Source organism: Deltaproteobacteria bacterium, from assembly GCA_023382265.1.
Classification (GTDB): domain Bacteria; phylum JAMCPX01; class JAMCPX01; order JAMCPX01; family JAMCPX01; genus JAMCPX01.
Genome location: JAMCPX010000035.1, coordinates 1 through 57,671 on the forward strand (window position 1 = coordinate 1; position 57,671 = coordinate 57,671).

Consider the following 57,671-nt stretch of genomic DNA (forward strand, 5'->3'; position numbering starts at 1 on the left):
TAACAGTATATCTGCCGCGGATTTTTGCACTGAAGAATACCGCTCATATTTTTCGGCTATTTGTGAAAAATCGATATTTGTTTTATCCATGTCTTTACCCTCATTTTAGGAAAATCACAGGGCTGCCCCTGCTGCTTCCATAAATTTGCACGTTTTTTTAAACGGAATTTTGCCAGGACCATAGGGTGTAGTCTACTTTATGGTTGTGTCATTCCTCTTGCGAAAGTTCATACCCGCTGAAAAACTTTTTATAAATAATTATATAAGTGCCCTGAAGCATAGCTGCTATATAAAACGGCAAAACAAGTTGTCCCGATTGAAAAAAATAGCCCGTTATGGTTGGTCCAACAGCCTGTGGCAATTGCATAGAAACCGCATTAAGGCTTGTAGCAAGGCCTCTACGTTCGTTTCTCACCAATCCTATAGTCAATGCCTGCCGCGCACCGGTTGTACTTCTGTTAAATGCCGACCTTAAAAGATAAACAAGCGAGGCAAGCCAGTAAAACGGTATAACGGGCAAAAGCAAAAGCATTATCAAACCAAATGTCCTTTGAAATATTACAGATTTTACAATCCCTATATGTTCGGTCAATCTTCCTGTAAATAGGGCTGCTATGCCTGTAACAAAAAATGTTACAGCCATTACCGGAGCTATAAAATCAGGGCCTACGTGAAACTTTATAGCAAACCAATATGCCATTAAAGGACCCGTCATGCCTATCGCTGCTCCATTAAAAACATTGGCAAATACTAATTTAAATAATTCATGATTTTCTTTTTTAGAGATATTACGGCTTTCCTTATGTTCACTGTCTTTCCCGCCTTTTCTATTACCTCTATAGGACTCTTCTGTAGATAGTATCAAAGCAAGATCTATAATAGCCAGTATACCTACGATAGCAAACAACGGGCGATAAGACATTGCACCGATAAACCATTTATCCCACAGTGATGGCAAAATAGCGAGTAGAGCACCAAGGCCTGTTCCGAAAAAGCCGAGCGCCGTGTTTATGCTGTAAATAAATCCGCGTTTTAAAGGTTTGATGCTTTCTGCAAGCCATGCCTGCTCTGCCGGAGAGAATGGGCCTGCCGCTCCATTTGCTCCGCGACCAAATCCCCCTAACACGGCGCTCATTCCTAACAGCCAGGGCTGTGCCGTTGCTATGGCTATGATACAACCGGTTATTAGTATAAACTGGTATACAAGTAAGAATGGTTTTCTTCTTAAGCGATCGCTGCTTACCCCGATAATAAGACTTAAAAATGCGCCGAATAACCCTGCCGAGCTGAGGACAATACCTATAGAACTGCCCTTCCAGTGCATTGCATGAAGATAGAGCGTGAAATCAACAACGAGTATACCCTGTCCAACGCTGCGGATCATGCGTGTGGCAAGCAGCCTGGCTGTTGCAGGATGCAGTTCTTTAATATCTTTAACAAACATGGTGGTATTTAAGATACACAATCTCAAATTGTCAAGACACTAATATACTATGGTTTCTCGAATGTTTATCCGAAGTCAAAAATTAACAGGATATCGTCAATATTGACACTTTCCGAATACCATGAAGCATGTCAATGACACCTTATTTTATTATTTTTTCTCAAATCTGTAAAAGCCTTCCCACGTATCTTTGTTTAATACCCTGCATCTGTATATCATGGTTTTCACAAAAGGATAAGCGTTGCCCGCCTTAGCAAATACACTTGCAGCATCATAAAATCTACCTTCTACATATACTGACAGTGCTTCTTCATAAATGGCTTTAAATTCATCAGCATTGCTTATGCCGTCAGGCAGTAATGTATATACATAATATCGGCGTATCCACACCTGATGGGATAACGCGATCCAGCTTAAACAAGATGTCCCTTGATGATAGCCGGATGTATGTGAATTCTGATACCAGTAGATTTGTTCCATAATATTTGTTCAAGCCTTGATGCAATATTTACATTATCTCCTATGGCTGTGTAATCAAACGGCATTTCAGAACCCATGTTACCTACAACAGCTTCACCGCTATTAATACCTATTCCAATGGATACAGAAGGCAGATTCAAAGTACTTAGTTTTTTATTAACGTCTTTTAAGATCGTTTGCATTTCAATACTGTACAGAACGGCTTTCTCGGCATGATCAGGCATTGACAATGGTGTCCCGAATAAAGCCATTATATCATCACCTATATATTTATCAAGTATGCCTGAATGATTTAAAATAACCCCTGTCATAGCAGTCATGTATTCATAAGGATGTCCCGATTATCGGGGAACTGTTGTAACGAATTTTTAAGCAGCCCGATGGATTGCTTAAATTTGTGCTCTTGCTGTAATATGATTGCTCTGGAAAGTACAACCTGCACACTTTGTTCTGCAACGAGGACTTTTGGCATTAATACAGCAACGCTGAATACCAATAAGACCAGTTTTTTACACATTAATTTCTCCGGCAAATTAAATAAATCATATAATAAATTATATATTGTTAAACTTAATATTACAATAAAACTTTAGTCGATGTCTGTGATAACAATCACATCCGTACAAGCTCATATATCAATTTTTTTTAATTGAAATTCCATATTTACTTTTTTGAGTTCATCAATACACCTTTTCCGGATTCACATCCGCGATCATGGTCTGGGATAAGTTTTCACGGGAATGATACTTTTAGCTTCACCTGTAAGACGAGACGGCTCAATCATTCATTAAGAGACAACTACAATGAAATGCATTTAATACTACACTACTGATGATTTTATGATTATCTTATTCTTAAACGCAGGAGGTTATTATGATTGATATAAATAAATTTACTCAAAAAGCTCAGGAGGCATTGCTGGAGGCACAATCGATAGCATCAAGATATAATCATCAGCAGGTAGATACAGAGCATTTATTACTTGCAATGCTCGAGCAGGAAGACGGGCTTATCTATCATCTCCTAGAAAAGATAGACAAAAACCCTTCAATCATCAAGGAGAGACTCGAGGCTGTACTTGCGGACATGCCGAAGATAATGGGGACATCAGGCAGTGTTGATCAGCTTTATATTACAGCAAGGCTCAATGCAACACTATATAAGGCATTAAAAGAATCACAGGTAATGAAGGATGAATATGTAAGTATTGAGCATATCTTTCTTGCCATGATGAGTGAAGGCCAATCAAGCAGGGTATGGAAGATCCTGCTCGAACAGGGCATAACAAGAGATGCCGTTATGAAAGCCCTTGTTGCAATAAGGGGGAGCCAGAGAGTAACGTCACCCACACCTGAAGTAACTTATGAGGCATTGGAAAAATACGGCCGTGATCTTACAAAATCGGCGTCACAGGGTAATCTTGATCCGGTTATTGGCAGGGACGATGAAATAAGAAGGACCATACAAATACTTTCCAGACGGACAAAAAATAATCCTGTTCTTATAGGGGAGCCTGGGGTTGGCAAAACAGCCATTGTTGAAGGCATCTCCCAGAGGATAATAAATGGTGACATTCCCGAGAGCCTTAAAAACAAAAGACTTATCGCACTCGATATGGGGGCACTTGTTGCGGGTGCTAAGTATAGAGGCGAGTTTGAAGAAAGGCTCAAGGCTGTTTTGAAGGAGATACAGGAATCAAAAGGCGAGGTACTTTTGTTTATAGATGAACTTCACACGGTTGTTGGGGCCGGTGCTGTAGAAGGTGCCATGGATGCGAGCAATCTTTTAAAACCAATGCTCGCAAGAGGGGAATTACACTGCATAGGCGCAACAACCATCAGCGAATATAAGAAATATATTGAAAAAGATACTGCACTTGAAAGGAGATTCCAGCCCGTCATTGTTGACCAGCCGTCTGTAGAGGATACGATCTCAATTCTGAGAGGACTTAAAGAACGATACGAACTTCATCATGGTGTAAGGATAAAGGATTCTGCGCTCGTAGCTGCTGCAGTTTTAAGTAACAGATACATATCGGATAGATTTTTACCCGATAAAGCAATAGACCTTGTTGATGAAGCTGCTGCAAAACTGCGCACCGAAATCGAAAGTATGCCGATGGAGCTTGATGAAATTACAAGAAAGATTTTGCAGCTTGAGATTGAAAAGCAGGCATTAAAAAAGGAAACGGACAGTGCATCAAGAGATAGACTTGAAAAACTTGATAAAGAGCTTTCAGGACTTAAGGAAAAATCAGACGTGCTGAAAACAAAATGGCAAACAGAAAAGGCACTCATTTCTGATGTTAGAAAAATCAGGGAGGGCATAGAAAAAACAAAGCTTGATATCGACAAGTCGGAACGCTCCTATGATTTAAATAAGGTAGCAGAGTTAAAATACGGTAAATTAATAGAACTTGAAAACGCATACAAAGAGCTGGGCAAAAAGCTTGAAAAAGGCGGTAATAGATTACTCAAGGAAGAGGTTGATGAAGAGGATATTGCACAGGTTGTGAGCAGATGGACAGGTATACCTGTCTCAAAACTCATTGAAGGCGAGACACAAAAACTTTCACACCTTGAAGACATACTTCACAAAAGGGTGATTGGTCAGGATGAGGCTGTTAATGCTGTTGCAGATGCTATTGTAAGGGCAAGGTCGGGAATCAAAGATCCTAATAAGCCGATCGGCAGTTTTATATTTCTTGGACCTACAGGTGTTGGTAAAACAGAACTTGCAAGGGCGCTTGCCGAAGCTATCTTCGACGACGAAAATAATATAATCAGATTTGATATGTCTGAATATATGGAGAAACATACTGTTGCAAGGTTGATAGGCGCACCTCCAGGTTATGTGGGCTATGAAGAAGGCGGACAACTCACAGAGGCGGTCCGCAGGAAACCTTTTAGCGTGATCCTTTTTGATGAGATAGAAAAGGCGCACCATGATATATTTAATGTGCTCCTTCAAATACTCGATGATGGAAGGCTTACGGATGGACAGGGTAGAACTGTTAATTTCAAAAACACTATTATAATTATGACATCTAATATCGGCAGTACCCTGATCCTTGAATATTCGGGTGAAGACGAAAAAGGTTATGAAAGGATGAAGCAACAGGTATTGGGCGAATTGAAAAACAGCTTCAGACCTGAGTTCTTAAACAGGGTCGATGAGGTTGTTGTATTTCATGCACTTACAAAATTGGAACTTGGTAAGATCGTTGATATACAGATTCAAAGGCTCGATCAAAGATTAAAAGACAAGGGTATATCTATCAAATTAATGAATGTGGTAAGAAATTACATTGCGGAGACAGGATACGATCCTGTTTACGGTGCAAGACCGCTGAAAAGACTTATTCAAAAAGAGATCGAAACACCGATTGCAAGATTGATCGTGTCGGGCAGTCTGCCTTCCGGGAAAGATGTTGATGTGGATTTTGAAAACAAAGGCATAGTGTTTAAACCAAAAAATGCAGTTGAAAAAAAATGAAGTCTGTGAAGTGAGCAAAATGATGCGTTTATCGTGTCATTCCCACGAAACCTGCCGTCGTAAAATCCGTTTTGCTGAAAACGGGTAACCGGGAGCAGGCATATTGCAGGGATTACAAATTTGGTCGCCCAGGAAAGGGCGGATCACCGAATCGCCACTGCAAGGAAAAGACAAACATAATTATAAATCTTGAAATTTAAAAGAGTTTAATGTAGTTATTAAGACATGAAAGGATTAATCCAAAGAATACATTTAAAAACAACATGGAAGGCTGCGGTATATTTTACCGCAGTTTTGAACGAACAAACAGATTTTACTATTGCATTTTTCGGATTAACTATTCTAGCAACCCTTTCAGGACTGTCAGGATGTACGCCTGCTATTAATATTCAATCGTCATTTCGACAGGCAAACAATGCTTACGAAAGACTCTCAACATTATATCCGAATAATATCGATACACAGGGCTATAGAGTGTATATGGCAAAGGCAGAATCATCAAAGGCTAATGGCGATTATGAATCCGCAAATAAATTCGCAATAGAGGCAAAAATTCAGGCTGACCGGTCCTATGATATAAGGCTTAAACTAAAGCAGGCCGCGAAAAGCAAAGTAGAACTTGCCAGAATAAAACTCGATAGGCTGCTTGTGCCAAGCAATTATTCTATAGAACAATTCTTTAAAGCATCGGATGCATACCGTAATGGTAATTATAGAAAAGCAATAACGCTCGCAAACGATGCTTCAATTAAACTTGATATCGATGCTCAAACGGCTTTCTCAAATACAATAACATTGTATGTCCCCGATAATCTCAAAGCACGTTTTAGCAATTATATCCCCGTCTTTTCATTCATCGGAAATGATTTCAAGCTTCACAAATTATTAGAACGGGTTAAAGGACCTGTGCGCGTAGAATTTATAGAACAGTTTTTTATAAACAAAAACTTTTCTTATTTCCATATAAAGAGTACGAAACTTCATCTTGATGGATGGGTTTATCCGCAATTTGTAATAATAGGAAACATAAAGGAGGTAAAATAAAATGCTTAAAAAAAATGCATTAGGATTATCAATAGGATTGGTAATTGGATTGTTTATTTTCTTACTAACAAACTACATAGTTTTACATCATGGCGGCTCTACACTAATAAAACTCAACCAGATTTATTGGGGCTACACGATCACCTTTGGTGGTTCTTTGCTCGGATTGATCTATGGATTTGTTACAGGCTATATTGCCGGATGGTTGATAGCATGGTTTTATAATTTCTTTGCTTAAGAGCAGTATAATATACTGAAATTATAGACTGGAATTCAAAGGGTGGATAACCTTACCTATTATCTTGAGATTTTAAAATTAGAGCCTGGAAATATCCCTGCATTAAAGGGGCTCGCAGAGGTTTATAAAAACAACAAAGACTGGGAGAACCTCATAGATACATACAAGAAGCTATTTTCTTTATCAGAGGGTAATGAAGAGCGTATAAAACATCTATCAGAAGTTGCAAACATATACAGAAACCAATTAAATCAGGATGATCAGGCTATTGAGTTTTATTTTGATTTGCTTGAACTAAAACCAGATGATCAAACTGCTATAGACGCACTTATAGACCTGCTCAAAAACCGCAATATGCTGCCTGAACTTAATATACTGCTCGAGGGTAAATCTTATCTGAAACGAGAGCCTTCTGAAATAAACTCTTTAAACGAAGAAATAATCAGTAACTATTTGAGTCTTGGCATGCATGAACAGGCACTTTCTAAGCTCGAGTCTTCAGCAGAGCCATCTTTAGAGATTGTCAATTCAATATATAACCTGCTCAAAGAGAAAGGATTTTTTGCTGAAATAATAGAGGAAAAAGAGTTTTTTATAAAAAATTTACGAAACAACGAACAGCTCAAAGGGCTTTATCTTACACTTGCCGATATGTACGAAAGGCTTATACAAGATCCCTATGAGTCTGCGTATAACTATGAGATGGCTTTAACTGTCGATTCTGAAAACCACACAGAGATATTTAATCATCTGAAACAGCTCTACAGCAATTTGAACGAACCAATTCTTATGATCCCAATACTATTAAAGCTGAGAGAAAATATAGAACCCGAAAACAGGTATGAACTTGATAAAACCATCGGTTTGTCTTACTTGTCCATTGGAGAACGCGCGTCTGCCATACCTTATTTAAGGGGGATATTGGAAGTAAGCCCTGATAACAAAGAATTGCTTTATGCAATACTTGAGACTTATATAACACTCAATTCTAATGATGATGCAAATGAGATCATCCTCAAATTGATTAAAGTAGAAGACGATAGTTCTAAGAAGATTCCCCTTTACAATAAAGCTATAGATGCATTAAGAGAAAAACATAATTACGTTGAAGCAGCACAACTCATTAAAGAACTTATAGAGCTTACAGATGATCCATCTTATTTTTCATTGCTTGAAAATACCTATACAGAAAACAATGACTACAACAGCCTCGTCACATTTTTTCTTGATAGATTAAGAGGTAAAGAAGATGATGCAGAATCGGCAAAGGTATGGGCTAACCTCGGCAATGCTTATCTCAAAGGCTTTTCACATTATGAATACGCAGCAGATAGTTATAGCAGGGCACTTTCACTTGATTCCGAAAATCAGGGGTACATAGAATCACTTTTAAATATTTACGCCCTTACAGAGAACCGGAATGAGTATGAACAGCTTTTATTAAAGCTAAAATCATTAACAACAGATACAGAAAAGAAACTCGATATAGATTACAAACTTGGAGAGCTCTACTTAAGCATCCGTGACTATGACAGAGCAACAGATATATACAACAGCATACTTGAAAGGGTTCATAACGATAGTACATCCATACTTGCTCTTGAAAGGATATACAGAGAAATAGACGATCCCAAAAGTCTTGCGACAGCACTTGAGAAAAAACTCGATATAACCGATGACAGGTTAAGTACCATGACAGAACTTGGGTCTATTCTATTCGATAAGGCGATCGATACAAACAAGTCAAAAGATGTACTATGGCAGGCACTTGAGCTATCACCAGATTCAATTGATATAATCCATACTCTAAAGAGAATCTATGATTCTACGGATGATTACATCGGTTACGAAAGATTATACACCCTGCTTATAGAAAGAGCGGATAACCCGAAGACAAAAGCAGATTTACTCGTAAAACTTGGTGAAATCGAATTTGAAAAACTTGCAAAGACGGATTCAGCCATAGTAGCCTTTGACCAGGCTGTACAGATAGAACCGGATAATCATAAAGCCAATTACACACTTGCCAAACTGTATTTTAATACCGGCAGTCTAGATATAGCAGAGCCTTACTTCAGGTTTTCTATCACGAACGATATCATACCTGAAAACGAGCGATCCGAATTTACATACGAATACGCAATGGTACTTGATAAGATCGGTAAATATCCAAACGCACTCGAAGCTTATAAAAAGGCTTATGAGCTTAATAGTACTGATAGAAGATATGCAGAGGCTTATGCTTATGCAGCTTATGCAAATCATGACTATGTTACAGCAATATCCGCGTTAGAATCGCTGCTTAAGCTGCCGAGACAAGAAGAAAATCCCAGCGAAATCTATAAAAAACTTTTACACTCTTATGAAGCAATCAATGAATTCAGATCCGCATCAATATATCTGATGAAACTCATAGAAAAAGAACCGATGAATATTGATTATTTGAAATTGCTTGAGTCTCTTGCATTAAAAGGCGAGGACTATTCCCTCCTTGCATCAACACTTAGGAAAGAGGCAGAGCTTAGCAATAACAGCGAGGAGAAAACAGCCTTTATTATAAAAAGCGCCGGTATCTTTGATGAAAAATTAAACCAACCGGAGCAGGCTATAAAATCCCTCGAAGGACTCGTTAAAACGGAATTGAAAAATCTTGATATATATACAAGGCTGTCTTCTTTATATATAAAAACCAATAACACAAAGGAGCTTACTTCTACTATTCAAAAAATACTCGGTTTCGAGCTTAAAGATGAACAAAGAATTAAATACATGCTTGAGCTCGCAAAAATATGGAAGGACGATAAACAAAAAGCGATTGCAATTTACATTGATATTCTTTCTTCATACCCGCAAAATAATGAGGCGTATACATCATTATCTAATCTTTATGAAGATTTAAAAGATTTTAATTCATTATCTAATCTTTATGAGCAAAGGCTATCTATCATACAATTACCTGACGAAGCAATACGGTTAAACAAGAAACTTGCAAGCATAAAGTCAAAAGAGCTGAGGAACTTTGATTCAGCCATAAACATGTATCAGGATATCTTAAAAATAAAGCCTTCTGAAACCGATATATACCCTGACATTGAGACACTCCTTATAAAAAAAGGTGATCATGCATCACTTGATAAATTCTATGATATTGCAATAAATAATATTTCACAAAATGATACAAGATTTGATTATCTTGTAAAGCAGGCAGAACTCAGGCTGAATACCTTAAATGATCCGACCGCAGCAATACAGTCTTATGAATCGGCTTATGAGCTTAACAAAACGAAAACCGATATAATCGTTAAACTTGCAAGAATAACTGCAAGCCGGAATCTATCAGACAAAGCAATAAGGTATTATAAAGAATCAATCAAATTAAAAGAGCTAACGGATGAATTGAAGGCTGAGCTTTATTATGAATATGGAAACTTAATTAAAGATAAAGGGAATAATAAGGATGCCCATTCAGCCTTTAAAGAAGCATACAATATCTTATCATCAAATATAGACTATAGAATTTCTTACGGCGAATCAGCCTGTTTGATGGGGTTTTACAAAGATGCCTATGACACACTAAAAAATGTCGTATATGCACATGAGGAAGAGCTAAATAAAGAACAATTGCATAAACTGTATAAAACGCTTTCAAACGCATCACATAAACTCGGCAACATACAGCAGGCTGTAGAATATTTACTTCGCGCAGTTGACATCGATGATAATGATACAGAAAGCCTTGTGAAACTTGAAGAATTAACAGCAGTACTCGGCAATTTTGAGCTCGAGATAGAGGTACTGAATAAACTGTCAAAAATTATCACCAACGTTACAGACAGGGCGCAGATCCTAATAAAGATCGCAAAGATAAAGCACGACAGGCTATTTGATCTCAATGGTGCTGTACCCTTGCTGAGGGATGCGATGACTGTACTACCCGGTAATATTCAGATCCTCGGTGAGCTTATACAGATTTACCGGGAGATGTCCGATGTTGATAACGAGATAGAAATGCTTGAAAAACTCCTTAAAATAGAAACCTCAACCGATGACTCCATAAAGACATGCATGAGACTTGGAGAAATTTATATTGAATTCAAGGACGACCTTAATACAGCAAAAAAATATTATCTTGAAGCTTTAAAAAAAGCACCATCTTCCATTACTGTTTTAAAAGGGCTTGGCAAGATATATGAATTACAGGGCAATTTTTCCGGACTCGCAGAATTGTATCAGAAATTTGTAAAAATCCTGTTACCTAAAGAACCAAAAAATATGCTTCCTTTATTGAAAGAGCTTGGTGAGTTATACTCAAACAAACTCAATAACATGGAGTTTGCTTTACAGCAGTACCAGACAATCGTGGATATAGAGCCTGCCGATGTAAATGCACACCTATCCATTGCCTCAATCCTTTCCAAAAATAAGGCACAACTATCCGATGCGGTAAGAGAATATGCAGTGGTACTAAAATATGCACCGGCAAATATTGATGCAATAAGATTTATATCAAAATTTTATGAGCAAAAAAAAGATTTTGACAGGGTATTCCTGTATTACAGTATCCTAAAATTATTCGGTGATGAAAAAGATCTCGAACGAATATTTGTGGATGCGAATAAAAATAAACAACCAAAACAGCCTAAAATTCCAATATCGGACGATCTGTTTCATACACACCTTCTCAACATAAAGACCAGGGGTCCTTTAAAAGATATATTAAATGTATTTCCGGATTCTGCCGATAACTTATTTAAGCCTGATCTGAAGTCTTATGGGGCAGGTAAACAGCAAAGGATAACACAAAAAACATCTTCATGGCAGGAATATGCCGATATGCTTAAAATACTCGGTATAAGTGATATTGATATTTATCATACATCAAGCGGCTCATTTAGGATAGTAATAGAAAACACAAATCCGCCTTCCCTTATTGTCAACACTGCATATTTAAACAAGCTGTCCCAGCAGGAAAAACTGTTTATACTGATTGAATACCTGACCTACATAAAATCAGGCTTTACTCTGCCCTTAAAGCTCGGTAAAGAACGTTTTAATAATTTTATCAATATAATCATAAAAATCATAAATCCATCTATAAGCCTTCCGCAGGAATCCAATCCTTCTTTTCAAACACTGCTTGAAACTGTGAGTTCCGCACTGTCCAGGAAACAAAAAACAGCCCTTGAAGAGCCTGTAAGAAAATACCTTAAGATCATGAACCATTACGCGGAGGACTGGTTCAACGGCATAGAGATGACAGGCGTAAGAACTGCTGCTTTTATGATCGGAGATATTGAGCCTGTATTCTCGGCGATGGTCAAATGGCATGTAGGCGATTTAACCTTGCTTTCTAACAAAGAAAAAAGAAAGGAGACATTTTCATCGTCTGAACTGATGCAGGATTTTTTACAATTTTACCTTTCGGATAGCCACTTTGTTCTGAGAACCAGACTCGGCATGTCCATACTATCTGTATAGATAGGCACACTATTGCTTGAATACTCCTATCTTTTCTATGTAGAATCATTTTAAATGATTAAAGAAACAGGTTTTATAAAAAAGGAATGGGGAGCCAGACTTCCTGTTTTGTTAGTGTACCCGGATACATACAGAACGGGCATGAGTAACCTCGCTGTTCATACCATCTATGAACTGCTGAATAAAATTGACAATATAACCTGCGAAAGATGCTTCTGGAGAAAAGGAGATAAAAATCCCCTATCAATTGAAAGCAAAAGACGAGTAAGCGATTTTTCTATTATTGCTTTCTCCGTATCGTTTGAAAGCGATTACATAAACCTCGTTGATTTTATAAAGGCGTCAAGAATTGAGTTATACTCATCCGATAGAAGGCACGGCCCCTTGGTTATTGCAGGCGGCGCTGCAATAACACTTAATCCTGAGCCTGTTTCTGAATTTATTGATGCCTGCATTATTGGCGAGGCAGAAGGGCTTTTAGATAGTGTTGCTGAGATCGTATATCACGATATGAAAAATAGCCTTGACAGAATAGACATTCTCCATGAGCTTGATGAGCTTGAAGGTGTTTACATACCATCTTTTTATAACGTTACACGCGATACAAATGGTAATATTATTGGAATTAACCACAAATACAAAACAGAGAAAATGGTTAAAAGGCATTTTTCTCCGCCATCCGAATTCTTATCGTCTACAGTGATCTACACAAATGATACTACATTCTCAAACATGCATCTAATAGAAGTATCAAAGGGGTGCGGTTATAGATGCAGATTTTGTATATCAGGATACGCCTACCTGCCCCCGAGACACAAGGATATAAATATACTGAAAAATAACCTTAAGTCACTGCCTGTGCATGTAAAACGGGTCGGCATTATCAGCCCGATGGTTACAGAATATCCGGATCTGCATGAATTGCTTGCATACATACATAAACTTGGTCTCAGGGCATCCATGTCATCTATGCGGGCAGACGCTGTTAATGGACAGGACATGAATAGTGTAGAGTTACAGTACGATCAAATGTCTGTTGCAATAGCACCCGAAGCCGGTAATTATAGATTACGCAAAATCATAAACAAATCACTCACCGATGAGCAGATTATTAAGGCTGTGGAATTGCTGGACAAAGCCGGTATAAAGATATTAAAGCTTTACTTCCTGATAGGGATACCTTCCGAAACAGATCAAGATATTTTTGATATAATAAACTTGGTATTGCTATTAAAAAGTAAATTGAGATACGGTAAAATTAGTGTGAGTATAAACCCGCTCATACCAAAGCCGCATACCCCGTTTCAGTGGCTGCCTGTCATAAACGGAACCGTTTTAAGGCATCGCTTGGATATTATAAAGTCGGGCTTCAAGGGTAAAGGTATAAGAATTGAATGGGAAAAGCATTATATGCTGCAGGCAATTCTATCAAGAGGCGGCAGGGAATTATCAAAATTCCTTATCCATTTATCAGAACATGATACCTCCGTATCAATGACTATAAAAGATACGGCCATTGATCTCGATTATTACCTTTACAGGAAAAGGGATATACACGAGATATTTCCATGGGACTTTATTGATTATGGTTTCACGAAAGGTTTTCTGTATAAAGAATATGAACTCGGTATGAAGGGCATTCTCACACCAAAGTGCAAGCCCGATGTTTGTAAGCTTTGCGGGATATGTAATACATGAATGAACTTGAGAGACTTATAAAAGATTATATAAATAAAAATGGTCCAATCACATTTGAGCAATATATGGAAGAAGCTCTCTATCATCCATCTTTGGGCTATTACACGTCGGGCAAACAAAGAGTCGGGCCCGAAGGTGATTTTTATACGGCACCCTATGCATCCTCTGTTATGAGTATGATTATCGCAAAACAGATAGCACAGTTTTTTGAGCTGCTTGGCAAACCCGATCCGTTCTATGTCGTAGAATTCGGTGCAGGTACAGGCAGGATGGCGGACGATATAATCGAATCATTGATAACGTGGCATAAGGACGTATATGAGAGGGTGAATTACATCATTGTAGAGACGGGCTCCAATTTTGACATAGAGCATAAAGAAAAAATCAAAGTATTTAAAACACCATCCGTTATAAAGCCTTTTACGGGCTGCATAATATCTAATGAGCTGTTTGACGCATTACCCGTTCATATTATAGTTATGAAAGACAGACTTTATGAGGTTTACGTTGATGTGAAGGATGACCAATTTGTAGAAGTGCTTGAGCCTGCATCGGATGCAACCTTAGCCCATATTGACAATCTTGGAATAGAGCTTACTCAAGACGTCCGTACAGAAATCAATTTAAGAGCCGGCAAAATGCTTGAAACAATGGCTTCAATACTTATGCATGGATACGTTCTTACAATTGACTACGGGTACAACACACTCGATTATTATAGCCCTGATAGGACTAATGGAACATTGATGTGTTACTATAAGCATCAAGCGGATGATAACCCTTATGAGTTATCGGGAGAAAAAGATTTAACATCACATGTTGATTTTACGAACCTTGCAAAAAAAGGGCTTGAATTATCTTTAGAACCGATTGGTTACGTAAGACAGATGGACTTCATTTATGCTCTCGGATATGAAAAATTGCTGAAAAATTTAAAGGAAGTAATAAATGATCCTGTTGATTACTTCAGACTTACATCAGCATCAAAATTTTTAATCATGCCTGGAACAATGGGAGAAATATTTAAAGTCATGCTTCAATATAAAGGCGGTAAAGGGCTGCCCGTCCCATCAGGCTTTACTTATAAAAACATGGTTACACTATTGTTTAAGCAGCATCAGCCTCCTCTCCGCAAGGAAGGCGGGCATGGTCCGACATGACAAATCTATAACAACGAAAACACGGATTGAGATTCTTTATAAAATAAAAAATGGCGGAGAAACCCCGCCATTAAACATTTATATCTTCTGTTCCTTAGTCCTCATTGCCCAGTGTCAAGCCACATATAATACGGGGCTGATAAACCAGTGTTAGCTCCTGTTATGGTGCGGAAAGGTGCAATATCACCGTTTATTGTGCTTGCATTGTTATAGACAGTTATGGAGTTGTTATTTTGGTTAGATATATAGAGCCTATCAGAAGATGAATCATACCATATACCGGACGATCTGCTTAATCCAGTGGAAGCGCCTAAAATATTTCTATCCGGGAAAATATTTCCGTTTGCAACACTTGCATTATTATAGACACTGATATTACCACCATTGGCTACATACAAATGTTCAGGCGTAAGTGATGCGCTTGTATTAAATGACCATGCGTAATCCTGTGCAAGGCTATTGCCCTTGGCATCCTGCACACCTGTTGTAAGTGTTACTGTGTAAAGAGCAAATGAGTCAAGTGTATTTGATGGATCAAAATATACTGTTTGTGAGCCTGAATTGTAAGATATTGTTCCTGTAATCTGGGTACCATGTGTCGATACAATAAAGGTCGTTGCGCTGATACTTGCAGGATTCATTGCCATTGTAAAGGTTGCTCTTATTACAATATCCAATGCTGTATTATTATTTCCTGGCGTAGGGCTTACCCATGATACCGAAGGCAGTGTCGGACCTGCCGGACCGGTTGTTCCCGTTGGTCCCGTTCCACCTGTCTCTCATGCCGGACCTGCTGCACCGTTGACTCCGTTCTTGCCGTTTGATCCGCTGCATCCTGCTATTGTAAACAGGACGGCCATGCTTAACACTAATATTTTAGTTTTTATATTGTTCATTGTTTCCTCCTTTTTGTTTTGCAAATTATCCCCTCCACTACCCTCCCCTCGGTAAGGGGAGACTGATGGAATTTAACATAACTATCCATATAACATGCGATAAGTCACAGATTGGGAATTTTTGTCATATACTATTTGTTTCACTTACAATCGCCAACGCGTTCACCGGTATAGCGATCAATGACCTTTCTTGTAGTACCATGTTCATGAAAAACAGTGGTCATGGTGCCATTATAGCTTGTGCCGTTGTGATAGGTAAAATCCCCTGTACTTGTTGCAGGGTGCTTGCCTGTACAAACCATCTTCCAAGTTACATGACTGCCGGAGATCTTGCGGTCTGTCATCTTACAATCTTTGTTCTGCTGGGGCGTAGTAGGCATTGCCTTGTCTGGATTTGTGATATTCTTTTTATCAAAGCAGGTTGTTATGGTGGTAGGTCTCATCTGAAAAGGCATACCCGGCATGCTCATGGATGTCGTGATCTTCCACAAGCCCTGCTTCATATTTGCCGGACCGGCCATTGCTATCGCAGAAAGCAGTACCACGAAAATGCCGGTAGTGATTATAGTTTTTTTATTCATTATATTCTCCTTTTTATTTATTTTTTTTTAAGGGGAAGAGCAGATCCATAGGTCTGCCCCTGCTGCTTATTACAGTTCTTCGGTATGCCCTCAGTGTATCGCATAGAGATGTCCGTCGTCTGATCCTCGTAAACTGTTCCGTCGGCTCCGATTGCAGGGGATGACTCAATGATGCCTCCTGTCGGATAATCCCATTTGACTGTGCCATCAGGTTTGATTGCATAGAGATTTCCATTCGAGTCCTCCATTATGACTGAGGGCATAAATATAACCCTGACTGCCATAGCCGCTATCAGAGGGTACGTAGATGTTACCGACGTGTTCCGCGGTCCCGATAATACTTCCGGGACGGTCCTTTCTGCATCTGTAGATACGGATGATATATGTCTGCATGATGTCCCCGCTTTCCAATAACTGCCGGCTATGAAGGCGGCAGGTGCGAGAACCCCGCACCTGCCTTGTAACGTCCCACCTTCTATTTCTTGCCGCTTGCTTCCGGCCCGACTCTTTCTTCTCAGTGTACCACATTCAAGACGCCTAGATAGTCGCCGATGTATATACTTCCGTCCGCACCGATTGCCGGTGAACTGTAGAGTCTATGGCCGGAGCCTGCGTAGTATGTCCATTTTACGTTTCCTGCCGGTGAAATTGCATAAAGTTCGCCAGTCTGCGAACCAACATAGATGGTACCATCCGCTCCGATCGCCGGTGAGGAATAGACTGAGCCTGTTAGCACCCTCCATTTTTCTGTCCCATCGGGGTTAAACGCGTAAAGATAATCATCTAAGGAGCTCACATAGATCGTGCCGTCCGGGCCGATTGCCGGTGAGGTAGCTATGCTGCCTCCTGTTGCTGCGACCCATTTACGCCATCCTGCCGCCAGTGAGAATGCATAAAGATTGCCATTCCCTGAACCTACGTAGATGGTGCCATCCGATCCGATTGCCGGACTGGAATCTATGGTTCCTTCAAATATTAAGGCTTGCCAATCGACAGCTCCGTCCGGGTAGAATGCATAAAGGTAACTACTTACTGTTGGTGCTGCACCTGTTGTACCGACATAAATGGTGCCATTCGCACCGATTGCGGCCCCGGAGTCTATTTGACCTGTCGAATAGCTCCATACTCGTTGTCCCTGTGGGCTAATGGCATAAAAATTACCATCATAAGAGCCAGCGTAGATCGTGCCGTCCGCACCGATCGCCGGGGTGGCCTTTATGCTCCCCCCTGTTGTGAAGCTCCAATCAACGGCGCCGGTAGTTGCGTTGAGGGAATAGAGATGATCATCCGCCGAGCCAAGATAGATGGTTCCGTTCGAGACAATGGTTGGCGCCGCCCATATCCCTCCTCCCCCTGTCGTAAAACTCCATTCGAGAGCTTGATCGGTCGGGTTGATGGCATAAAGAGCGCCGTTTGTATAATTTGTCGAGCCTGCGTAGACGGTTCCATCCGCACCAATGACCGGTGATGCCAGTAGCTGGTATCCAGAAAGGCTTGGGTCTGTATATGTCCATTTTACTGTTCCTGTTATAGAGCTTGTATTGATATTACTCAGTCCGGTCCCCTGTAGATCCCTGTGGAATGTGGGCCATGGCGAGGCGCTGGCTATGTTCATGTAGCTGCTACCCTGTGCCTCTTTACCATTGCCGTCGGTCACTGTTACAATTACCTTGTAATAGCCAGGTATGCCGGGCGAATACCACACAGTATCATTTCCCCAGCCCGTTGACGTTATGTACGCTCCTATAGTCCATTCAAAGCTCAGTAAATCGCCGTCAGGGTCGTCCGCATCGCACTCAAGGCTTGATGCAGCATACACCGGCTGGGGGCCGATGGCGATACTGTTGATGACCGGCGAGGTATTGCCCTGCGTGCCCAGGGCAATCGTACCCATCGCGTATCTGCCGCTGGCATCGCTGACCTCGATCGTGGCCGTGCCGGATGCGGAGTAGCTTGATGGTGCCGTGATGGTTGCCGTCGGATCGTTGACGCTGCCCGGGGACACGACCCACGGGCTTGTTGTCGTCCACGTGTAAGTCAGCGCAAGCCCCTGCGCGCTCTGTGCCACAACCGCCGCCGTGAAGCTTGTGCCGGGCGTCGCGGGCATGCCATAAACCGACAGACTCTGTATGATAGGCATGGTAGGCCCAGTGAGGCCCTGAGGACCCGCAGGACCCGTTTGCCCGTTCGAGCCGTTTGTACCTGCCGGACCTGTTGCGCCGTTCTTACCGCTTGTGCTGCTGCATCCTGCCATTACCGCCGATGCAAAGACAAGCACCAAAATCAACTTACCTATTGTTTTCATGTTTGTACCCTCCTTTTTGTTTTGACCTGTCTGTAGCACACAAGAAGTCACAAAACGGTCACACATCGAGGATTGTTGTACGGTCAGACTTTCTTATTTTACAAATGCATTTTTCGGGTAAAGGAAAACCGCACACGCATTCCCGGACTAATCTTGCTTTCCTGACATTACCCGGGAGAGCTTTTGATCAGCGCGTATATGGATTCTGTCTTTGGTGAAGGCGATATACCCAGTATGGTTTGAAGCGTATTCTTACACCTGTTGTACACTGCCAGAGATTCACCGGCTCTACCCATTGATTGATAGCATAACATGAGAGATTGATAGAACTCTTCTGACAGATTATCCGCTTCTAATCCCTTTTGGTAGCACTCTAAAGCCTCTCTCCATTTGCCCTTCTGTTCCAGATAGTGTCCCAGCCTGCTTATGGAACGGATGAATTTACTTTTGATACGCTCTCGTATGGATGTAGTCCACCATTGGTTCGCATCATTGGGTAAAAATCTGCCTTTATACATGTCAACAGCTTGCTCTGTTAGTTTAGCAGCCGCTTCTATATTACTGCTCCACAAAGGATCGGCTCTATCAAGAATTTGCTCAAAAGCCCATACATCAACCCAGCAGTATTGAGGGTCAAGAGATAATCTGCCCTCTTTAACTTGTAGGCACTTCTCATTACCGATCAGCAACCTCAACCTCTGTAACGTTGTTGAGAAGACACTGTGTGATTTATCTCCCTCTGCCTCAGGCCATAGTGCATCGCTGATCACCTCTTCCCTGACATCTATACCTCCGGATGCAACCAATACCTTAAGCATATTTACAGGTGTCTTCTGAACCTTGCCTGAGAAACCCAATGGTTGCTCATCCTTCAATAATGCAAAACTACCAAGAGTACGTATCTTAAGTTCCCATGGCCAATTTTCGATATCAACAATATTACCGGTACTGCCGATATTATTTTTCAAAACAAGTCCGCGTCTTTTAATAAGCATCTGTACATACGGTACTTCTATTCCTGCTTGAAGCGCCTTTATGCATAACTGGAGCATAATATCAGGCATCCATCGCCAGTGATTTATATAGCCCTGTGCTTTCCCGATCTTCATACCATTGCGTAACTGTTCAAAACCCTCGAGTTCATTGCCGCAGTCAAATTTAATCTGTGCATCAAGCAAACAGCAGTAGAACTCCAGTATTACCGATCGCATCTCTGCACTTATATGTCTGGCATGTGTCAGGTTTTTGCGGGCATTTTCGTAATCTTCCAATGATACCTGTATCTGAGCCAGCCCAAGTCTGTTTATAGCCTCCGGGAACGGTGCGCCAGCTTGAATCGCGGCTCGCAGTGCCTCTTCTCCATATTTCATAGACACCGGCAGATTCCTCTTCAGATGGCTATGATAGCTTTTCAGGTAATAATAGTGTGAGACGTCCAGAGTGTGGCTGCTGTCCATGGAGTTAAACATGCTGTTCAGATATTTTTCTGCTGCGGACAGCTCTCCGGTCGTAAGCGCATAATAGGCACCCTGGGCAAAAAACATGTGATCCCATAAATGCACACCGTACCTGTTCGACATCTCCAGGCCTTCATCTATTGCAGAAGTTGTTTTAGGTGATACGGTAAACCACAGATAGATACATTTAATAACCTGCCCTAAAATCGACTCTAATGGTGTTATTGCACCATGGTTGCTTATACCACGCCTTATAGTATCATGATCGATTATTGGCTTATTGATAACCGGTTTGTGCATATCAAAAAGTACATCCATTTTTGCTATATCGCCTATCCACGAATAGTACAACAAAAGGTAATTCGTGAGCATTGCTCTTGTGCGTTCATCAGTGTGTTTGCCGTTTTGGGATTGCACAATAGCCTCGGCGCGTTTTACCCATGGCGATATGTTTTTTTGCTGTGGCTTCCGGTAAATCATAGATAAAAGCATAACGGAGATGAAGTGTGCCTCGATCTGTCCGGAAGGGAAAGGCACACGTGAGAGTAACCCTTTTATAATCTCAATCCAACGGTCAAGTGGCTCAAAGTTATCCCATTCTATGCAGTACGTCCTTGCAATACCTGCCCAGGACAGAAATAATCCATTACTGCTGTTTTGATCTTGCTGCTCTTGGAATAAGGCAAACGCTTTTTCCAGCGTTTTACGGCTTTCGGTCAGTGAGAACGGTAAGACAGCTACCCCATACCAGTACAGCAGCCAAGGTGCGGCATCAAGGACTGCAGCTGGCAGCTGCTTTAGCCATTGCATGAGGATCTGGTTTCTTCCCTGTGTTATTAAAGGCTGCGCATTGTTAAGGATAAGCTGAGTAAAAGCATGCCAATCTTTGGATGCTTGAAACAGTTTTGCTGCTTCTTCAATCTCTCCTGCTTCTTCCAATAGCTCAGCCGCTTTCTCCCGTATTTCTCTCAGCTCTGTTTCTTTGAATACTTTGTTTGCCTGCGCCAGGAGAAACTTACGGAAGAGCGAATGATAATGGTATGTAGATTCAAGAGATGATATCTTCACGGTAAAATAATTGTTAAGATGTAGACTTGCAAGCAAGTCTTCCGGATGGTCCATCCCGGTCAGTCTTTGAGCCATATCAAAGGTTATCTTTGGCAAAAATGATGTTTTCAGTAAGAAGTCCTGAACGTTTTTATCTATTCTGTTAAAGATCTCATCTGCAAAATAGTTAAAGAACCTGTCCTCTAAGATTTCATTCTGTATAAGATGTACGTCTTCCTTTCTATACTTTTCCATTAACAATACGAGACCTGCTGCCCACCCTTGCACTTTATCATGGAATTGTTTTGCATCCTTAATACTGATATTCTTAAGTCCTCTCTTTTGAAGGAATAGCATGGTTTCACTCATGGTAAATCTAATATCCTGATCCGTAATAAAGCCTATTCTATCACCGGTGCGAAGATGGGAGAATGCCGCATGGGGTTCGCCTTTACTTATAAATATAAAATTTATACAGTGAGGAACACAATCGGATATCATCGATACCCCCATACTTATGACCTTATGTAGCATAGAGTCAGGAGGCACATCCTGATAATTATCAAATACAATAACAAACTTCTTTGGCTTGGCTAAGCTGCTTAAGAGCTCCTGAAAGAACAGCTTTGTAAATGCAGGAATATCCTGGAGATGTTCCGGGGTAGGGAGCGGAAACGATTGTACATCTCTTTTCGTTGTTATGTTTTGTGCGCGGGGTGGGTATACAATGTCTTTTGCTGCCATACCCATGTAATAGAAAAATGTTGATAACTCATTGTCCCCTTCGTCCAGATGGTAGTAGATATAGGGTATCTTGCGGCTTTTCAGATAGTTTACAACAAATGTAGTCTTACCAGACCCTGGTATGCCGGATATCCAGACAATAGGCTTTTTACGGAGTTTATCCAGTAAATGGAACAACCCTTTTCTTTGAATTACACCGACTACCTCAGGCTTACTTATTTTATAGATATTATGCACTATCTCGTAAGGTTTAGATTTCATAATTGCATTCAATAAAAGATAATATAATTAAGTAGTTATACTATATTGTATATTAATATTAAAAATGCTTAAATGTGTCAAGTGGAAAAAATAATTATTATTAACTTGACAGCCTTATCGTCGATTATGTATAATTTAAAGTCTTGAAGGCGGATAGCTCAGTTGGTAGAGCGCCACTCTTACACGGTGGATGTCGCAGGTTCGAGCCCTGTTCCGCCTACGTTTTTTGGGGTCGTAGTTCAGTTTGGTTAGAACGTCCGCCTGTCACGCGGAAGGTCGCGGGTTCGAGCCCCGTCGACCCCGCCATTTGATGGCTTATTCTTTTAATTCAAATAAAAAAACTGCTTTATAAGAATATATGGGATCCATCAGCGATTGAACCCCGGCGCAGGATAAACCACGATGTTTAACGAGTAAAGCAGAGAGTTACACCTTCTGTAACAAATCAATTATCTCAAAAAGATAAAACTGCGGCGGCATCATTCCTGATCGTATTGACTTTCATTGGTTAAAATAGTTAACCATGTATATGGTAAATAGTAAAAAAATACTTATTATTGAGGATGATAAAGATATTTCTAATCTCATTTCTCATTTTGTTTCTAAGGAAGGGTATACGCCGATTTTAGCACATGATGGGGAAGAGGGCTTATGGCAAATAAAGGCAAAGTCTCCGGATATCATAATACTTGATCTTATGCTGCCTCGCAAAGATGGGTATGAGGTTATAAGACAGATAAAAAAAGAAAAAAACATGCCGGAAATTCCCATAATTATACTTACGGCAAAATCAGAGGAAATCGATAAAATAGTAGGACTTGAACTTGGAGCTGATGACTATATTACAAAACCTTTTAGTCCGAGAGAGCTTATCGCAAGAATAAAAGCTGTTATGAGAAGAACGGATCCTGAAGCTATAGTAAATACTGCTAAAAAATTAGCCTATGGTAAATTGGAGATAGATGATAACAAATACGAAGTAAGGTACGATGAAAAGCTAATAAGTCTAACGTCAAAAGAATACAATCTTCTTAAGTATCTATTACAGCACAAGGGTTTTGTAATATCAAGGGATGATCTTTTACAAAATGTATGGGGATATAATTATGTAGGTACTACCAGAACGGTTGATGTGCACATATCAAGATTAAGAAAAAAAATACCGTATTTGGATAAAAATATTCAACACATTAAAGATATAGGGTACAAATTTTTAGATGAATAAAAAAGCCTTTATTACATTCTCTGCGGCATTCTTTACAATAGCGTTTATTGTATTTATTTTAACAAAAAGACTCGGTATAGATATAGACATTTTTATTGTGTTTGTTTTTTCATTGCTGGCCGCTTTTATATCAAGCAAGATTTACGCAAGCACAATCAAATCACTCTTAAAACATATAGTGTTGGTTTCTCAAAAAGAGTTACAGATATATAACCTTGTGTACCCTTCATCTCCAGGGATGGATGACGTAAAATCAGTTATACTGCAGCTCATGCAAAAGGCAAAAGAACAAATCCAGAATTTTTATAAAGATATGAATGTTATAAAAAATATGATTGATAAAGTTGATATAGGTATACTCGTAGTTAACAGACACGGTAAGGTTATGTACGCCAACAGGTGCATAAAAGATATAGGTGCCCTCGGTTCTGATACAACGGACATATATTTTTTTGACATGATAAGGAGCTATGAGGTTTCCAATCTTTTTAATGAAGTACTTTCCGATTTAAAAACAAGGCAATCCGAGATATCAATCTTTGCGCCGCATGAAATGAATTTCCAGTTTACAATAAGCAATATAGATTATTGCGGCTCCGAGCAGTGTTTCTTATTCACATTAAAAGAAATAACAAAATTGAAACAGATAGAACAAATAAGACAGGATTTCATAACCAATGCATCTCATGAATTAAAAACACCGCTGACATCCATAATAGGTTATCTCGAAGCACTCAAAGATGATTATAATAAGCAATTCATTGACATAGCTCATAAAAATGCAAGGAGGATGCAGAGGATCGTGGATGATATGCTTATACTATCAAAAGCAGACAGAGGTCCTTCTGATCTCAATATGAAGCATATAGGCCTTTCAGAAATCATAAATGAGGTTAAATCACTTTTGAACAAAGAATTAGAGAATAGACATCAAATGTTAAGCATTAATGTACATGATAATGCAGACGTTGTTTACGCTGATAAAGAAGCCATGTTTCATATATTCTTAAATCTTATAGACAATGCAGTAAAATATAGCAGAGAAAATGATCGGATCGATGTTGAAGTAGAAGGTAACGATAAAGGTGTAGAGGTAATTGTAAAAGATACAGGTATAGGCATACCGTCAAATGAGCTTGATAGGATTTTTGAGAGGTTTTATACGGTTGATAAGACAAGATCACGGGAGCTTGGCGGTACCGGGCTCGGATTATCGATTGTTAAGCATTTTGTTCTTGCACATAATGGACGGATATGGGTAGAGAGTACGTTAAACAAAGGCAGTGCTTTTCATTTTACAATACCAAGAAAATAATCTGATAATAAACCAGGATTAAATGTATAAACCTTTATACGGTTTGAAAACCTGATAGATATGAAAGTCTTAGACAAATACATTACAAGAGAACTAATACCGCCATTTCTAATAAGCTTGATTTTAACAAGTGCCTTAATGCTTATCGGAAGAATGGTCAGATTCTTCGACCTTATAGTTTCAAAAGGTGTTGCTGTTAAAAACGTTGCACTCATATTTGTCTATATGTCACCGTTCATCCTTGCACTTGCAATACCGATATCTATTCTTGTATCTGTTGTAATAGTTTTTAGCAGACTGTCCGCAGACAGCGAGATAATTGCAATGAAATCCATAGGCATAAAACTTCTAACACTATCAAAGATGCCTATAATACTCGGACTTATTGGTTACATACTTGCGGATGTTATATCATTCTACATGCTTCCAAAAGCCAATATTGCACTTAAGAATGAATTTTTCAATATAGTCATACAAAAAACAACTGTAGGTATAAATGAAAAGGCATTTAACAACTTTACTAAAAACATAACATTTTATGTAGATAATCTTTCAAAGCACAAAGATATAATGAAGCAGGTATTTATTTACGATGAAAGAGAATCTAATATGCCCAATACGATAGTAGCAGATACCGGCAGTTTCATTGTAAACAAGCGAGATAAAGATATTACTCTTGTATTGCATGACGGTGTTATCCAGCAACTAAGTAAAAACATGAAAATCATCAGGATTGTGCATTTTAAAGACTATTATATTACTTTCTCAACAGATCAGATAATTTCTTCTATCAATATAGGTAACAACTCTTCCTTTGAACTGACAATCGTACAATTGATTAAAAAATATTTAAGTTTAGAGAAGGCTAAAGAGCATACGACTTCTATTTTAATAGATTTAACAGAACGGCTGGCAATACCATTTACAGCCATTATTTTTTCCATAATGGCCATTCCGTTAGGTATAAAATCCCCGAGATCCGGAAAGGCTTACGGAATTATAATAGCAATCGGGGTTGTGTTAACGTATTACATAACATTAAGCGGTGCAGAAACAATCTCCAAATTACACATTCTCAGCCCATTCTTTGTTATATTTTCGGTTGACTTAGTTTACTTTGTAATTGCCGTACTTCTTTTATTTATGGTTTCTCAGGAAAAAGATACGGAATATCTTAAAACCATTATTAAGAGGCTATTGCCGTGATGAAGATATTAAACAGATATATATTAAAAGAGTTTATGATCGTTTACACGATTTCGCTGATTGCCCTCTCAGGCCTTTTTCTTATAGTTAATATTTTTGAGAATTTGAAATTTATCCTTTCATACCACCCATCCTTTTACGAAGTTTTTATGCTTTATTTCACTCAAATCCCAGGCATTTTATATCAGACTATCCCCATGGCGGCTCTACTTACAACAGTTATCGTATTTGCCGTAATGTCTAAGAATAATGAGATAGGTTCACTCCTTTCTACCGGCATAAACCCTTTAACAATTGTAAAGCCTATAATCTACACTGTAATTGTTATCTCAATAATAAACCTTGTAATAGGCGAATCAATTGTACCAAGGACAAATATTGATAATGGTTTGATTGATGCAAACATACATAATTCTAATGCAAGTATTAACCAAAAAATCAAATTAAATAACATATGGCTTAAATCAAATAACAAAATCTACAAAATAGGGTTATTCATACCCTGGCTTGATACGATTAAAGATGTAACAGTTTATGATTTCTCTAACGATTACAAAACCTTAATATCAAGAACGGACATAGAAATCGCGAGATGGGAACAGGATCACTGGGAGGCAGCCAATGTTAATATTAGAGATTTTAAAACCAATAATCAGGTTGTTTATAGTTTCATAACGTCAACTTCATTTCAGTTTCCATACACGATCAAGGATTTTAAACATACCGAAAAAACACCGGATGAGATGAACTATTTTGAGCTTATGTCATACACACAAAAACTAAAAAAAGAAGGCTACTCTTATGCACCTTATGATGTTTCACTAAATTTTAAGCTTTCTTACCCGTTCTCATCTCTTTTTGTAATATTAATCGTATTACCATTTTCCTTAAAGAAAAGAAAAACGGCGGGTTTTATCCTTGCTATCGGAATCGCACTAACAATAGGTTTCAGCTATTGGATTATTTTGGCACTATCTTTATCAATGGGTAATTCGGGCATTTTAAATCCTGTTTTAGCCACATGGCTACCCAATGCTATCACACTTGGTATATCTACAATTACATATACATTTACTAAATGGTAAAATATGAATTTTAACCCTGTATATATTTTAATACAGGCCCTGGAGTAACAAGTATGTTCGTATCTTCATACATATCTCCATCCACTGTGTATTTTAGAGGTACATGAGACCTGATTTCAGTAACACTTGCAAGTGTATCTACTATGTTTGGAAAATTAGGCGGGCTGCCCACATACAATCTTCTTAATCTTTTTATCAACTCAAAAGCATTAGCTCTACCGGCTAATACATGAATCTTATCGGGTAACTCATTAGCCCTGTATATAGCCCTAAAATTAAGTCCTATATTTTTTATGCTTGAACTAACCACAACAGAATATTCGTCAAAACTCAATTTCACGTTATCTATAATTACTTCTGCATTTATCGGTTTAAAAAGTTTTTCTACGTACTCGGTTTTTAGTATAGCCGATGCGATACCCTTGTATATGATTTGCAATGCCTTTATCGGTCCTGGATTACCGCCTTCATAATATATATCCATGAGATTTGCGACAAAGCCTGTACCAAACATAAAACCATACCTACCATTAACATTTAATACCTTATTCTCTCTTGTTTGAAACGGCATTCCTTTTTTATAATTATTAACAATCTTTTTTGTTATACCAATGACAGAACCTCTTATACCATTCAATGCATTTGATATTGTATTCATGGTCCCTCCTCGCAAATGTGCGATAAGAGGCAGGCTTGTATCATTATATACCTTGATCATACTGGTAACGATCTGATGATTTGTACCATCTCCCCCATTTACGCCGACAACCTCGTACCTGTCTTTTTTTATCTCCTCTGCTACCTCTGTCAACTCTTCCAGCGATGACGGGATAAAAACTTTACCATACCTATCAACGGCATCAATAAGATAATCAAGCAATTTCGGGTTTCTCTTATTTTTTTTGGATTTTGGGTTATGTATAATACCAATAGCTCTCATAATTACTCCGTAAAATAAATTTATTTGATTCTTGTATATATAATTGATACACACATTATATGAAAATAATCAAGCTATTAAAAGAAAGATTGGACAGAAAAACTATTGTGAAAACATTAATACTTATAAGCATATTCTCATTAGCAACAATAGCAGTTTACAGCACACCGTTAAAAGAGTACGCCAACCCTCAAAAATTCAAAGCACTTGTATTCTCACTGAAAAATCAATGGGGTTATTGGACACCGTTGATCTTTATATTGGCTTTCGCAATAAAGTCGGTTATCCCATTCCCATCGTCCATTTTTCCGCTTGTCGGAGGGCTTGTTTTTGGACCATTATATGGTGCCGTATATTCAATAATAGGATCCGTAATTAGTGCAGCTATTGCATATCAGCTATCAAGAAGACTCGGCAGGGACTTTGTATTGAAAGTGCTTGGGACAAAAGCAAAAACACTCGATCGCTTGACAAATGTCCATGGGCTTGAGGTTGTATTGTTTTTTAGAATCGTGCCGTCCCTTCCTTTTGATGTGTTCAATCTCGGTGCCGGTTTATCAAGTATCACATTCTCCGATTTTGTTATCGGAACAGTCATTGGAATGATACCATGGTCTTTTGCATTAAGCTATCTGGGAGATCATTTAATGAATTTTAAGGTAAATTTTGTTTCTCTGCTTTCCTTATTCCTGATCATTGCAATAATTACACTGCCGATTCTTATAAAGAAGTTTTCACACAATTCAAAGAAAAGCTAATCCGGAAAATTCACACCCATATTTTTTTTAACATATTTTTCCGGTTAACAAAAACTTGTTTATGCTATTTTGTAATCATACAAATCAAAAAAAGACATAAAAAACTAATGTAATATGAAAGATATAGAGATTACTAAACATAAGTTAAGATCCGCCGATATGAAGCTTACAGAGGATTGAGATACTTAAAATACTTGAGAATAATCGTAACCATCCAACCGCAATTGATATTTATAAAAGCCTTAAAACAAATCAGCCTGAGGTGTCCTTTACAACCGTTTATAATACGCTTGAACTGCTTACAAAGATTGGAGAAATAAATAAATTGATATTGGATTTCGAGCGTGCTCATTATAATCCGGATGTTAGACAGCACTATCACGCTATTTGTACCGGATGTGGTATCATATCCGATATAGAGCAATCTTTCGATTTATCAATAGATAAAATCAAGGTTCATAAGTTCTCGCAACTTACAGAGTTCCATATAGATTTTTTTGGAATATACGAGAAATGTGCAGATCTTTCAAAAAAAGAAAAGCAGGTTAAGAAACCTGCTTTTTACAGTGCTTAGAGAATATTCTTTATTTACTTTTTTGTGATACTGAAACCAAGTAGTTGGTTATCTCTTTTGCCTCTTTGTCATTTATCCATTTTGGATTCATCTTTTGCATTTTTGCAACGCTTTGTTCCCAGCCTGCACGATCCTTTTTCATGTGAAGCGGCATTTCGTAGCTATGACATTTTGAGCACTTTGTTTTAAAAATTTGCTCCACACCTGCTGATTTCCCTGCACCCATTGCAGGTAGAGATACCAAAGCTACTGCTGCTAACAGCGTTACCAACGATATTATCTTTTTCATGTTTTCACCTCCATTCCATAATATAACTAAGTTACTCCTGCTCACTTTCATTCGTTGTATTTTTTAAAGCCTCTTTCCTTGATAGCCTTATTTTTCCTTCTCTATCTATATCTATAACTTTTACTGTAATCTCATCACCTTCCCTTGCAATATCTTCAACCCTTTTTACCTTATGATCCGCAAGCTGTGATATATGAACAAGCCCTTCAACTCCCGGAAACAGTTCAACAAATGCACCGAAATCCACTACCTTCTTTACCTTGCCTACATACGTTTGGCCTATTTCAGCATCGGTTGTTAATCCTTTTACCATCTTTAATGCTTCCGCCATCATAGCTGTATCGTTTGAAGCTATACGTACCTTGCCGCTGTCATCTACATCTATCTTCACTTTTGTTTTTTCTATGATAGCTTTTATGTTCTTACCTCCAGGCCCGATAAGATCCTTTATCCTTGCGTTCCTTATGTTCATATGAACAATTCTTGGGGCATATTCTGAGATATCTGCCCGCGGTATGGATATGGTTTGCATCATAATATCCAATATATGCAGCCTTGCCGTTCTCGCCTTTTTAAGAGCATCCTGCATGATCGATTCTGTAACGCCCTTTATCTTTATATCCATCTGTATTGAGGTAACACCCTCTTTTGTCCCGGCAACTTTAAAATCCATATCACCAAGATGATCCTCATCCCCGAGTATATCAGTAAGAATAAAATAATTGTCGCTTTCTTTGATAAGTCCCATTGCAACGCCTGCAACAGGGGATTTAATAGGGACCCCACCGTCCATGAGGGAAAGTGTTGCACCGCATACAGTTGCCATTGAAGAAGAACCATTACTTTCAAGTATATCCGATACGATTCTGATAGTATAGGGAAAATCATCCTCAAACGGAATAATCGGAGCTATTGCTCTTTCCGCAAGTGCCCCGTGCCCGATCTCCCTTCTACCGGGACCTCTCAATTGTTTAACTTCACCTACTGAGAATGGCGGGAAATTATAATGAAGCATAAATCGCTTTTTATTTTCACCTCCGATCTCGTCTATAAATTGCACATCATCAAATGTACCGATCGTTGTAACAACAAGTGCCTGCGTTTCGCCTCTTGTAAAAAGAGCCGAACCGTGTGTCCTTGGCAATACGCTGACTTCACATGTTATGGGTCTTACTTCATCTAATTTTCTACCATCGATACGTTTTTGACCGTTTACTATCATGTCTCTAGCTATTGTTGACTGCAGCTTTTCAATGGCCATCTCTACTTCTACCGGTTCATACTTACCATCGGTTGCAAACTCTTCATCTGCTTTTTTAAAAAGTTCCCTCTGTTTCGCCTGTCTTTCCTGTTTTACCTTCGTTGTTAAACTATCTTTCAATACATCCGTATATCTCTCTTGAACAATTTTATACAACTCATCGCTTATGCTGTTATCAATGTAGGTACGTTTTGTTAAATTCAATTCTTTTGCAATTGACTCCTGCAGGTCTATCATGGGCTGCATCATTTTATGGCCAAAAAATATCGCTTTTAAAACATCCTCTTCCGGTACAATACGAGCCCCCCCTTCCACCATAACAACTGCATCTCTGCTTCCTGCTACAATTATATCAAGATCGCTGTTTAAGAGTTGTGCCGGGGTCGGATTTATAATTAGTTCACCGTTGATTCTTCCCACCTCTACCGCTGCGATTGGTCCCGCAAAAGGTATATCGGAGAACATAAGCGCAGACGATGCACCCGTTATAGCTATTATATCCGGATCATTTTCCTGATCTGCCGATATAACCGATGCTATGATCTGTGTTTCGTAATTAAAACCCTTTGGAATAAGAGGTCTGATAGGTCTATCTATCAATCTTGAAGATAAAATCTCTTTCTCTGACGGCCTGCCTTCTCTTTTAAAATATCCGCCTGGAATTCTACCGGCGCCATAAAATCTTTCCTGATATTCAACTGTCAAAGGTAAAAAATCCTGTTTTTCAACCGGCGTATAAGCTGCTACTGCCGTTATCAGGACCACCGTATCTGCATAACCTACCACAGCAGAGCCGTGTGCCTGTTTTGCCATTTTTCCTATTTCTATCGAAAATTCTCTTGATCCGACTTGGACTGTTTTTTTTATTTTCATTTTACTTCCTTAATCCTAACTTATTTATCACTTCCTTATACCTGTCCTCTGAATGCCTTTTTAGATAGGTAAGCAAACTACGTCTCTGGCTTACAATCTTCAATAGACCCCTTCTTGAGTGATGATCTTTTTTATGCACCTTGAAGTGCTCCTCCAAAGAATTTATTCTCCCTGTAAGCAGAGCTATCTGGACCTCCGGCGAACCCGTATCCTGTTCATGCTGTTTATAAGTGTTTATTAACTCTGCTTTCTTTTCCTTTGTTAACGTCATTTTTTCCTCCTGTACTAATTACATTTTTATTATCATTTTTATCAATTTCTTATTTTTTCTTCAAATAATCTACTATCTTTTATATTACTTACAAGTCTTTCCATGGGTATTATAAAACTAAAATCATTATTCTTGCTCATTTGTCCTATTGCATTTGCGGTAAAAGCGTTTTCTAATTTTAATTCACCTATACTAAGCCGTGTCAAATCAGTAACATGGGCATAACAGCCTACAACATCCCCAATCGATTTAGCAAGTGCTCTAATATAAGTTCCTGATGAAACACGCGACGTCAACATTACATAAGGCAAGTTGAATTCATCAATAGCTATATTAAATACTTTTACGACTCTCGGTTTGACATCTATTGCTTCGCCTCTCCTTGCGTATTTGTACAAGGGCATACCTTTAAACTTGACGGCCGAAAACATGGGGGGAAATTGCTCTATTTCACCAATAAAGGATTTTATTGCTTCACCAAATCTTTCTTTCGATATAAACTTATAATCGCCTTCCTTAATTATTTTACCGGTGCTATCCATTGTATCAGTATCCTGACCTAATTTTATAGTAAATCTATATACCTTGTCTTGCTTGATAAAATGATTCGCGAGTTTTGTACTGTTACCGATAAGTATAATGAGTAAACCGGTTGCAATCGGATCGAGTGTGCCTGTATGACCGATTTTTTTTGTTGATAGAAATCCTTTCAAGAGCCTTATAACATCATAAGAGGTTATGCCTTTGGGTTTATCAACCAATATGAGTCCCGAGCGTTCCATTCTATTTTAACCTGTCCGCAATAGCTGTGAATATGCTGTTTTTTACATCAAATAGTATGCCGTCCATCGTGCATCCTGCTGCATTCTTATGCCCGCCGCCGCCAAACACCTGTGCTATGGCCGAAACATCAACATCGTTTTTTGAACGCATACTTATCTTATATTTATTATCATCTACTTCTCTGAACATTGCTGCAACAGCCACGCCGCTTATGGATCTTGGGTAATCTATAAATCCTTCTGCGTCATCCTTTGTCGTACCTGTTGCATGGTACATTTGTCTGGTAAGCTCTATAGAGGCGATTTTACCATTAACAGATAATTCAAGTGTTTTTAACACCATCTCAAGCAGTTTTAGCCTGCCGAGCGATTGATTTTCATAAAGTTTATCCGATATTTCTGTTATGTTAGCGCCATTTTGTATAAGCTCAGATGCTATTTTTAATGTTTTTGCTGTAGTGTTTCTATACCTGAATGAACCCGTATCGTAAATAATGCCGGTTAAAAGAAGAGACGCAATAGTAGTGTCAATTTTTATACCCATTTTACGGAAAAGTGTATAAACGAGTTCTGCTGTTGCAGATGATGCTGGATCAACGATATTGAGATCACCAAACCTTGTGTTAGTCCTATGATGATCTACATTTACAATCATTTTTTTATCCTTCGGTGGGAATTTATCTCCAAGCATATCAATGCTTCCTGCATCAAGAGATAAAACAACATCAAACTTATTATCAGGGATATCTTTACTTACTTCTGATGCAAAAGGCATAAAATCCATATACTTTGGCAGACCGTCAAAATTATGCACAAAAACAGTTTTCCCTGCCGAGTTAAGATAATAATAAAAAGCCAAAGCTGAACCAATCGTATCCGGCTCTGGATTTATGTGTGAAAATATTAAAAACGTTTTTGCATCTTTTATAACTTTACTCAATTCGTTTATAACTTTTTTTTGTATCATGAATGCTTTATGCCTTTTAAGATATTATCTATGTGTTCTCCGTAATCAAGAGATATATCATATTTAAATGAAATTAAAGGAATGGTTTTAACATTCAGATGACACAGGAGTAATTCTTTCCTTATAAAACCCGATGCGCCGTTAAGTAATTTACCCGTATCCTTCTTTACCTTTTCATCGCCTATAACGGTGTAATATACCGTTGCAGCCTTAAAATCACCGGTAACAATAACATCATTTATTGTTATGAATCCTATTCTTGGATCCCTCAGCCTTGTCGTAATAATCCTTATTATTTCCTTTCTTAACACTTCGCCAAATCTTTGTTTCCTGTTAGGTATCATAAATTGTTCTATTCAACAAATGTAAAAATGAATAAAGCCGTTTAAGACTTGGCTACCTGTTCCAAGCGGTAAACCTCGAGTTCATCACCCTTTTTTATATCATTAAAATTGGCTATTCCTACGCCGCACTCCATACCTTTATCAACATTTTTAGCATCTTCTTTAAACCTTTTCAGAGAACCAATCTTACTGTCATAAACAACTACTCCCTCCCTTAATATCCTCGCATTTGCCCCACGTTCTATCTTCCCCTCGGTGACAATGCATCCGGCAACAGTTCCCACCTTGCTTACTTTGAATGTGTCAATGATTTTTGCTCTTCCAAGAATTTTCTCTTTAACCACAGGTTCAAGCATACCCACCAATGCCTTTTTCATATCATCGATAAGATCATAAATGATGTTGTATGTTTTTATTTCGACATTTTGTAGTGAAGCAATATGGCTTGCCTTGGAATCTGGTCTTACATTAAAACCTATAATAATACCATCCGATGCTGATGCAAGCATAACATCACTTTCCGTAATACTGCCTATAGAGGAATGAATTATCTTAATTTTTACATTTTCTCTTGAAAAACCATCAATAGCATCCTTTATTGCACCAAGAGAACCAATGGAATCACATTTGAGTATTATTTTTAATTCCTTTATACTTCCTTCCTCTATCTTCTTATAAATATCCTCAAGCGTAATCTTAATTTTCTTAGCAGGTTGTATAACCTGATGCTGCTGTTTTCGATACTCTACAATCTTTTTTGCGGTATCCTCATCATCGACGCTAAAAATAGTTTCACCGACCTCCGGAAATGAATCGAATCCTATGATCTCTACAGGCGTTGATGGAGCAGCATAAGCCATTATGTTCCCCTTTTCATCAAGCAATGCCCTTACTTTGTTGTAGTTATTCCCGTATACAACATAATTGCCCTTCTTAATGGTCCCTTCCCTGATAATGGCTGAGACAATCACACCAAGCCCTTTATCCATACGAGTTTCTATAATAATACCTTTTGCATTCTTATCCGGATTGGCTTTCAGTTCCATGATTTCTGCCTGTAAAAGTATAAGCTCTAAAAGTTCATTAATCCCTTTCTTGTTTTTTGCAGAGATCATTGCGAAAAGGGTATTACCTCCCCATTGTTCAGGAACAAGTCCTTTATCGGATAACTGCTGCATAACTTTCTGAGGCTGGGCTTCAGGTTTATCTATCTTATTTATCGCAACAATTATAGGAACGGATGCTGCATTAGCATGATCTATTGCCTCAAGTGTCTGAGGCATAGCACCATCATCCGCAGCTACAACAAGTATGACGAGGTCAGTTACTTTTGCTCCTCTTGCCCGCATTGCCGTAAAAGCCTCATGTCCCGGTGTATCAAGAAATGTTACCTGCTTATTATCAATCGTTACTTTATACGCACCTATGCTCTGAGTTATTCCACCAGCCTCACCGCCTGCTACGTTTGTTGATCTTATCGCGTCCAGCAAGGTTGTTTTCCCATGATCAACATGCCCCATAACAGTTACAACGGGTGGCCTCGGTTTCGATTTTTCCGGAGCATCGGTTTCGTTTTTGAATACATCTTCAGGAGAAATCTCCTGCTTAATACTGACATCAAAGCCCATATCCTTAACGATCAGCGATGCTGTATCGGCATCTATAATATCATTTATGTTTGCCATTATTCCGAGTGTTATAAGTCGTTTTATAATTTCTGTGGCTTTTATGCCCATTAATTGGGATAGATTTGATACCGTAATACTTCTCTCTATGTTTATCGCTTTAGGCTGCTTTAAAATCTCTTTCGCCTTTTTTATCGTGTGTTGCTGCTGCATTTTTTTGCTTTGTGAATCTCTTCTCTTCGACTGCCCTTTTTGTCCGTATTCTTTGACAGGGATTACTTCCGGCAAAGGTTCTGGCGTTAATTCAACAGGCTCATCAAGTAGCTTAATCTCTTCTGCTATATCAGGCTCCGATCTGGAAAGAAGTTTTCTTTTTATGAAGATGCCTCCCTTCTCCGATTTTATTTTACCCTTGATTGTTTTGTAGCCATCATTAATCCCAGCTTCCGTACCTTCATTTCTACCGGTAACAGACGTGTCTTGGTTTAAACCTGATTGAGTTTGTAGCGTAACATCATTATCCCGGGGCAGGACTGAAATCGTTGAGTCGTCTTTGATCTCTACCATTTTATCTTCAGTTACTGCCGATTCGCTAACAGCCGTTTTAGGCTGGATCTCATCATGATCCACATGATGTTCTATCGTAACTTCATGTTTCACATTTTCCGGCACTTCTTCTCTATTACTAGAGGATACCTCTTCCTGACCATGTTGTTTAACAGCGGTAAGACTTTCAAAGGTCATACTTCCCTGTATTGCCGGCTCAGCATCTATTTTTCTTTCAGTAACGGCCGTTTCTTCCGTAGCGGCCTCTTTCTTTTTTCTAAGTATGGTTTTTGGTTTTTGAGGAGTTACATTAGCCGTGTTTTGAGCACTCACCGCTGCCGATATAGTGCCGGGTTTCTTATGTGTTGATTTTTTTAATTTCTCCTCATCCTCCTCATTCACTGAACTGTTATGTGATTTTAAAGACACTCCAAGTTCTTTTAACTTATTTATAACATCCGATGATGTCAAACCCATTTCCTTTGCTATTTCATGAACTCTTTTTTTCATCTTTCCTCTTTTATACAATCATACTATGAATGACTTTCAGCAGCAACGGTACCATTGTCATTTTTAATATTTTCACCGCGTTTTTTTATCTCTACATCCGCCATATCTTTTAGTTGTCTTGCATTTTTTTCATCAAATCCGGGCACTTTCATTAAAACTTCCAATGGCGATTCCGAGATCTCTTTAACAGACTTAATCCCATAACCGTACAATAGCTCCGCTGTTTTACTGCTTATTGAATTAAATTCTGAAAACGCCTGTTTAGCCTTTTCTTTTATTTCATTAATATTCGTTTCACCTTTTATGTCTATCTTCCATCCGGTTAGCTTTGCGGCAAGCCTTACATTTACGCCTTTTCTGCCTATAGCTATTGATAATTGATCATCCGGTACAATAATTTCTATATATCTTTCTGCTTCATCAAAAGAAACCCCGCTTATCTTTGCAGGTGCAAGTGCATTCATTACATATTTTGCATGATCGTGCGTCCATGCGATAATATCTATTTTTTCACCTCTCAACTCCTGAACAATATTCTGAACCCTTGCCCCTCTCATCCCTACACATGCACCAACCGCATCAACATCATTATTCTTTGAGAAAACTGCTATCTTTGCTTTATTCCCCGGCTCCCTTGCAACACCTTTAACTTCAACAACGCCTTCTGCAATTTCAGGAACCTCTAAAATAAACAGCTTCACCAGAAATTGATCATGAGTTCTTGAGAAGAATATTTTAGGTCCCTTGTTGGTCATTCTTATTTCCTGCACGTACACCTTAATCTTGTCTCCTACCCTGAAGTTTTCTTTCGGCAGTTGATCCGCAGGCAACAAGACCCCGTCCGTTTTGCCAAGATCCAATATTATCGCCCTCCCTTCAAACCTCCTGATAGTCCCATAGACAACTTCGCCTTTCTTAGATTTAAATTCCTTATAAACAACTTCCTTTTCAGCCTCGTTTATTCTTTGTAATATCACCTGTTTTGCAGCCTGGGCAGATATCCTTCCAAACTTGGATGTATCCATCTTTATCCCTACACTATCACCGATCTGAGCATCCGGATCCATTGCAATTGCTTCATCAATGGTCAACTGTATATCCCTGTTCGTAATATCGCTTACAACCTCTTTGAATTCGTATACCTCTATCTCTCCAAGTTCCGGATTAAACCTTGCTTCTATATCTGTGTTATACTTTATCGTTTTTTTAGCGGCGCTTATCATAGCAGCTTCCAATGCATTCAATATAATGTCCTTATCTATGCTTTTATCATGTTCAAGCTGTTCAATAATCTTTAAAAGTTCTGATTGCATAATTCGCTCCTATATCTTGAAGGTCAAATTGGCTTTTTTTACAATACCGTAAGGCACTTTTAACTCTATGCCGTTTACATCTACTATAATATCACCATTTGTTATTCCCCTAAGGGTGCCTTCTATAACAACCATATCATTAACAGGCTTTCTTGTAATAACCCTTATATCCCTGCCTGCAAATTTAATATATTCACTCTCCTTTTTTAGCTCTCTTGTAAGCCCTGGAGACGAAACTTCAAGCGTGTAAGCAAAGTGTATCGGTACGTATACATCTATCAAGCTGCTAAGTATATTGCTTGCTTTTGCACAATCATCGGCATTAACAATCCCTTTCTTATCAATAAATACACGAAGTACATTCCCAGATTTTTCTCTCTGGTATTCTACATCTATCACCTCATAACCTGCTTTTATAAGGTTTTCAGAGGCAATTTTAAAAACATCTTCTGCTATATTTTTATATTTATCCATTTTATTTATGCGATAAACAAAAAAGTGGGAATAATCCCACTTTTTTTTATTTCTAACATCTTATCCTTACTTTTTCAAGTATTTTTACAATTTCTGTTACATCAACTTTATATCCTATATCTACAACTATTTAATAAAGCTCAAAAATTATGTAAATACAACTATTTTTTTATATATCATGCCTTTATTCAAAAGTATATACTTTTTAGAATCTTAATGAACTATCCTGCGGCAAACAACAGGTGGTTTTCGAGTTAAGATTCGGGAGTCTTGATAAGAAGATGTCTTGACATCTTTATTAATAAAAATAATCATTAATCATATGAAAAGAATTGCCGAGCATTTTAAAGACCTTTACAGATACAGGGCACTCATAAGTGCACTTGTGATAAGGGGCTTAAAAGCAAGATACAGGGGCTCTGTACTTGGCTTTTTCTGGACATTCATAAACCCATTTTTATTAATGCTGGTTTATGTGTTTGTTTTCAAGGTATTAATGAAAAACGGGATGAAGAATTATTCCGTATTCCTTTTTGCAGGGCTTTTACCATGGACATGGTTTTCTACAGCACTTACAGACGGCGTTAATTCTATTGTAAGCGGTTCTAATCTCATAACTAAAGTGCTTTTCCCACCCCAGGTATTACCCACGGTATCCGTGCTCGTAAACATGATGAACTATATTTTCAGCCTACCGCTTTTATTTTTATTCATTTTTATTTTAAGAATGAACATCGGTATTTCCATAATAGCCGTCATCCCCGTCATCATTATACAGTTGATATTAACAGAGGGGCTTGTGCTCATAATTGCAGCTATAAACGTTTATTTCCGGGATCTCCAGCAGATCGTGAGTAATTTCTTATTGCTCGGATTTTTTGTAACACCCATAATCTATCAGCTTACACAGGTCCCTTCAAGGTATTTATTCATTTTATACACAAACCCTATGACCTTGTTGGTTCGTTCTTATCAATGGATTTTCTATTACGACACCTCCCCTAACTGGCTACATCTGTCTTATTTACTGGCTGCCTCCTTTATCGTGCTTTTTACAGGCGTGTACATATTTGAAAAGCTCAAAGAGGCATTCCCGGAGTTTATATGAACGATGCGGTTGTATTGGAGCATGTAGAAAAGCATTTCAAAAAGTATGCCTTAAAAAGAAATTACTCGAGTTTCAAGGAGCGTCTTGTACATTTTAACTGGTTTGAGAAAAACCCGAACAGAGAATATCTTGAGGTCCTTGAGGATATAAATCTATCTATAAAAAAGGGGTCAACATTTGGTCTGGTCGGCAGTAATGGCTCCGGTAAGAGTACAATTCTTAAACTTATAGCAGGGATATACAAACCGGATAGGGGTAAAGTGCTGGTAAACGGCAGGGTTTCCACCCTGATAGAGGTTGGTGCAGGCTTCCATCCAGAGTTTACTGGAAGGGAAAACATCTTTATAAACGGCATTATACTCGGTCTTCCAAAAAAAGAGATTAAAAAAAGATTTGATCAGATCGTTTCATTCGCAGAGCTCGAGGATTTTATAGACGCACCTGTCAGAACATACTCAACAGGCATGTATATGCGATTGGGATTTTCAGTAGCTGTAAATGTGGATCCCGATATACTCTTAATAGACGAGGTACTGGCTGTAGGTGACGAGTCATTCCAGAAAAAATGTATTGATAAGATCACGGATTTTCGTAATAGAGGCAAAACAATGATCATAGTCTCACACAGTATGGGTATGATTCAACAACTGTGTGATGACGCGGTATGGGTGCACAGCAGAGGCATATTCAAAGGCAGAACGGTTGATGAAACGGTACACGCATACCAGTCCGACCGGAAAACATAACGCTTTCCCGCACTGATAGATACTGTTTACAGTATTGTTTTTTTTGGCAAACAAACCACTTTGCTATGATCATATTCAATTGCCATTTAAAACAGCCTTTTTCCTTTCAATCTCATTATCCTGCTCCGATTTAAGCAATTGAAATAATAAATCTGATATCTGCCCGGGTAATGTGGAGAGCTTTCTACCTGTTGCAATGGCATAATGGTAAACATGGGTTACCTTCTCGAGGAGTTCTGCATTCCTAAATGCCTTTTCTATGGTTGTCCCAAGGCTAAGTGCACCATGGTTTTGCAGGATATAACAATTACACCTGTTTTTTAGTTTCGCTTTGATATTATCAACAAGCTCCTGACTGCCCGACATCCCGTATGGAATTATATCAATGCGATCTCCAATATTCATCACAACCTCATCAAACAACGCAGGTATTGGTTCATCAATTAACGCAAATACACTTGCGAAGGTTTGATGCGTATGAATAACGGCATTCACGTCTGGCCTGTTTTTATAAACCGATAAATGGGCATTCGTTTCAATAGAATGTCTATACTGCCCCTCGACAAGGGATGAATCGAAATCCACAACACATATATCATCCGGATTAAGACTCATATATTCTCTGCTTGACGGCGTTATTGCAATAAGTTTTTCCCCCTCTATCAACATAGAGACATTACCACCAGTACCAATATTATAGCCTTTTTTAAAGATAAGTTGGCTGTATTTCAACACATCGTTTTTGTATTTATCATATTTACCCATAATATTTACCCATTAACCGGTTTTATGGTTCAAAGATCACCCTTGATTCTGCATTCGCAATTATGTCCTTCGGGTAAAACCACTGGGGGTGCACCTGATTGTTTATCCACAGATTTACCTGATCCCCGTAATGCTTTGGCGGATTATTAGGATCAGGTCCCATGCCCGATTCTCCGCCAGGAAGGACATTATATCCGATAATATCGCCTGGCTTCATCTCAACGGAGAACCTGATCGCTGGTCCGCTGCCATACGTATAATTTGTGTAAAAATTTGTTGATTGGTTATTGCCCATCTCAAACCCGAACGTCCCGGGATCAACAGAGAACATGCTACCTGGTCTTGGATAGCCTTTCCCGTTATTTGGAAGGTTTAAGTTCTGGTATAGATTGTGTGCCGCAAGGTTAAGAAGATCAGAGAAGGTCAGAGTGTGCAGCTTGCCCCACTCCCATTGAGACATGTCAGTCGTTCCAAAGCTCGTTGGTGTGCTATTTCCAGAGTTGGGTGAAATAGAAAGATCGGTTATACCCTCCAAAAGGCTTTTTATCATGATCTGATCGGGGTTTCCTACAGTAAATGTAAAACCTGTGCCCGACGCTGTAAGTGCATCAAACAGTGTACTCTGCCTTTCCGATGGCGAGTACGTTGCACACTGCGTTGGATGCTCAAGCATTGTCAATAATGTGTTGATGATGATATCGTCGTTAACTGCCCTGTCCTGCCCTATTGCCCGCATCTTGTCATAAAAGATATTGTAAAACAGCCTTTGCACGAATGCTTCAAATATGGACGTCGCAATGCTGTTGTTTATGTCCTGCGTTGTTGCCGACTGGGATAATCCTGTGGGTGTGTCATACGGGTGTGTACCGGTTGTCCATTCGCTAAGATAATTCATTGCGGTTGCTATTTGCGGATTCGATGTAACGGTAGGTGTGCTTGCCATATCACTATATGCCTTTTGCAAGAACGGCAGTATCCGTAATGCATAAGTATCCGTATGATCAGCCTGTATAGTATTCTGTACATAAGCAAGATCTATGACCGGCTTACCTGCTTCTATATCTTTATCTATCTCCTGTGCCCTGAACCCGGGATCAAAGAACCCTCCAAGATAATATGGATTATCAAGCGGTTCGTTATTGTAAGTAACGCCGGCAGGATCTTCATTTGCCGTTGCAATATAGCCCTGTGCGGGGTTTTCCGTGAACGGTACTGCTGATGTCGGTACCATGCTGCCTATCCAGTAAAAATTAGAATCCGTGCCTGGCAGCATAATGTAAGGCGGATAAGTGAAATCACTGAACTGTAATCCGCTCGGCAGGGCGTTTGTTGTATAGCTGAATGTATACGGGCCCCTTATCGGGATTGCACTCTGATCCGTCAAGTATATATTGCCGTATATATCGGCATAAACAAAGTTCTGCCCGCCTACCTTAAAATAGCTTTGAGCTGTTATAAACTGGGCAAGGTTTTGCGCCTGGTCAATATCATAGAATGCCTGAATCTCGTTTGACTGCATCATCATGCCTGTCCATGTAAATGCAATGGCTGATGTTGATCCAGGTGCGTAGCTGCCCGTATATATTGGCATTGTGCCGTGTCCCGGTATCGTAACATAATACATATCATATGTGCCTGTTGTTACTTTTCCGCCATTTAACGGGCCCCCAAAATTGAATGTTACAGCCACGGTTTGTATTGGATAGGAGATGCCGTTATACACGACCGAATCAGGATTGCCCGTTTTAACAGTTTCCTGATAAACATCTATAACATCGGACGGAAATACTGTATCACCCCATGCGATATAGTCATTGTGTCCTATTATTACACCCGGTGCCATAGGGAATACAACGCCAATGGTATTGATGTTCCCATTACCCATGGCCTCTGTATTGACATGGACTTCGTAAAAGATCGGCGGATTATAAAGCGGCAGGTGCGTGTCATTTGCAAGAATTGCATAGCCATCCTTTGTCAGACCCGGACTGATTACCCAGTTGTTACTGCCGATCTGACCTGCGCTGCGGTGCTTGTATAAAAAGCCAAAAGGACCGTTTTGTAATGATTCATAAAACGACTCTGCACCCTGTAAAGCATTCTGGTTTACCTGCAAAGGCTGGAAAGCCGCGTTGTTTTGTATACCCGATGTAGACATCGTATTGAGTGTGTTATACGACAAATAAGAGAATGTCGTAGAGGTTGCATATGAAAACGGATTTGGCAACGGCACTGCGGGTGCCTTTGCAGCGGGCTCTGAACGGGCAAAATCGTATGCAATGCCTGAAAAATGGCTCTCGCCTTGATCGGATGAAGTGGATGTGAATGTAGTAACAGCAGCGTTTAAGTAATGCGTTGCATGGATCTTTGTGCCCTCATTTTCCTCCGTAAGACTGTAGGACTCAAACTTACCAAATGCTATGATATCCTGCGGGGTGAACGGCTTTATGTCGGAAATGGTTATACCCAGAAGCGCACTTGAATATTCTGCAGGCAGGACATTTGCATTTGGATTTGCCTGAACTTGTTGAGCAAGCTGGCTCAGGTAGAAATTTATTCCATTGCAAAATGATTGAAGTATACCCTTCAGATCCCGAGGTGTCTGGGCATAAACAATCTGTGCGATTGTATAATAGCCCATCATTCTCGAATGTATGTCCTCGTTTAATGCTTGCTCGCCAAAATATTCCGTTAACGTACCGTCCGCTATATGTCTGAACATGTCCATCTCAAACAGCCTGTCCGATGCCTCTGCATAGCCCTGGGCAAACGCGACATCAGTCATGGTTCTGCCGTATATGTGCGGTATGCCATAAGTATCCCTTATAATCTCAACAGGGTATTGTAAATCACCCGGTGCCACATTAATGGTTTGATTTACTGTTAGTGCTGTAAATGGGTCGTTAGGCCCTATCGATACACCTCCACCGTTAAGACCTGTTGTAGCGCTGCTTACACCCTTTGAGCAATTATTTACAAGCAATAATCCGGCAATCGAGAGAACCAATAGAATTAGCTTTACATTTTTGTATAAATCCTTTTTTGCACAATACATTTATTTTTCTCCTTTTTATCAGCTTTGATAAAGCCCTAATTAGAATTCCGGCTAAACAGTCAATGGTATAGATATAAGTTACAATAATTATAAAGTGCAGGCAAGTTTTTTTAAAAGCTATTCTAAACAATACTCCTGTCAACTAAATTGAAAAGGTAATTTTGTAACATGTTATTCCCTCCAAGTATCGGGGTACGGTGTAAATTCCGACTGGAATCCGGAAAATCCTTGCAGTACGCGATTTGGGGAATCGCCCTGTTTTGAGCGATCAAGGCACCAATAACAAAAATAGTTTATCAGCACAAAAAATGCATTTAATAAATCAGAATTGCGTTTTGCTGGTTATAGAATACAGAAGCTTTTGTGCATAAGGTTTATCTGTCATAACCCATCCTGCACGATACGACGGGTTTTTGGAATTCAACACCTCTTCAAGAACCTTTTTTGCATCATTGTATTTACCCTGGCTTATATAAACCTTTGCCATTGTTGTCAAAGGCATTGTATAATTGGGGTCTATTTTTAAAGCCTTTTTTGCATATTCAATTGATTTAGAACTGCTTCCCCCAAACGCCCATGGCAGTTCATAATATAATTCAGAATACGCCTCTAAAACGAAAGTCGATTCCGGGTTTAATCTATATGCCTTGCTAAGGTATAACAAAAACTTGGGCAGTATATCAAGTGCTTCTATAAAATTTTTATTGCGTGCTATTTTACCTATATTCCCGGCATACCAGAAATACCCCTCAGAACCATTCGGGTTGATTGCGATTGCCTTTTTTGCAGCAGCAGCCCCTTTTTCATAATCCTTTATTGCATCCGTATGTGTCAGATTTGCGAAGTCTCCCATTATAAGGTATGTCATAGCTGTTTTATAATAGGCGGTATACAATACATGGGATGAACTGCTCTCCTTTGTAATCCGATTATACATATCAATTGATTTCTGCAAGTTTGTTATATCCTTATCATAATTATCAAATAGTGCATTTGCCTGTTTAATTGTATCATGTCTGATTGCCTTGTGAGAGGCATTTACAGGAGATGCAAAAAATACGGCCAATAATATAAACCTGTACAACATTAACCTTTACTCAATCCCTTTTTTCAATACGCAGCAGTTTTTTTTTAATGTTAACCCCGGGACCGTAGCCGCCAATAGAGCCATCCGTCCTTATAACCCTGTGACACGGAATGATTATAGGTACAGGATTTTTACCGAGTGCATTACCAACAGCCCTAACGGCATTCTTGTTCTTTATCGCAGACGCAAGCTGTGAATAGGTGATCAGATCACCGTACCCGACTTTCTTAACCGCATTTAATACACGTTTTGTAAAATCGGGCAAAATACGAATATCCACAGGCACGGAGAATGTTTTAAGCTTTCCCTGCTCATAGAGTTCAAGTTCTTTTACCGTTTTTTTTAAAATAGGGTTTGATGAAGTAACCGGCTTAACCTTCTTCTTTAAGAAAGAGATTCTCCGGATCCCTTTGTCAGAGGCGGTGATTCCGACATATCCTATAACAGTCATTCTAATAATTGCTGTGTTCATATATAATTTAAAATAATCTGTTCTGAGGTGGTTCTCTATCCCCGCTAACAATGCCGATACTGCCATAAACACCGTCATACCCTGGCGTCAGATTAACATTGCCATTTCTTACATGCATAATACCTGCTGCGATTTCTTCAGGCAGCAGTTTTTTAAGTTCATTCACAGGAAGATCCAGCAGGATGTCCATTTCACTTACTCCTTTATCAATAGCCGTATCGTATATCTTTTCTATCTTTTTAGTATTTACTCCAACAGACAATATAAATGACATGATCTCTTTTAATGGAATAGTGTGCCTAAACGGTATCGCATCCTGCGGAATAAAACCTTCGTTACGAGTTGCGAGCCTTAACACCCTGTTCATCACGCCGATGGTTAAAGGTTTATGACAAACAGGACATATACCATCATACCGTACCGTCTGCTCAGGCGAAAGACTGATATTACAAGCCCTGTGACCGTCAAAGTGATACTTACCCTCTTCAGGATAGAATTCTATCGTAAAAAGAAACCTCTTTTTATCCTTGCTTTTTACGGCATCGGTAACAGCATCATAATCCATTTCACATTCAAATACGTTTGCCTCCCTTCCAAGTTTATCGGGTGAATGAGCATCCGAGTTAGAAACGAGCGTGATCCCGTCAAGGGATTTAACACGCCAGTTCATCGGAGGATCAGACGATAAACCCGTTTCTATTGCATAGATATTTTTTGTCTGTTCGTCGAAACATTCCTCGATGGAATCAAATCCCGAGTTTGAGCCAAATACAGAATACCATGGTGTCCATGCGTGTGCGGGAATGATCATGCATCTGTCGGAAATGTCCATAGTAAGTTTTACAAGATCCTTTGCATTAAAACCAAATATGGGTCTGCCATCATAATCGAGTCTGCCAAAGCTTAAAAGTGCATGATTTATTTTTTCAACGACATTAAAAGACGGGGCAAGAATTATGTTATGAACGCGTCTCGTTTTACCCTTATACGTATAGATATTACTTATCTCTGTAGAAAGAATGAAGTTAATACCATCACTTGCTGCGTTTGGTTCAAGAATACCATTACCGGGTTCCACCAATTTATTTTTAAGTTCTTTCAAGTATGCCGGATGCGTAAAATCACCGGTCCCTACAAGGTTAATGCCTTTTCTTTTTGCCCAGTAAGCGATGTTATTAACATCCATGCTCTTACTCGTCGCCCTGCTGTATTTTGAATGAACATGCAGATCAGCTATGATCTTCATCATTAACCCAAACAATGCATTTGAAAAAAGATGGAATACTGTGAGGTGAGCGTGGGGCATAAATCCAAAGGATGGGCCATCCATCCAACAAGGTCTACAACGAATATTTGCCTATAGAATAAAATAAGCTGTCTGCATATAAACCCCGTCAAAAAAGCAGAAAAAATTAGACATAATTTTATAATGAATTCATAACCTATTAAACAAACTATATAGAGTAGAGTTTCTAACGGGGTAAACATACATAGGACATTATAATGATATATAATAAAAATTCAAGTATATTTTATGAGCTGTCAAATAAAAATTAAAGGTGCACACCCAAAGAAAATAGAATCGTCTCGTTAACTGTACAAACCCTCTTATTTTTCATACGCATTTTTTTGGGTTAATGATTGACTATTTTTATTTCTTCACCGCACCTGTCGCATTTTGTACCTTTAAGCCCTTTTATCTTTAACGAATAACCGATGCGCTCAATAAGAATGTTCCCGCATTTAGGGCAAAAAGTTGTATCCGTCTTTGAATCAACGACATTACCCATATACACATAGTTCAATTTCTTTTTTGCATATTTATAAGCGAATTCAAGTGTTTCATTAGGTGTTGGCGGTGCATCGAGTTTGTAAGAAGGAAAGTATCTTGAAAAATGAAGTATCGTGTCTTTACCGAGTGATGCAACATAATCAACAAGTGCTTTGATTTTTTCTTCGTCGGTATTGTATCCGGTTACAAGCAGGTTTGTTAATTCAACATGAACACCGCTTTTTATCGCATACTCAATTGTGTTCTTTACGGGCTCAAGTTTGCCTTTGCACACCAATTTATAAAAATCATCTTCTATTGCCTTCAAATCTATATTCATAGCGTCAATATACGGTATCAATTCTTCAAGCGGCTCTATATTTACAAATCCGTTTGTTATAAGAACATTCTTCATGTCCTTTTCACGAAAATATCTCGCAGTATCATAAACAAATTCAAACCATATAAACGGCTCATTATATGTATATGCAATCCCGATTGAATCCATCTTTTTCGCGTATTCGTACAATTGCTCTTTTGTCGTTTCATGAGTCGACACATTGCCTTCAACGAGCTCCCAATTCTGGCAGAACATACAATTAAAGCTGCATCCAAGTGCTCCAACAGATAAGATGGATGAACCTGGATAGAAATGATACAAAGGTTTCTTTTCAATTGGATCAAGATGTATAGAACTCACCGTATTATACGTTGTTGCATAAAGCACACCGCGTTCATTGATCCTTATACCGCATACGCCTCTATGCCCTTCTCCAATCAGACAATCATACGGGCATAACTCACATCTCACCTTTTTATTTTCTTTTTTTACATAGTATCGTGCCTCTATCTTCATTGTTTACTCCATCAATTAATGCTTTAAAGCTTAACCCCTATTTTTCACTTATTGCAATTTTTAATTCATGGGCAAGAGCTTTAAGTTGTTCTCTTGCATCTTTGGATTTCTCAATAAATTTTATGAATGCGCTGCCTACAACAATGCCATCTGCAATACTCGATACCATCGCCGCCTGCTGCGGGGTTGAGATGCCAAAACCAACCACTACCGGCTTTTTCGTATGCCTCTTAATCCACTTAATACTGTCAAACACCTTGCTGTCGATCTTTTTTGCTGATCCGGTTACACCTGTCGTGGATATATAGTAGAGAAAACCGCGCGTATGTTTTGACAGCTCCAAAAGCCTTTCTCTGTCCGATGTTGGGGCTGCAAGCAGGATCATATCAATGCCAGCTTGTTCAGCGTATTTCTTCACATTGTCGATCTCTTCAAGCGGCAGGTCCGGCAGGATAACACCATCCACACCGTTGTACGCGGCATCCTTAAAAAATCTGGTGACCCCGTATTTAAGCACTGGGTTTATATAACCCATAAGTATGACAGGTATGCCGGATATTTTTCGCATGTTTCCAACAAGGGTAAGTATCTTTGTGATATTTGTTTTTGATTGCAGCGCACGCTGTGCCGCCTTTTGTATCGTCGGTCCGTCTGCAATGGGATCCGAAAACGGCATACCGAGCTCTATAATATCAGCCCCGCCGCTTATAAGTGCTTCAACGTAAACTTGCGTCTTCTCTATGCCCGGATCGCCTGCCATAATGTATGCGATGAATGCCTTTTCACCGCGTTCAGCCAATGTATCAAAGGTATTTTTAATGCGATCGGTCATATTATTTTTTAAACTTTCCGTTATCATTTTCGAACTCAATATTTTCCCTTATAATACCCATATCCTTATCGCCTCTGCCTGATATATTTATTATAACAACAGCTCTTTTCGGCAACCTTTTTACGTACTTTCTTGCAAATGCAATTGCATGCGCGCTTTCAAGCGCCGGTATAATACCTTCCTTTTTTGACAGGTAGACCGCTGCAGAAAGCACCTCATCATCGTTTGCAGTATAAACCTTGAGCCTTCCTGTATCTTTCAGATAGCTGAGTTCTGGTCCGACACCGGGATAATCAAGCCCCGCTGATATGGAGTATGGATTTACGATCTGCCCGTCTTGATCCATAAGGATCTTTGTCATAGTACCGTGCAAAACACCCCTTTCACCGACAGTTAAGGAAGCCCCGTGTTTCCCTGATTTTATACCAAGGCCTCCGGCTTCAACACCAATAAGTTCAACCTTATCATTTTTTATGAACGGATAAAACAGGCCCATTGAATTACTGCCGCCGCCTATACATGCAATCAGTGAATCTGGAAGCCTGCCCTCAAACCGCATAATCTGTTTCTTAGTCTCAGTCCCTATAACAGACTGAAAGTACCTGACCATCTCCGGATAAGGATGCGGCCCGGCTACAGAACCTATTACATAGTGCGTAGTTTCAACATTTGTAACCCAGTCACGTATTGCCTCATTCATAGCGTCTTTCAGCGTCATGGATCCCGAATAAACAGGAACTACCTTTGTACCAAGCAGTCTCATCCTGTCAACGTTGAGTGCCTGACGTTTGACATCAAGGTCACCCATGTAAACTTCACATGAAAGTCCAAACAATGCTGCAGCAGTGGCGGTTGCAACGCCATGCTGGCCTGCACCTGTTTCTGCTATGATGCGTTTCTTACCGAGACTTTTTGCCAGAAGCACCTGACCCACTGTATTGTTTATTTTGTGAGCGCCGGTATGGGCAAGGTCTTCCCTTTTCAGATATACCTTTGCACCCCCGAGATCTGCACTCATCCTTTCTGCAAAATAAAGCGGCGTCGGCCTGCCTACGTAATGTTCAAGATAATACTTAAGTTCTTTCTGGAACGAAGTTGTACGAACAATACGCCTGTACCGGTCCTCAAGCTCACGCAATGCATGAATAAGCGTCTCAGGAACAAACCTGCCGCCGTACTCGCCAAAATAGCCGTGATGATCGGGAAGTTTATGTTTTTTTGTCGCCATTTCCATAATGGTTCTATACTTATTATAAATTTGTATGTCAAAGGAAAACAGGCATGATATCCTGCGATTGTAATAACTCGAGAAAAGCATTACAAAAAAATAATGTGACAACATAAAATTGTTGTATTCTTGACACTATGCCATGCTTATGGTTTTAATAGATTATGGCTGATAAAGAGCAATTACAACAAAATAAAAAAGAAGAAAAGTTCATAATGTCGCCCGAGATAGAGAAATACATTTTAATCCTTAAAAAGGAGCCGAGGTCGCCGGTTTTTGCAGCACTTGCAGAAGCTTACAGAAAAGGCGGCATGCTTGATGAGGCAATATCTGTTGCAAACGAAGGATTAAAAAATAATCCCGGATACATCAGCGGCAGGGTCGCACTCGGCAAGGCATATTTTGATAAAGGCGAGCTTGATAAAGCACTTGAACAATTAAAGCTTGTTGTAAAGTCAAACTCTGATAACATAATTTCTCATAAGGTGATCGCAGATATTTATATCAAAAAATCTGATACCGTTTCCGCTACGCAGGAATTAAAAACGGTGCTCTTTCTGTCCCCCGATGATAAAGAAGCAAAGGCATTGTTAAATGACCTCTCCGGAACCGGAGCAAGGATAGAAGAAAAAAAACAGGAACACGTTAAAGAACAAATACCAGAGCAGAAACAAACCGAGCAGGCCATCACTAAATCGATAGAAGAAACAGATAAAGCACCTGCTGCTGAATCCGTTAAGGAAGAGGAAAGGAAGACAGAAGATATAGCAGCAAAACCAACGGATGTAGAATCCATACCGGCGACTGAACCTGAGCATAAAGAGGAGATATCAAAAGATCCTGACAAAGCAATAGAAGATAAACAGGTCACCGCACAAGAGCCTTTACAGGAAGATATATCGAATAATGAAGAAACAGCCGGGCAAGACACCGTCCATTTTACCAAAGACTTATCTCAAATAACAGAAGAAAAAACTGAGCCGGAGATTCGTGAAGCAAAAGAGCATACAGAGACGGATGAAACGGGTAACGCCGATTTACAATCCCTTGAAAAGGAACTCGAATCTGCATTTTCAATGCCGTCACCCGGTGAAGCAGAGGTAATTAAAGAGGTAGAAAAACCACGGGAACCTAAACCAGAACAAATTCAGGAACCTGTTGAACAGATAAACACAGAGCACGCAATTGAACCGCCCGATAAATCAATACAAGAACCTATAACCAGAAAAGATACAGCTATAAAAGCAATAGAATCTCAACCGCAACATGATATAGAAAATATTTTATTACGGCACGAAATTTCTCCGGAAGAGCCAAAGGTCGAAGCTCAAAAAGAAATTAAACCTCAAGCAGATGAATCAGAGGAAGAAATTCATACAGTCACAATGGCGGATCTTTATGTAAAGCAAGGACATTTTGATAAAGCGTATCAAATATATAAAAATATTCTTTTAAAAAACCCTGATAGCCCTGGGATCCGTGCAAAGCTTGTAAGGGTGAAAAAGTTAATTGATGCGAAAGAACAGGATCAATCGAACAAACAAAGACTGGATGTTTTAAAAAAACAAGAACAGGAAGAGCACCCATCTAACGATGCAGGATCTCCGGACATGATCAGCGATAATATGAAAAGACTCAATGCATGGCTTGATAAAATAAAGAGAGGAAGTTGATATGTCGTTCTCGGATTTAATAAAAAATATAGTTGATAATGTTAACGGATGTTCGGGTGGAATGATTATTGGTATAGACGGTATTGCGGTAGAACAGTACATGGTAGAGGATGAGATAATCGATCTGCAAAATATAGGCGTAGAGTATACCTCACTAGTTAAAGATATTTCAGATGCATCACGCGACCTTGGACTAAGTAACCCGGAGCAATTAACAATAGAATATGATGATACCATATTTATATTGCGTAGCATTAATAAAGAATATTTCATAATCCTTTCCCTCAAGAAATCCAGTAACATCGGAAAAGCACGATTTCTCTTAAGAAAAAACATATCGGCATTGGCACAACAATTTTAGAATGAACTATCGTCAAAAAAAGCTAATAAGTCTTATTAATAGATCACAACTAAATACGGCTGTTCTTACTTCAAGGGCAAATAAACATTACTTTACCGGTTACGAGTATGAAGAAGGCTATATCGTAATCAACGAGAATGAGATAAAACTGTTTGTTGATCCCAGATTTACTATTTATGCAAAACAGGAGATCGGCGGGTTGGACGTTGTTGAATCAAAAGAGCCTTTTATAGAACTCATTGGATATTTGAAAAGTTTTAAACGTATCGGCTTTGACGGCTCGGGTATCCGGTACAATACTTTTATGAAGTTAACTTCAGAATTAAATAAAAACCCTATAAGCTTCATTGAGGATTCTTTGCTTAAGATGCGATCAATAAAAGATGCAGAGGAGATTGACTTTATAAGACAGGGTGCTGATGCCTCAGGTATCGCAATAAATAAATTAATCGGAAGTATTAACACCGGGATGACAGAAAAAGAGATTGCTTTTATGTTGAACCTTGAACTTATAAAAGCAGGCGCCGATGATATTTCATTTGATACAATAGTTGCATTTGATGAGAAAACGGCTTATGCTCATGCTTTACCATCTAACGCTATAATCATCGGAGGAAAGCACACAATGTTATGCGATTTTGGTGCGGTTGTTAAAGGCTATCATACCGATGAGACACACACATTTTTTATTGGTGATGCAGGTAGCGATTTGAAAAAGGTCTACAACATTGTACTCGATGCCCATGATAGGGCAATAGATGCTATAAAGACAGGAATTAGGGCATCATCACTTGATCATCGTGTACGAGAGCTATTTGATAAGCATGGCTATGGAAAGTATTTTGGACATGCACTCGGACATGGTGTGGGACTTGATATACATGAATCTCCGTCCATAAGTAATAAGTCAAAGGATGTTTTAAAGAACGGCATGGTTTTTACAATCGAGCCTGGCATTTACATACCAGGCTGGGGCGGCATAAGAATAGAAAGCATTATACTCTTAACGGATAGAGGTAAAGAGATATTAACCATACGGGATAGGCTTAATCCTGTTATAAAACTGGAGGTATAGTGGATACAAATAGTATAAAAGAATTATTAGCAATCATAGAAGAGAAAAAAGATATTATAGAGATAGAATACAGTAAAGGTGATGAGAAGATCAGAATAACAAGACAATTGGTAAAGGCTGCAGGGCCTTCCACAGAAAGGTTCCAGAAGAAGGGCTTGGCGGAAGAGCAAACGATGCTTCAAAAAACAGAACAGGATGTGCATAGTCTAACCATCAATTCTCCATTCGTTGGTACATTCTATTCTGCCCCATCTCCAAGCGACAAACCATTTGTTGAAATAGGGGATATCGTTAAAAAAGGCCAGACCATAGGCATTGTTGAGGCAATGAAACTCATGAATGAAATAGAGGCCGATGCAGATGGAAAAATCGTACAGGTATTAAAAAAGGATGGCGAAGCTGTAGAATTTGGCGAACCAATATTTATTATCGAGCCTCAAGGTTAGATAGCATGTTTTCCAAAGTACTTGTGGCAAACAGATCCGAGGTCGCTGTCAGAATTATACGCTCATTAAAAGAGATGGGTATAAAATCCGTTGCTGTGTATTCTACCGTTGACAGAGATGCACTTCATACGAGACTTGCGGATGAAAAAGTTTGTATAGGTTCTGCACAGAGCAGATACAGTTATCTTAATGCGTCTGCTATAATAAGCGCTGCACAGTTAAAAGGTGCTGACGCAATACATCCTGGATATGGTTTTCTTTCGGAGGATCCTGGTTTTGCAGAAGTCTGTGAACAGGTTGGAATAAAGTTTATAGGACCAAAGGCACAGGACATAGAACTCATGGGTAACAAGCTCAAGGCTAGGGAGTACGTCAATAGACTTGGCATCCAGGTGCTTCCTGGTACATTTGAAGAAATCGAGGACGAACAGCACGCCATAAAGATTGCAAAAGAAATAGGATTCCCTTTGATCATAAAGGCATCCGCAGGCGGCGGAGGCAGAGGCATGAAGATAGTCTATGAAGAGGCACAGATGCCCAATATTATTAAGATCGCAAAAGCAGAGGCAAAGGGTGCATTCGGCAATGAATCTCTTTATATCGAGAGATATTTTGAAAACGCAAGGCACATAGAGGTTCAGATTATGGGCGATGGGAATGGTAATGTAATAGCTCTTGGAGAGAGGGAGTGTTCAATTCAACGCAGGCATCAAAAGTTTATAGAAGAATCACCTTCAATAGCTGTTAATGATAAATTAAGGGACAGGATGATGGATGTCGCCGTCAAAATCACAAAACGCATAAATTACAAAGGTGCCGGTACAGTAGAATTTCTTCTCGATGATAAAAATAGATTCTATTTTATGGAGATGAATACAAGGCTTCAGGTCGAGCATCCTGTGACAGAACTCGTCACAGGTACAGATATCGTTGTCATGCAGATAAGGATGGCCGCGGGAGAAAAACTTAGCGTATCTCAAAAAGATATAAGAATTAACGGCCACGCAATAGAATGCAGAATCAATGCTGAGGACCCCGAAACATTTATTCCAAGCGCGGGTAGGATTACACAGTATATTCCCCCCGGCGGCCCTGGTGTTAGAATTGATGGTGCAGGCTTTGCAGGAGCAGAGATACCTTCATACTATGATTCGCTTATTGCCAAATTAATCGTATGGGATCATGACAGGCCCTCAGCAATAAAAAAGATGTTAAGGGCACTCGATGAATTCATTATAGAAGGGGTTAAAACAAATATACTTCTGCACAAAAAGATAATTTCAAGCAAGGAATTCCTGATAGACCATATTACGACAAGGTTTGTAGAGAAATTCATTTGATATGAATTGTGTAAGATACCTTGGGTTCTTAACCCTACCACCAGACGTAAATATGGCAATAGATATCATGTTATTAAATGCGGCTATTGAACATTATGGAAACGCATATTTAAGATTTTTCCTTTTTGACAGGAAGTGTATATCCATAGGAAGAAACCAGATGTACGGCTCATTACCTCCAGATATGCAGAATAATGGACTCGAGACGGTAAAAAGGCCAACAGGCGGGGGAAGTGTTGTCCATGATAAGGATCTTTGTTATGGTCTCGTTTTACCGGAAAGCTATCTCGGCGATCATAAGTCGCTTATAGACAGCTATAATATGATAACAGAAGGATTCAGGAAAGGTTTTAGCATATCAGGTATCGATACAGATTATGGAAGCGATAAAGCCGTTGATTATAAAAAAGAAGCCGTGTGTTTCGCCCGATCACTTCCATATGAATTAACACTGAAAGGACAGAAAATAATAGGGAGTGCACAGAGACGCACAAAAGGTGTATTGTTACAACAGGGTTCAATAATGTTTAATAAGATTAATTATGAAAGATTAATAACTGCATTACTTGAGGGGCTTAAAACATCACTTGGCATAACTTATGTAAATGACCCTGCAACAGAAGAAGAACTTAAAGCATTACCCCAAAAATGCATTTGAAAATTTGGTTTGTCATCCATTATTGTTCATGGTCTGTATATCCAGACCCTCCCGGATCTGCTGTGTATCATGCAGGCTTTAAAAACAGCAAGGGCTTGGATATAAATAGACATGCCAAGTACCTATCACTCACTTTTCGTATAAATGGTATATCTTGTATACATATGAATTTTACCCTGTGATCGCTTTTGTGATCAGAATTAAGCCAAAATGGTAAAAACTGGTAGTAAGCCATAACAACACCTAACAGACCGCTGATCCGCTTGAATAAAAGGTTTGCACGGAATTAACCTTACTTATCAAGACCTTACAGAATGTGCCTTAAACGATGTTTATGTCCTTTGTAAGTTTACCCCGTTAGAAACTCTACTCTATATAGTTTGTTTAATGGGTTCTGAATTCATTATAAAATTATGGCTAAATTTTTCTGCTTTTCTAACGGGGTTTATATGCATGCACTTTTCTTATCTCTTTTATTAATATTCCTTGTAGCCCATGTTAGACGCATCACTATCACCCTATAAAATCTACTATTTTTCGGGGACCCAGATTTTCACTCACTTCACAGCCTCCTCTATATTTTTAAATGCATTTTTTGGGCTAAAAATAGTAATGTGTTCCTATAACTGGGAATACACGGTCTACAATAAATCCAAAGCCGGTGTAAGTCTGATCAGGCGGCGAGGTGGCTGGTGAAAGCAAAGATTCATGCACATTCACACCTGCATATTCAATTCCAGGCACCATCAGATCAATATTGAATCCTAAATGCTTTACACTCTCAAATGGGAAGAATTCACACCCAAGACCAACTGGAATAGCAATACCAGACATGCTTGTATCGTACTCACTCGTGCCAACCCCGGATGTGGTGTAGCCTGTTTTACCAATCCCATAAGACAGAACCAACTCTGCACTGCCGTATACCTTTACCTTCTCGGTATGATACACATTGTAAAAAATCTTTGCCCCAATTGCGATGTCGGTTATAGAGATATTTGCTGTATCTGCAGGATCAGGCTTTAAGGTGTAGGTCTGTGTGCCTATGCCAAATACCGGCTCAATGTCTACGGATTGGTTTATAGACATCTTGATACCGACTGTTGGTACAACGATACCGGTGGGCAGTGATTCCAGAAATGGAAATGTGAATGTGTTGGAGGTCGTTGGCATGCCGGTATTTGGGTTTGGGTAAAACGATAGACTATTGGATTGAGAATAGCTCAGCATAATAGGTGCGGTAAACATACCAGGGAGATTAAATCCTACCCCTGTGAGATGCTCTCCATCGGACTGTGCAAAAGCCATGCTACGGATAACAAGGATACAACCTACTGTTACAATGGTACTGATAAATCTTTTCATAAACCCTCCTTTTTTATTTTAAGAGAATCAATGTATTGCATATAAATTCCCGTCATTTTAGCCTACATAGATCGTGCCGTCAGAACCGATGACAGGAGAGGATATAATCCCACATCCTGTGGCAAATGTCCATTTAAGTGTGCCGTT

At 39.2% G+C, this 57,671-nt stretch carries 50 protein-coding genes and 2 tRNA genes (1 of these 52 running past the window's edge); 23 read left to right on the forward strand and 29 right to left on the reverse strand.

Annotation, left to right across the window (positions count from 1 at the left end):
* Positions 1–208 precede the first annotated feature (208 nt).
* The 4 genes from M1381_06840 to M1381_06855 form a co-directional block, all read right to left on the reverse strand.
* Positions 209–1,444: an MFS transporter gene (locus M1381_06840; protein ID MCL4478798.1), complete on the reverse strand. Its 1,236-nt coding sequence runs from the start codon at positions 1,442–1,444 to the stop codon at positions 209–211.
* A gap of 150 nt (positions 1,445–1,594) precedes the next feature.
* Positions 1,595–1,834: a hypothetical protein gene (locus M1381_06845; protein MCL4478799.1), complete on the reverse strand. Its 240-nt coding sequence runs from the start codon at positions 1,832–1,834 to the stop codon at positions 1,595–1,597.
* Positions 1,835–1,857: 23 nt separating this feature from the next.
* Entirely contained in the window at positions 1,858–2,244 is a 387-nt protein-coding gene (locus tag M1381_06850) for an adenylate/guanylate cyclase domain-containing protein (GenBank protein ID MCL4478800.1), read from the reverse strand.
* On the reverse strand, positions 2,241–2,441 hold the full coding sequence (locus M1381_06855; protein MCL4478801.1) for a hypothetical protein: 201 nt from the start codon (positions 2,439–2,441) through the stop codon (positions 2,241–2,243). The genes M1381_06850 and M1381_06855 overlap by 4 nt, the downstream gene beginning before the upstream one ends.
* A gap of 359 nt (positions 2,442–2,800) precedes the next feature.
* Between M1381_06855 and clpB the strand changes: the two genes are divergently transcribed.
* From clpB to M1381_06885, 6 genes are all read left to right on the forward strand, one after another.
* Positions 2,801–5,419: an ATP-dependent chaperone ClpB gene (gene clpB, locus M1381_06860; GenBank protein ID MCL4478802.1), complete on the forward strand. Its 2,619-nt coding sequence runs from the start codon at positions 2,801–2,803 to the stop codon at positions 5,417–5,419.
* A gap of 225 nt (positions 5,420–5,644) precedes the next feature.
* A complete protein-coding gene (locus M1381_06865) occupies positions 5,645–6,463 on the forward strand; it encodes a hypothetical protein (protein MCL4478803.1) in 819 nt (272 codons plus the stop codon).
* Between the two features lies 1 nt (position 6,464).
* Positions 6,465–6,701, forward strand: a complete 237-nt coding sequence (locus M1381_06870) for a hypothetical protein (protein ID MCL4478804.1) — start codon at positions 6,465–6,467, stop codon at positions 6,699–6,701.
* A 42-nt stretch (positions 6,702–6,743) separates the two neighbouring features.
* Positions 6,744–12,179: a hypothetical protein gene (locus tag M1381_06875; GenBank protein MCL4478805.1), complete on the forward strand. Its 5,436-nt coding sequence runs from the start codon at positions 6,744–6,746 to the stop codon at positions 12,177–12,179.
* A 54-nt stretch (positions 12,180–12,233) separates the two neighbouring features.
* Positions 12,234–13,877 carry a B12-binding domain-containing radical SAM protein gene (locus tag M1381_06880; GenBank protein ID MCL4478806.1) on the forward strand — a complete coding sequence of 548 codons (1,644 nt, stop codon included), beginning with the start codon at positions 12,234–12,236 and terminating at the stop codon, positions 13,875–13,877.
* Positions 13,874–15,037 carry an SAM-dependent methyltransferase gene (locus M1381_06885; protein ID MCL4478807.1) on the forward strand — a complete coding sequence of 388 codons (1,164 nt, stop codon included), beginning with the start codon at positions 13,874–13,876 and terminating at the stop codon, positions 15,035–15,037. Before M1381_06880 ends, M1381_06885 begins: the two co-directional genes overlap by 4 nt.
* Positions 15,038–15,138: 101 nt before the next feature.
* Here M1381_06885 and M1381_06890 read toward each other — a convergent pair whose 3' ends face one another.
* The 3 genes from M1381_06890 to M1381_06900 form a co-directional block, all read right to left on the reverse strand.
* A complete protein-coding gene (locus tag M1381_06890) occupies positions 15,139–15,714 on the reverse strand; it encodes an Ig-like domain-containing protein (protein ID MCL4478808.1) in 576 nt (191 codons plus the stop codon).
* 359 nt (positions 15,715–16,073) lie between these two features.
* Positions 16,074–16,514: a DUF3617 domain-containing protein gene (locus M1381_06895; protein MCL4478809.1), complete on the reverse strand. Its 441-nt coding sequence runs from the start codon at positions 16,512–16,514 to the stop codon at positions 16,074–16,076.
* Between the two features lie 17 nt (positions 16,515–16,531).
* The gene (locus M1381_06900) at positions 16,532–16,762 is read right to left on the reverse strand and encodes a PQQ-binding-like beta-propeller repeat protein (GenBank protein ID MCL4478810.1); all 231 of its coding nucleotides are present in this window, start codon (positions 16,760–16,762) and stop codon (positions 16,532–16,534) included.
* Between the two features lies 1 nt (position 16,763).
* Between M1381_06900 and M1381_06905 the strand changes: the two genes are divergently transcribed.
* A complete protein-coding gene (locus tag M1381_06905) occupies positions 16,764–16,928 on the forward strand; it encodes a hypothetical protein (protein MCL4478811.1) in 165 nt (54 codons plus the stop codon).
* Positions 16,929–17,028: 100 nt separating this feature from the next.
* On the opposite strand, the gene M1381_06910 is transcribed toward M1381_06905, so the two are convergent.
* Positions 17,029–18,819: a PQQ-binding-like beta-propeller repeat protein gene (locus M1381_06910; protein MCL4478812.1), complete on the reverse strand. Its 1,791-nt coding sequence runs from the start codon at positions 18,817–18,819 to the stop codon at positions 17,029–17,031.
* A 167-nt stretch (positions 18,820–18,986) separates the two neighbouring features.
* Positions 18,987–22,328 carry a hypothetical protein gene (locus M1381_06915; GenBank protein ID MCL4478813.1) on the reverse strand — a complete coding sequence of 1,114 codons (3,342 nt, stop codon included), beginning with the start codon at positions 22,326–22,328 and terminating at the stop codon, positions 18,987–18,989.
* Between the two features lie 147 nt (positions 22,329–22,475).
* Between M1381_06915 and M1381_06920 the strand changes: the two genes are divergently transcribed.
* The 6 genes from M1381_06920 (at position 22,476) to M1381_06945 (ending at position 27,159) form a co-directional block, all read left to right on the forward strand.
* Positions 22,476–22,548, forward strand: a tRNA-Val gene (locus M1381_06920).
* 8 nt (positions 22,549–22,556) lie between these two features.
* Positions 22,557–22,634: transfer RNA gene (locus M1381_06925), tRNA-Asp, on the forward strand.
* A gap of 223 nt (positions 22,635–22,857) precedes the next feature.
* Complete coding sequence (locus M1381_06930; GenBank protein MCL4478814.1) at positions 22,858–23,553, forward strand: response regulator transcription factor; 696 nt, start codon at positions 22,858–22,860, stop codon at positions 23,551–23,553.
* Positions 23,546–24,868, forward strand: coding sequence for an ATP-binding protein (locus M1381_06935; protein MCL4478815.1), 1,323 nt, complete (start codon positions 23,546–23,548; stop codon positions 24,866–24,868). The genes M1381_06930 and M1381_06935 overlap by 8 nt, the downstream gene beginning before the upstream one ends.
* A gap of 60 nt (positions 24,869–24,928) precedes the next feature.
* Complete coding sequence (locus tag M1381_06940; GenBank protein MCL4478816.1) at positions 24,929–26,074, forward strand: LptF/LptG family permease; 1,146 nt, start codon at positions 24,929–24,931, stop codon at positions 26,072–26,074.
* Positions 26,074–27,159 (forward strand): LptF/LptG family permease, encoded by a 1,086-nt coding sequence (locus tag M1381_06945; protein MCL4478817.1) that lies wholly within the window; start codon positions 26,074–26,076, stop codon positions 27,157–27,159. Before M1381_06940 ends, M1381_06945 begins: the two co-directional genes overlap by 1 nt.
* 10 nt (positions 27,160–27,169) lie before the next feature.
* Here M1381_06945 and M1381_06950 read toward each other — a convergent pair whose 3' ends face one another.
* A complete protein-coding gene (locus tag M1381_06950; protein MCL4478818.1) occupies positions 27,170–28,099 on the reverse strand; it encodes a hypothetical protein in 930 nt (309 codons plus the stop codon).
* Positions 28,100–28,158: 59 nt separating this feature from the next.
* On the opposite strand from M1381_06950, the gene M1381_06955 reads away from it, so the two are divergent.
* Positions 28,159–28,857 (forward strand): TVP38/TMEM64 family protein, encoded by a 699-nt coding sequence (locus M1381_06955; GenBank protein ID MCL4478819.1) that lies wholly within the window; start codon positions 28,159–28,161, stop codon positions 28,855–28,857.
* Positions 28,858–29,086: 229 nt separating this feature from the next.
* Positions 29,087–29,431 (forward strand): transcriptional repressor, encoded by a 345-nt coding sequence (locus M1381_06960; GenBank protein MCL4478820.1) that lies wholly within the window; start codon positions 29,087–29,089, stop codon positions 29,429–29,431.
* Between the two features lie 10 nt (positions 29,432–29,441).
* Here the strand turns inward: M1381_06960 and M1381_06965 are convergent, their stop codons facing one another.
* Genes M1381_06965 through M1381_07005 form a run of 9 tightly spaced genes read right to left on the reverse strand, consistent with a single transcriptional unit; the run spans position 29,442 to position 38,686 of the window.
* Complete coding sequence (locus M1381_06965; GenBank protein MCL4478821.1) at positions 29,442–29,720, reverse strand: hypothetical protein; 279 nt, start codon at positions 29,718–29,720, stop codon at positions 29,442–29,444.
* Between the two features lie 31 nt (positions 29,721–29,751).
* Positions 29,752–31,854 (reverse strand): polyribonucleotide nucleotidyltransferase, encoded by a 2,103-nt coding sequence (gene pnp / locus M1381_06970; GenBank protein ID MCL4478822.1) that lies wholly within the window; start codon positions 31,852–31,854, stop codon positions 29,752–29,754.
* Between the two features lies 1 nt (position 31,855).
* Positions 31,856–32,125, reverse strand: coding sequence for a 30S ribosomal protein S15 (rpsO, locus tag M1381_06975; protein ID MCL4478823.1), 270 nt, complete (start codon positions 32,123–32,125; stop codon positions 31,856–31,858).
* 41 nt (positions 32,126–32,166) lie between these two features.
* A complete protein-coding gene (gene truB / locus M1381_06980; GenBank protein MCL4478824.1) occupies positions 32,167–32,907 on the reverse strand; it encodes a tRNA pseudouridine(55) synthase TruB in 741 nt (246 codons plus the stop codon).
* 1 nt (position 32,908) lies between these two features.
* Positions 32,909–33,874 (reverse strand): bifunctional oligoribonuclease/PAP phosphatase NrnA, encoded by a 966-nt coding sequence (locus M1381_06985; protein ID MCL4478825.1) that lies wholly within the window; start codon positions 33,872–33,874, stop codon positions 32,909–32,911.
* Positions 33,871–34,218 carry a 30S ribosome-binding factor RbfA gene (gene rbfA, locus M1381_06990; GenBank protein MCL4478826.1) on the reverse strand — a complete coding sequence of 116 codons (348 nt, stop codon included), beginning with the start codon at positions 34,216–34,218 and terminating at the stop codon, positions 33,871–33,873. The genes M1381_06985 and rbfA overlap by 4 nt, the downstream gene beginning before the upstream one ends.
* Before the next feature lie 41 nt (positions 34,219–34,259).
* A complete protein-coding gene (gene infB / locus M1381_06995) occupies positions 34,260–36,899 on the reverse strand; it encodes a translation initiation factor IF-2 (GenBank protein ID MCL4478827.1) in 2,640 nt (879 codons plus the stop codon).
* 23 nt (positions 36,900–36,922) lie between these two features.
* Entirely contained in the window at positions 36,923–38,212 is a 1,290-nt protein-coding gene (gene nusA, locus M1381_07000; GenBank protein MCL4478828.1) for a transcription termination factor NusA, read from the reverse strand.
* Between the two features lie 9 nt (positions 38,213–38,221).
* Positions 38,222–38,686, reverse strand: a complete 465-nt coding sequence (locus tag M1381_07005; GenBank protein MCL4478829.1) for a ribosome maturation factor RimP — start codon at positions 38,684–38,686, stop codon at positions 38,222–38,224.
* Positions 38,687–39,008: 322 nt separating this feature from the next.
* On the opposite strand from M1381_07005, the gene M1381_07010 reads away from it, so the two are divergent.
* A complete protein-coding gene (locus M1381_07010; GenBank protein MCL4478830.1) occupies positions 39,009–39,794 on the forward strand; it encodes an ABC transporter permease in 786 nt (261 codons plus the stop codon).
* Positions 39,791–40,540 (forward strand): ABC transporter ATP-binding protein, encoded by a 750-nt coding sequence (locus M1381_07015; protein ID MCL4478831.1) that lies wholly within the window; start codon positions 39,791–39,793, stop codon positions 40,538–40,540. Before M1381_07010 ends, M1381_07015 begins: the two co-directional genes overlap by 4 nt.
* 75 nt (positions 40,541–40,615) lie before the next feature.
* On the opposite strand, the gene M1381_07020 is transcribed toward M1381_07015, so the two are convergent.
* The 8 genes from M1381_07020 to trpB form a co-directional block, all read right to left on the reverse strand.
* The gene (locus tag M1381_07020) at positions 40,616–41,305 is read right to left on the reverse strand and encodes a class II aldolase/adducin family protein (protein ID MCL4478832.1); all 690 of its coding nucleotides are present in this window, start codon (positions 41,303–41,305) and stop codon (positions 40,616–40,618) included.
* A 22-nt stretch (positions 41,306–41,327) separates the two neighbouring features.
* Positions 41,328–44,360, reverse strand: coding sequence for a penicillin acylase family protein (locus M1381_07025; protein ID MCL4478833.1), 3,033 nt, complete (start codon positions 44,358–44,360; stop codon positions 41,328–41,330).
* A 322-nt stretch (positions 44,361–44,682) separates the two neighbouring features.
* Complete coding sequence (locus tag M1381_07030) at positions 44,683–45,426, reverse strand: tetratricopeptide repeat protein (GenBank protein MCL4478834.1); 744 nt, start codon at positions 45,424–45,426, stop codon at positions 44,683–44,685.
* 31 nt (positions 45,427–45,457) lie between these two features.
* The gene (locus M1381_07035) at positions 45,458–45,919 is read right to left on the reverse strand and encodes a methylated-DNA--[protein]-cysteine S-methyltransferase (protein MCL4478835.1); all 462 of its coding nucleotides are present in this window, start codon (positions 45,917–45,919) and stop codon (positions 45,458–45,460) included.
* A gap of 7 nt (positions 45,920–45,926) precedes the next feature.
* Positions 45,927–47,165 (reverse strand): endonuclease Q family protein, encoded by a 1,239-nt coding sequence (locus tag M1381_07040; GenBank protein ID MCL4478836.1) that lies wholly within the window; start codon positions 47,163–47,165, stop codon positions 45,927–45,929.
* A gap of 388 nt (positions 47,166–47,553) precedes the next feature.
* A complete protein-coding gene (gene amrS, locus M1381_07045) occupies positions 47,554–48,546 on the reverse strand; it encodes an AmmeMemoRadiSam system radical SAM enzyme (GenBank protein ID MCL4478837.1) in 993 nt (330 codons plus the stop codon).
* A 37-nt stretch (positions 48,547–48,583) separates the two neighbouring features.
* The gene (gene trpA, locus M1381_07050) at positions 48,584–49,378 is read right to left on the reverse strand and encodes a tryptophan synthase subunit alpha (GenBank protein ID MCL4478838.1); all 795 of its coding nucleotides are present in this window, start codon (positions 49,376–49,378) and stop codon (positions 48,584–48,586) included.
* 1 nt (position 49,379) lies between these two features.
* Positions 49,380–50,606: a tryptophan synthase subunit beta gene (gene trpB / locus M1381_07055; protein ID MCL4478839.1), complete on the reverse strand. Its 1,227-nt coding sequence runs from the start codon at positions 50,604–50,606 to the stop codon at positions 49,380–49,382.
* A 164-nt stretch (positions 50,607–50,770) separates the two neighbouring features.
* Between trpB and M1381_07060 the strand changes: the two genes are divergently transcribed.
* From M1381_07060 to M1381_07085, 6 genes are read left to right on the forward strand one after another with little or no spacing between them, the layout of a single operon-like run.
* Positions 50,771–52,279 (forward strand): hypothetical protein, encoded by a 1,509-nt coding sequence (locus M1381_07060; protein ID MCL4478840.1) that lies wholly within the window; start codon positions 50,771–50,773, stop codon positions 52,277–52,279.
* Position 52,280: 1 nt separating this feature from the next.
* The gene (locus tag M1381_07065) at positions 52,281–52,640 is read left to right on the forward strand and encodes a hypothetical protein (protein ID MCL4478841.1); all 360 of its coding nucleotides are present in this window, start codon (positions 52,281–52,283) and stop codon (positions 52,638–52,640) included.
* A gap of 1 nt (position 52,641) precedes the next feature.
* Positions 52,642–53,715: a Xaa-Pro peptidase family protein gene (locus M1381_07070; protein MCL4478842.1), complete on the forward strand. Its 1,074-nt coding sequence runs from the start codon at positions 52,642–52,644 to the stop codon at positions 53,713–53,715.
* Positions 53,715–54,161, forward strand: a complete 447-nt coding sequence (accB, locus tag M1381_07075; protein ID MCL4478843.1) for an acetyl-CoA carboxylase biotin carboxyl carrier protein — start codon at positions 53,715–53,717, stop codon at positions 54,159–54,161. The genes M1381_07070 and accB overlap by 1 nt, the downstream gene beginning before the upstream one ends.
* Positions 54,162–54,166: 5 nt before the next feature.
* Positions 54,167–55,501, forward strand: a complete 1,335-nt coding sequence (accC, locus tag M1381_07080; GenBank protein MCL4478844.1) for an acetyl-CoA carboxylase biotin carboxylase subunit — start codon at positions 54,167–54,169, stop codon at positions 55,499–55,501.
* 1 nt (position 55,502) lies between these two features.
* On the forward strand, positions 55,503–56,159 hold the full coding sequence (locus tag M1381_07085) for a hypothetical protein (GenBank protein MCL4478845.1): 657 nt from the start codon (positions 55,503–55,505) through the stop codon (positions 56,157–56,159).
* Between the two features lie 600 nt (positions 56,160–56,759).
* On the opposite strand, the gene M1381_07090 is transcribed toward M1381_07085, so the two are convergent.
* The gene (locus tag M1381_07090; protein ID MCL4478846.1) at positions 56,760–57,524 is read right to left on the reverse strand and encodes a hypothetical protein; all 765 of its coding nucleotides are present in this window, start codon (positions 57,522–57,524) and stop codon (positions 56,760–56,762) included.
* A gap of 57 nt (positions 57,525–57,581) precedes the next feature.
* On the reverse strand, positions 57,582–57,671 hold the end of the coding sequence (locus tag M1381_07095) for a PQQ-binding-like beta-propeller repeat protein (GenBank protein MCL4478847.1). The gene runs 618 nt beyond the window's last position; the window shows 90 of its 708 coding nt (coding positions 619–708); its start codon lies off the right edge, out of view — the gene reads right to left on this strand; its stop codon occupies positions 57,582–57,584.

Excerpts from the sequence above, each read along its gene's own strand:
- M1381_07070 (MCL4478842.1), top strand. The coding sequence starts at position 52,642 with ATGAACTATCGTCAAAAAAAGCTAATAAGTCTTATTAATAGATCACAA.
- M1381_07015 (MCL4478831.1), top strand. The coding sequence starts at position 39,791 with ATGAACGATGCGGTTGTATTGGAGCATGTAGAAAAGCATTTCAAAAAG.
- M1381_07090 (MCL4478846.1), bottom strand. The coding sequence starts at position 57,524 with ATGAAAAGATTTATCAGTACCATTGTAACAGTAGGTTGTATCCTTGTT.
- M1381_07065 (MCL4478841.1), top strand. The coding sequence starts at position 52,281 with ATGTCGTTCTCGGATTTAATAAAAAATATAGTTGATAATGTTAACGGA.
- rpsO (MCL4478823.1), bottom strand. The coding sequence starts at position 32,125 with ATGACGTTAACAAAGGAAAAGAAAGCAGAGTTAATAAACACTTATAAA.
- M1381_06895 (MCL4478809.1), bottom strand. The coding sequence starts at position 16,514 with ATGAATAAAAAAACTATAATCACTACCGGCATTTTCGTGGTACTGCTT.
- M1381_06965 (MCL4478821.1), bottom strand. The coding sequence starts at position 29,720 with ATGAAAAAGATAATATCGTTGGTAACGCTGTTAGCAGCAGTAGCTTTG.
- rbfA (MCL4478826.1), bottom strand. The coding sequence starts at position 34,218 with ATGATACCTAACAGGAAACAAAGATTTGGCGAAGTGTTAAGAAAGGAA.
- M1381_06955 (MCL4478819.1), top strand. The coding sequence starts at position 28,159 with ATGAAAATAATCAAGCTATTAAAAGAAAGATTGGACAGAAAAACTATT.
- M1381_06910 (MCL4478812.1), bottom strand. The coding sequence starts at position 18,819 with ATGAAAACAATAGGTAAGTTGATTTTGGTGCTTGTCTTTGCATCGGCG.
- M1381_07025 (MCL4478833.1), bottom strand. The coding sequence starts at position 44,360 with ATGTATTGTGCAAAAAAGGATTTATACAAAAATGTAAAGCTAATTCTA.
- M1381_07040 (MCL4478836.1), bottom strand. The coding sequence starts at position 47,165 with ATGAAGATCATAGCTGATCTGCATGTTCATTCAAAATACAGCAGGGCG.
- M1381_07010 (MCL4478830.1), top strand. The coding sequence starts at position 39,009 with ATGAAAAGAATTGCCGAGCATTTTAAAGACCTTTACAGATACAGGGCA.
- accC (MCL4478844.1), top strand. The coding sequence starts at position 54,167 with ATGTTTTCCAAAGTACTTGTGGCAAACAGATCCGAGGTCGCTGTCAGA.
- M1381_07060 (MCL4478840.1), top strand. The coding sequence starts at position 50,771 with ATGGCTGATAAAGAGCAATTACAACAAAATAAAAAAGAAGAAAAGTTC.
- pnp (MCL4478822.1), bottom strand. The coding sequence starts at position 31,854 with ATGAAAATAAAAAAAACAGTCCAAGTCGGATCAAGAGAATTTTCGATA.
- M1381_06905 (MCL4478811.1), top strand. The coding sequence starts at position 16,764 with ATGACTGAGGGCATAAATATAACCCTGACTGCCATAGCCGCTATCAGA.
- amrS (MCL4478837.1), bottom strand. The coding sequence starts at position 48,546 with ATGAAGATAGAGGCACGATACTATGTAAAAAAAGAAAATAAAAAGGTG.
- M1381_06930 (MCL4478814.1), top strand. The coding sequence starts at position 22,858 with ATGGTAAATAGTAAAAAAATACTTATTATTGAGGATGATAAAGATATT.
- M1381_06950 (MCL4478818.1), bottom strand. The coding sequence starts at position 28,099 with ATGAGAGCTATTGGTATTATACATAACCCAAAATCCAAAAAAAATAAG.
- M1381_06865 (MCL4478803.1), top strand. The coding sequence starts at position 5,645 with ATGAAAGGATTAATCCAAAGAATACATTTAAAAACAACATGGAAGGCT.
- M1381_06915 (MCL4478813.1), bottom strand. The coding sequence starts at position 22,328 with ATGAAATCTAAACCTTACGAGATAGTGCATAATATCTATAAAATAAGT.
- M1381_06985 (MCL4478825.1), bottom strand. The coding sequence starts at position 33,874 with ATGATACAAAAAAAAGTTATAAACGAATTGAGTAAAGTTATAAAAGAT.
- M1381_07005 (MCL4478829.1), bottom strand. The coding sequence starts at position 38,686 with ATGGATAAATATAAAAATATAGCAGAAGATGTTTTTAAAATTGCCTCT.
- infB (MCL4478827.1), bottom strand. The coding sequence starts at position 36,899 with ATGAAAAAAAGAGTTCATGAAATAGCAAAGGAAATGGGTTTGACATCA.
- truB (MCL4478824.1), bottom strand. The coding sequence starts at position 32,907 with ATGGAACGCTCGGGACTCATATTGGTTGATAAACCCAAAGGCATAACC.
- M1381_07085 (MCL4478845.1), top strand. The coding sequence starts at position 55,503 with ATGAATTGTGTAAGATACCTTGGGTTCTTAACCCTACCACCAGACGTA.
- M1381_07035 (MCL4478835.1), bottom strand. The coding sequence starts at position 45,919 with ATGAACACAGCAATTATTAGAATGACTGTTATAGGATATGTCGGAATC.
- trpB (MCL4478839.1), bottom strand. The coding sequence starts at position 50,606 with ATGGCGACAAAAAAACATAAACTTCCCGATCATCACGGCTATTTTGGC.
- trpA (MCL4478838.1), bottom strand. The coding sequence starts at position 49,378 with ATGACCGATCGCATTAAAAATACCTTTGATACATTGGCTGAACGCGGT.
- nusA (MCL4478828.1), bottom strand. The coding sequence starts at position 38,212 with ATGCAATCAGAACTTTTAAAGATTATTGAACAGCTTGAACATGATAAA.
- M1381_06935 (MCL4478815.1), top strand. The coding sequence starts at position 23,546 with ATGAATAAAAAAGCCTTTATTACATTCTCTGCGGCATTCTTTACAATA.
- M1381_06945 (MCL4478817.1), top strand. The coding sequence starts at position 26,074 with ATGAAGATATTAAACAGATATATATTAAAAGAGTTTATGATCGTTTAC.
- M1381_06850 (MCL4478800.1), bottom strand. The coding sequence starts at position 2,244 with ATGACTGCTATGACAGGGGTTATTTTAAATCATTCAGGCATACTTGAT.
- M1381_06880 (MCL4478806.1), top strand. The coding sequence starts at position 12,234 with ATGATTAAAGAAACAGGTTTTATAAAAAAGGAATGGGGAGCCAGACTT.
- M1381_07020 (MCL4478832.1), bottom strand. The coding sequence starts at position 41,305 with ATGGGTAAATATGATAAATACAAAAACGATGTGTTGAAATACAGCCAA.
- M1381_06940 (MCL4478816.1), top strand. The coding sequence starts at position 24,929 with ATGAAAGTCTTAGACAAATACATTACAAGAGAACTAATACCGCCATTT.
- M1381_06840 (MCL4478798.1), bottom strand. The coding sequence starts at position 1,444 with ATGTTTGTTAAAGATATTAAAGAACTGCATCCTGCAACAGCCAGGCTG.
- M1381_06900 (MCL4478810.1), bottom strand. The coding sequence starts at position 16,762 with ATGGAGGACTCGAATGGAAATCTCTATGCAATCAAACCTGATGGCACA.
- M1381_06885 (MCL4478807.1), top strand. The coding sequence starts at position 13,874 with ATGAATGAACTTGAGAGACTTATAAAAGATTATATAAATAAAAATGGT.
- M1381_06855 (MCL4478801.1), bottom strand. The coding sequence starts at position 2,441 with ATGTGTAAAAAACTGGTCTTATTGGTATTCAGCGTTGCTGTATTAATG.
- M1381_06870 (MCL4478804.1), top strand. The coding sequence starts at position 6,465 with ATGCTTAAAAAAAATGCATTAGGATTATCAATAGGATTGGTAATTGGA.